We start from the raw sequence: 55,222 nt of genomic DNA, 5'->3' as shown, positions 1-55,222 counted from the left end.
TCGCCATGCGTTATCGACTGTATTCGCGGCTGGGCGTGAGTAAAGGCAACATCGCGAAAATCCTCGGGCTGAGCCTGGCGACAAACTGGTTTGGTTACATGGTGATCGCTGGCGCGATCTTCAGCAGCGGCTTGGTGAGAATGCCACCGGGGTGGAAGCTGAGCAGCGATGCGTTGCAAGGCGTCGGGGTGTTGCTGCTGGTGATCAGCGCGGGGTATCTGGCGGCGTGTCGGTTTTCCAAGCGTCGAGAGTGGGCGATTCGCGGGGTGGAAATCGACTTGCCATCACTGCGCATGGCGCTGCTGCAACTGGCGCTCGGGGCGTTGAACTGGTCGTTGATGGCGGCGGTGATTTTCACCCTGCTGCCGAGCAAACTGGATTATCCGTTGGTGCTGGGGGTGTTGCTGATCAGCGCGATTGCCGGGGTCATTACGCACATTCCGGCGGGGCTTGGGGTGCTGGAGGCGGTATTCGTGGCGCTGCTGCAACATGAAGCGTCGCGGGGCAGTCTGGTGGCGGGGTTGCTGGCCTATCGGGCGATTTATTTCATCTTGCCGTTGTTGATTGCGTTGGTGATGTATCTGTTGGTGGAGGCCAAGGCCAAGTCGTTGCGGATTGCCAAAAAACCTCGGGATTAAAAGCAAAATCAAAAGATCGCAGCCTTCGGCAGCTCCTACAGGTGAACGCATTTCAATGGAGGAGCTGCCGAAGGCTGCGATCTTTTGATCTTGCTGCAATCACGATGATTGAATAATGCTCAACCGCTCCCCCACCACCATTTCCGTGATCCAGTCCACGAGGATCGAGGTATAGGCCTGTTGTGCAACGGGGTCGCTCAGGGCGTGGTCGGCGCCGTCGATGATGCGGTGGGTCAGCGAATGGGTCTGCTGGCACGCCGCCCGGTAACTCATGATGGTCGCATGGGGAATGTGGTCGTCCGTCTCGGACTCCACCAACAACACATCCCCGGTGAACGCCGCGCAGGCATGCAGCGCCCGGTTGTTGTCGGCGTGCACCAACGTGCTGCGGTAATCAAGCAAATCCACCTTATCCAGGTCGCGTTTGGGCGTGTGCCATAGCTCGTCGCGATACAGCGCTGGCACCCGCAGCGCCAGCCAACGCACCGGGCGCAATGACGTGAGGATCGCCGCCAGGTAACCACCATAACTGGTGCCGACCACGGCGATCGCCGAGGTGTCGAGGGCCGGGTGGGCGAGCAAGCGGTCGTAGGCCGCGAGCAGGTCACGCAGGTTGTCTTCACGGGTCACTTTCGATAACGCGATGCCGGAGCCACCCGTGTGACCGCGCAGGTCGAAGGTCAGACAGACACAGCCCAAACCGGCGATGCCTTTGGCTCGTTCCAGATCCCGTTCCTGACTGCCGCCCCAGCCGTGCACAAACAGCACGCCCGGGACTTTCGATTTAGGGCTGAGAAAATGCCCGGTCATCTGTTCGCCGTCGATGTCGATTTCGATGGTTTCGCTTCTAGCCGTCATAGGATTTGACCGTTACGTACTTGAGAAGAAAGTCGCTGTTTTCCGCCGGGCCGCGATACACCTCTATGGCGTCCGCCGGCAGTGGCTGATCGATGTAGGTTTCGACCGAAGACACGCAAATCGCGCGCATCCCTGGATCGTTGATGAAGCTTTGCAACGCCGCGATTTCGGCACTGCTGGCACCGCCCATGCGCCAGGATTGTTCGAGTACGCCACTGCGCTGTTTGCCGTGGCTGTCCAGACCCTGGGCGATGTCGTAATTGCGCCGCGAGGCGTAGAAACCGGGATAGGCTTCATCGGCGGCACTGTCGAACACCTGGGCTTGCCGGATCGCCAGGCGCACATCTTCAGGGAGTTCCAGTTCCAGCAGATCCTCGTAGTAACCCTGCACGACCAACAGATTGGAACCGCCATATACCTGCTCGCCCTGGCCGTCTTCGGTCAAGTATTGATCACCGCAGTAACTCAGCACCGTGTCGCCGATGAACGTCTGGCCGACGCTGTGGGTAATCACTTGATCGAGGTCCTGTTCCAGCACCACCCCTTCGGTAAACAGTTGCCCGGCGTCGGGCCGGGCGAGGATGGCGTCGAACTGGTCGAGGCTTTTGATCACCTCTTGACCACGTCCAGCGCAGGCGTGAATCGGTTTGAGGCGGATCGGACCGCTGTACAGCAAGTGCTCCGCCGCTGGCCGGGCATCTTCCAGAGAAAATACGCTGAGGCCATCTAGCACGACCGTGCGCACCCGTTCGCAAAACAGCGGTGACCAGCCTTCCGGGGCATGCGCAAAGCGATTGAGCAAACCGTGGCTGATGGCTTTGGTGCAGATAAAGTCGTGGTCGACATAGCCGCCCCACAAATCTTCCGGTCCCTTGACGCCAAACTGAAGCGCAGCGGCAGCGCCGACTAACGTCTGGGTCGGCAACAGATACAGATCACGCCCGCTGTGCAATTCGGGATCGTAGCTGCCGCCGTATTTGAGCCCGAGGATCTGCGCCAGCCAACGGGCCAGCGCACGATTGGTTTCGACTTCGTGCAGCGGGGCTTCGGGCCGCACGGAATGGGCGACGACCAGTTTTTTGCGATTTGTTGGGGTCATGCGTCCCCCTTCAATCTGCGCTGATGAATGTAGCTTGAGGGGTGCAGAGATCAGGCCAACGGAGGCTGAAGAGAAATGGCTTTCAGATCAGGCGGTTGCTCAAACGATGATGGCGCAAGGCCTGTTTGATTCTGCACGACTTACTTCAAGACTAGAGCATTTTGCACGATCCGAATCTTGCACAAATCCAATGTGGGAGCGGGCTTGCTCGCGAAGGCGGTGTTTCAGCCAGCATCTATGTCTCTGATACACCGCATTCGCGAGCAAGCCCGCTCCCACAGTTTGATCTGCGGTGAAGCGGATTAGCGAGCCACGCTTACGGGCGGTGTCACTCCAAACCGCGCCCGATAATCACTCGGCGCCAACCCGGTGATTTTCTTGAACGTGGCGCGAAACGCGCTCGGGTCCTGATAGCCCACGGTCCAGGCGATGTGGTCGATGGTGCCGTTGGTGAACTCGAGCATTTCCCGGGCCTTGCCGACCCGCAGGTGCTGGCAATACTCGGTGGGTTTGAGCCCGGTTGCCGCGCGGAATCGGCGCAGGAAAGTGCGTTCTTCCAGCCCGGCCCGCTCGGCCATTGAGGTCAGCGACACATCGGTCGCCCCGGTACTTTGCAGCCAATGCTGGACCTTGAGAATCGACGCATCGCCATGGCTGAGAATCGGCGCAAAGTTGCTGCCGCACTGGCTCGCGCTGTCGCTGTGCTCGACCACCAGAAACCGCGCGGTGCCGCTGGCGATGCTCGGCCCGAGCAAACGGTCGACCATGCGCAAACCCAGCTCGGACCAAGCCATCAGCCCGGCCGTGGTGATCAGGTCGCCATCATCGACGATGGGCGTGTCAGCCTTGAGTTTGATCGCCGGGTAACGTTCGGCAAAGGTTTTGGCCGAGGTCCAGTGGGTGGTGGCGCTGCGACCGTCGAGCAGGCCGCTTTCGGCCAGCAGAATCGAACCCACGCACACGCCGCCCAGCGTCGCGCCTTGGGCATGTTGCTGACGAATCCAGCGAATCACGCCTTGGGGCGCCTGGCTTTCGGAAAAACCGCCAATCGACGGCGGGATCATCACCGCCACCAAGGCGCCGTCCGGGCCGGGATGACTGTCATACACCCGCTCGGGCACCTGATCGCCCTCACCGCGCCAATGACTGATCCGCAGCAACGGCAATTGCGCCGCCTGATGCTCGGCGGCGATCCGGTTGGCGACCCCGAACAGGTCCGTCAACCCATGCACCGCCGCCATCTGCGCGCCGGGATAGATCAACACGCCCAGTTCGACGACTGCCCTTTCTACGCCCATTGTCAGTTTTCCCCCTTCTATTGTCGGTGCGGCCAATCCTCGGCGGGCTGGCCAGCGCCAATACTTCATTCCACACCCACACACACTTCGAGGAAACACTCATGGCCAAGCAAGCGCTCATCGTAGTCGATATCCAGAACGACTACTTCCCCCAAGGCAAGTGGCCGCTGGTCGACGCCGACGCGGCGGCGGACAAGGCCGTGCGCCTGATCAATGCCTTTCGCGAGGCCGGTGATCCGGTGGTGCATATCCGCCACGAATTCACCTCCGACGCAGCACCGTTCTTCACGCCAGGTTCCGAAGGCGCGAAGCTGCACCCCAAAGTCCTCAACCGCGCCGACGAACCGGTGGTGCTCAAGCATTTCGTCAACTCGTTCCGTGAAACCGAACTGGAAGCCATCCTCGACGAGCAAGGCATCGAAAATCTGGTGGTCGTCGGCAGCATGAGCCACATGTGCGTCGATGGCATCACCCGCGCCGCCGCCGACCTTGGCTATACCGTGACGGTTATCCACGACGCCTGCGCCACTCGTGATCTGGAGTTCAACGGTGTGACGGTGCCGGCCGCTCACGTGCATGCAGCGTTTATGGCATCCCTGGCTTTTGCTTATGCGAGCGTGGTGTCGGCGGAAGAATTCCTCGCCAGCTGACACCACCGAAACAACTGGATAAACAAAAAGGCCCTCAGCGTTCTCGCGCTGCGGGCCTTTGTATTTCCGTACGTAAAAAATCTCACGCGTGAGCTATTGAGAGGCGCAAAAATTCACTGTAGTGTTTCTCACGCGTGAGATTTCACAACGGAGTCACCAGTATGAAAAGTAGCTCTCCATCAGGTCCGCCTGCCGAGTCTGTTACCGATACAGCGAGCCGCAAGGGAGAGCGCTCAAAACCGTCCGCGAAAAAACCGTCGAGCTTCTACATGAAGCAGATGCGCGCGGGCCTGGGTGCCGCCGGTTATGTGAAACACGAGACTTGGGTGCTTCCCGAAAACCGAAGCCTGCTCAAGCAGATGGAGAAACAGCTACGCCAACCGATCCTGGCTGGCTCATTCATGTCGGAGAATTACATGAGCGCAGGTACTAACTGGAACATCGACCGCCTCTTCAGCGCCCTCCAGGCCCTGGATGAAGTGGTTTCCAACGACATCACCCTTTCCCTCGTTCAGGGCGCCGAGCCTAGCATCAAGCTGGAAATGAACGACTTCGGCGGTTTGCCGATTTACATTGCGGTGGTGGGCGAGCAGATCATCGTCGACACCGTGCTGGTAGACGTCGAGTCGATCAAGGACGTGCCGGCCTTTAACGATGCCGTACTGCGTAGCCGTGAACTGTTCCCGCTGTCCTCGATCGGTATCGAGTCGATGCCGAATGGACAGGTCGTCTACAACATGTTCGGCGCATTGAGCTCCGATTCCAGCCTGACCAACGTTGTGACCGAGGTCAAAACCCTCGTCGACAACGTCCAGCGCGCCAGCGAAGCCTTTGAACGGTTCTTCCATTAATTTTTCAGGAATAGGGGATATCCAATGACTCAGTCCATTTGGAGCAAATTGTTCACCGCGCTGCGCGGCGGCGCCAGCGAAGTCGGCGAAGCCATCGTTGACCAGCAAGCCCTGCGTATCCTCGACCAGGAAATCCGCGATGCCGACAGCGCCCTGGCCAACGCCAAGCGTGAGCTGGTCACCATCATGGCCAAGCACAAGCTGTCGGCTGATCGCGTGGCCGAGTACAACGCCAAGATCAAAGACCTGGAAACCAAGGCCATGGCTGCGATCCAGGCCAACCGCGAAGACCTGGCGATGGAAGTGGCCGAAGCCATTTCGACCCTGACCAACGAACTCGATGTCGAGCAGAAGCAGGCCACCGAATTCGGCGGTTACGCTGACAACATGCGTAAAGACATCACCAAGGCTGAAAACCGCATCAAGAGCCTGCGCCAGCAAGTGGACATGGCCAAGGCGCGCGAAAGCGTGCAGAAAGCCCAGGTCAGCGCTTCGATTGCCAGTGGCGGCGCCAACGGCAAGCTGGAAACCGCCGTCGGTACGTTGAATCGCCTGCAAGCCAAACAGCAGCAACGCGCTGCCGAGCTGGAAGCCCAGGACCAACTGGCCGATGCGTCGACCGGCACCGGCCTGGAACGCAAACTGCGCGAAGCCGGCATTACTCCGGATTCGGGCAGCGCCAATGCGATCCTGGAACGCCTGAAGCAAAAATCGGCTGAGTAACAGCGTCGGGCGCATAACCTAACCTGTGGGAGCGGGCTTGCTCGCGAATGCGGTGTGTCATTCAGCCTTGATGTTGCCTGACACGACGCCTTCGCGAGCACGCCCGCTCCCACATGGATGCATGTATCCCCTGGATAATTCGTTGCCGTCCCTTTTTTGTCGAGTCGAGGTCAAGGATGGATGCCCTGAAGGGTTTCAAGACAATCGCCGGCCTGGCGATCTTCATGGTCGCGCTACAAGTGCTCAACGCCGTCACCGGTTACAGCCTTCTGGCCTTTGGCCTAGTCCCGAGAACCCTCTACGGACTGCCCGGCATCCTCACCTCGCCTTTTCTCCACGCGTCTTTCGCGCACCTGAGCGCCAACCTGATTCCCTTCTTGATTCTCGGCACCCTGGTCATCGTCGACGGACTCAATCGCTTCATCGCCGTCAGTGCGATCATCATCGGCCTGGGCGGTTTGCTGGTCTGGCTGTTCGGCTTTTCCGGCGTGCACATCGGTGCCAGCGGCTGGGTGTTCGGGCTGTGGGCGTACATCCTGTCGCGCGCCTGGTTCCAGCACAGTTGGGGCAACCTGATCACGGCCATTGTCGTCGCCCTGCTGTATGGCGGCTTGGTCTTTGGCTTTCTGCCACGCCAGGGGATTTCCTTCGAGGGCCATATCGCCGGGGCTTTCGCCGGATTTATTGCAGCCAAGGTACTTCTCTCGGCGCCGCGCAACAGGTTTAATGCCGCCCGGTAAATGCAAATTCGGGCCTAGAGCATTACCTGGAACGAGCCATCCCATGGAGTCAGGGACGTCATGTCGATTTTTCTTTTGTTACGCGTGTACGCCTCGACCTTCTTCCACCGTTTCGGCTGGGCGGGACTGGCGATTGCCTTGGGCATTCACCTGAGCACGGCGTATCTCGGCCTGGTGCTTCTGGGCGAACAACACCTCACCGCCCCCGCCACGTTTACCTATTTCTATCTCACCACCACGCTCACTGTCGGCTACGGCGATCTCGCGCCGCAGACTTCGGCCGGGCGCGTTTTCGTGGCCACCTGGGTCATGCTCGGCGGCATTGCACTGCTGACGGCTGCCATTGGCAAAACCACCAGCAGCGTCATCGATGTATGGAGAAAAGGCATGAAGGGCAAAGGCGATTTCACCGGCAAGACCGGCCATACGGTGCTCATCGGCTGGGCAGGCGCGTCCAGCGAGCGGGTTATTGAGCTGTTGCTGGAGGACGAAACCTCCAACGACAACCTGATCGTCATCTGCGATTGCGACCTTGAAGAAAACCCCATGCCGGGCAAAGCGGCTTTTATCAAAGGCGAAAGCCTGTCCTCCGGCGCGCTGTTGGTGCGCGCCGGCGTGCCCGGGGCCGAACGCGTGCTGGTGCGTACTCACTCCGACGACTTGACCCTGGCCACCGTGCTGGCGGTCAATCAACTGAGCCCGATCGGGCATGTGGTCGCCCACTTCAATGAAAGTGAAATCGCCGCGCTCGCCAGCTCCTACGCGCCTAGCCTGGAATGCACCTCAAGCATGGCCATCGAGATGCTGGTGCGCGCATCCCAGGATCCAGGTTCGTCCGTGGTCATCAGTGAGTTGCTGTGCGTCGGCCAAGGCGCCACTCAATACCTGATGAAATTGCCCGAAGCTTATGTGGCAACATTCGGCGAGCTGTACGCGCAGATGAAAGAGCGCCACAACGCGACCCTCATTGGTTATCGCGCCAAAGGCGCGCAACAACCTTCGATCAATCCGCCCAACGCCACGCGCATTGAGGGCGGTGAACTCTTCTACATCGCCTCCACTCGCCTCAAGGAAATCTCCAATGGGATGGTTTAAACAGTTGATGGGGCTTGAGGCCCCGGCCGCGAATTCGAACTCAAAGTCGACAGCCCATGACACGCCGCCAGCCATCGGCCCTCTGGGCCTGGCGCAGGGCAAGGGTGTGATGTTCGATACGTCCCTGAGATTGTTGCTCGACGAAAAAACTACCGTGACCATCCCGGGCTCCCAGCAGATCTGGAGCGTCGGCCATGCCGATCTCGGGCAGTCGACCTGGCTGTCGCGCTACTACATGAACGACGAAGACTACTGGCTGCAAGTGCACACCACCGGCGACATCGCCGGGCAGGTCGAGTCGGTAATCCTGTTCAACTACCTCAGTTACGTGACCATCAACAGTGAAGCGGAACTGCGTCGACTGGCCGGCCCGCAAAGCCTGATCGGACTGCCGACCTACACCCACAACGGCGTCGAATACACCCGTGAATGGGGCACCGAGAACGGACAAACGGAATTGGTGCCCCTCAGCGAGCGCGTGAGCAATCCGGACGAGTCCTACACCATCGAGCACCGTTCGATGCTGTACGCACGCGATACCGGCCTGACCGATCGACGCGAGTTGTTGCTGTTTTCCGTGGAGGAGGACGCAGAAGGCACCATCAGCTTGAGCACTTCGCTGGGTATTTCGCTGTACACAACTGACCTGAACACTCTTTAAAAAGGAAGATCCCCATGCTTGAAGCGCTCTCCATCTCCCTGAACAAGGCCGCCGTGCTTGGTTTTGTTTTGTACATTCTCGGCGCAGCCGTGCTGTTCGCGCTGTTCCAGTTCGTCTACACCCGCATCACACCGCACAAAGAGTTCGAACTGATCCGCTCCGGCAACGTGGCTGCCGCGATTGCCCTGGGTGGCGCGATCATCGGCTTCGCCATTCCAGCGAGCAACGTGATTGCCTATTCGATCAGCATCCTCGACTTCGTGGTCTGGGCCGTGATCGCAGCCTTCGTTCAACTGCTGGCCTTCCTGATGACCAGTCTGGTGCTCAAGGGCACTTCCGAGCGCATCCGCAATGGTGAAATCGCTGCCGGCATTTATGTGGCAGCCGTGGCCATCAGCGTCGGCATGCTCAACGCCGCGTGCATGACCCCTTCCCAGAACTGATCGCGACACGGAGATTGTGATGAAACGAAGCAAGTACGTTCAGCTCTCCCTGGCCGCGTCGGTCGCCATGGCGATCTCAGGCTGCGGGCCGACGGAAAAAACCTACGAGATACACAAGAAGTACAACTTCCAGTCCGTTCAGCAGTGCGCCGATGAAAAGCTTCCGGTCGACATCTGTTCTGACGCCTACATGAAGGCCATGGCCCAGCATCGAAGCATTGCGCCGGTGTACGACAACAAGGCCGATTGCGACGCCGACTTTGTTGCCGACTGGTGCCAGCAGGATTCCGCCGGCAAATTCATCCCCAAGCTCGGCGGTTTCGAACTGAGTGCCGATGGCGAAGTGACGCAATCCGAAGTAGACGCCGCCAAGTCCACATTGCCCGCGTCGGAAGCGGCTGCTGCGGGGTCGGGTTTCTCCGGCAGCAGCCTGCTGACGGGACTGTTGATCGGTAACATGCTCAGCAGCAACCGCAACAGCTACTACTCCGAGCCGGTCTACCGCTACCGCGACGATCGCGGCAGCTATTCGAACTCAACGCTCAGCCAGCGGGTATCGTCAGGTTCGACCTTCAACAGGTCCAATCAAGCGCGCTACGGCAGTAGCAGCAGTTACACCGACACCATCACCCGCAGCAAGCCGGTATCCGTAGCATCGTCCACCTCTCGCGGCGGTTTCGGCAGCCAGGCCAGTGCACGCAGTGGCTGGGGTGGCTCGGGCAAAAGTTCTGGTGGTTCGAGCAGCTGAGGAAACAGAGCCATGAAGAAAATCCTCTGCGCTGAGCGTCATGACTGGAAACAGACTGCCGAAAGTCTCGGCTTTCTGTTCCACACCATCGACGACGAACCCTATTGGGACGAGAGCGCGTATTACCAGTTCACGCTCAAGCAGATCGAAAACGATCTGGAAGACCCGACCACCGAGCTGCATCACATGTGCATGGACCTGGTGGCCCGCGTGGTGCAGAGCGAGGAATTGCTGGAGCGCCTGAGTATTCCCGCGCCGTTCTTCGATCTGGTTCGCACTTCATGGCTCGAAGGCCATCCGCACCTGTACGGACGCATGGACTTCTCTTACAACGGCACCGGGCCGGCCAAATTGCTGGAACTCAACTACGACACGCCGACCAGTCTGTATGAAGCAGCGGCGTTTCAGTGGGGCTGGCTGGAACAATGCATCGAACGCGGTCTGCTGCCCAAACATGCGGACCAGTTCAATAGCATCGATACCAAACTGCATCAGGCCTTTGCGCAACTGCAGCTCAAGCAGCCGTTCTATTTTGCGTCGATGAAAGGCTCGGTCGAAGACAAAGGCACCACCGACTACCTGCGTCTGATCGCGGAAAAAGTCGGTATCGAATCCCGCCACATCGACCTCGAAGACATTGGCCTCACCGCTGACGGACGCTTCGTCGACCTCGAAGATCGCTGGATTGCGCACCTGTTCAAGCTGCATGCCTGGGAGTTCATCTTCCACGAGCCGTTTGGCGCTGCAATCGCCCAGAGCGACACGCAGTTTTTTGAGCCGGCCTGGAAATCGATCATCTCCAACAAAGGCATCCTGCCGTTGCTGTGGGAATTTAACAAAGGTCACCCGAACCTGCTCGCGGCGCACGTGGATACCGACCCGAACAAAGCGGTGCCGAAAGGCTGGGTGCGCAAGCCCTACTTCTCCCGGGAAGGCGCCAACATCGAGTTGCAAACTGCCGACGGTCTGATCGTGAAAGAGGACGGCCCCTACACGGATGCGCCGTTTATCCTTCAGGAGTTTGCCCCTCTGCCGCAATTTGGCGACAGCTTCACGCTAGTGGGTTCGTGGGTGATTGGCGACCAGGCGGCCGGCATCGGCGTGCGCGAAGACAACAGCCTGATCACCAAGGATTCGAGCCGGTTTCTGCCGCACCTGATTCTTGATTGATCGAACCATCGTCCACAAAAAAGTCCCGATGCCGCGCATCGGGCTTTAGGGTGAAACAGGGACAAACCAGGCACAGGACGAGACTTACGACTGAAAAGCCGGATAATGGCGGCCAATTCGTCTATCCCGTTATTCTGGTAATCCCCCCATGGAAATCAAGGTCAACTTTCTCGACAACCTTCGGCTTGAAGCAAAGTTCGATGACTTCACGGTGGTGGCCGATCAACCTATCCGCTACAAGGGCGATGGCTCGGCACCGGGCCCGTTCGATTACTTCCTGGCTTCATCAGCTTTGTGCGCGGCGTATTTCGTGAAGCTGTACTGCGACACTCGCAGTATTCCCACCGAGAACATCCGCCTGTCGCAGAACAACATTGTTGATCCGGAAAACCGCTACAACCAGATTTTCAAGATTCAGGTCGAACTGCCTGCGGATATCTCCGACAAGGATCGCCAGGGCATCCTGCGTTCCATCGACCGCTGCACCGTGAAAAAAGTGGTGCAAGCCGGTCCTGAGTTTGTCATCGAAGAAGTGGAAAACCTCGACGCCGACGCCCAGGCGTTGTTGATGCCGACGTCCAGTTCAGAGGCGAGCACCTTTATTGCCGGCAAGGACCTGCCGCTGGAGCAAACCATCGCCAACATGTCAGCCATTCTGGCGGACCTGGGCATGAAGATTGAAATCGCTTCGTGGCGCAATATCGTGCCCAACGTATGGTCGCTGCACATCCGCGACGCGCACTCGCCGATGTGTTTCACCAACGGCAAAGGCGCGACCAAGGAAGGCGCATTGGCGTCGGCGCTGGGCGAGTTTATCGAGCGTCTGAACTGCAACTTCTTCTACAACGACCAGTTCTGGGGCGAAGACATCGCCAATGCGCCGTTTGTGCACTACCCGGACGAACGCTGGTTCAAGCCTGGCCGTAAAGATGCACTGCCGAGCGAAATCCTCGACGAGTACTGCCTGAAGATTTACAACCGCGAAGGCGAGCTGCGTGGCTCCCACCTGATCGACACCAACTCGGGTAATGAAGAACGCGGCATCTGCTCGCTGCCGTTCGTGCGTCAGTCGGACGGCGAAGTCGTGTATTTCCCGTCCAACCTGATCGAAAACCTGTTCCTGAGTAACGGCATGAGTGCCGGTAACACGCTGGCCGAAGCCCAGGTGCAGTGCCTGTCGGAGATATTCGAGCGTGCGGTAAAACGCGAAATCATCGAAGGCGAATTTGCACTGCCGGACGTGCCGGCCGACGTGCTGGCGAAGTATCCCGGGATACTGGCCGGTATTCAGGCGCTGGAAGAACAAGGGTTCCCGGTGTTGGTGAAGGATGCGTCCCTGGGTGGTGAGTTCCCGGTGATGTGCGTTACGTTGATGAACCCGCGTACCGGCGGTGTGTTCGCCTCGTTCGGCGCGCACCCGAGCCTGGAAGTGGCGCTGGAACGCAGCCTCACCGAATTGTTGCAGGGCCGCAGCTTCGAAGGCCTCAACGACTTGCCGCAACCGACGTTTGAAGGCCATGCGGTGACCGAGCCGAATAACTTCGTCGAGCACTTCATCGACTCCAGCGGCGTGGTGTCGTGGCGCTTCTTCAGCTCCAAATCCGATTACGAATTTGTGGAGTGGGACTTCTCCGGCCAGGGTGAAAACTCGAATGCCGAGGAAGCTGCAACCTTGTTCGGCATTCTCAAAGACATGGGCAAAGAAGTGTACATGGCGGTCTACGAGCATATCGGCGCGAAGGCCTGCCGCATCCTGGTGCCGGACTATTCGGAAATCTATCCCGCCGACGATCTGATCTGGGATAACACCAACAAAGCGCTGTTCTTCCGCGCCGACATCCTGAACCTGCATCGCCTGGACGACGACGAACTGCAAGCGCTGGTTGAGCGTCTGGTGGAAAGTGAGCTGGACGACTACACCGACATCACCTCGTTGATCGGCATCGAATTTGATGACAACACGGCGTGGGGTCAGCTGACGATCCTGGAGTTGAAACTGCTGATTTATCTCGCCTTGCAGCAATATGAAGAGGCGAAAGAAGCGGTGGAAATGTTCCTGCAGTACAACGACAACACGGTTGAGCGCGGCTTGTTCTACCAAGCGGTCAATGTGGTGCTGGAGATGAAGCTGGACGAAGACCTGGAGCTGGAAGACTACGAAGCCAATTTCCGCCGGATGTTTGGCAGCGAGCGCACGGATGCAGCGATCGGCTCGGTGGACGGCAGCGTACGCTTCCATGGCTTGGCGCCAACCAGCATGAAATTGGAAGGGCTCGACCGGCACCTGCGGTTGATCGAGAGCTACAAGAAACTGCACTCGGCCCGGGCCAATGTGACCGCTTTAACCCGTTAAACGACGCCAACAAAAAAGCGAAGCCAGATGAGTGGCTTCGCTTTTTTTGTTTACGGTTCTGAAAAAGCTATTGATCTAGAACGGGATATCGTCATCAAAGCTGTCGAAATCCGGAGCCGGTTGCGGCGCTGCCTGCTGTGGAGGCGGAGCCTGACGCGACTGCTGCGGTGCCGACTGCTGCGGACGCGGAGCCTGTTGGCGTGGGGCTGGAGCGGACTGCTGGTAGTTATTGCCCCCGCCTTGTTGGTCGCCCTGTTGTGGACGGCCGCCGAGCAGTTGCATGGTGCCTTGCATGTCGACCACGATTTCGGTGGTGTAACGCTTGATACCGTCTTTTTCCCACTCGCGGGTTTGCAGCTTGCCTTCGATGTAGACCTGCGAACCCTTACGCAGGTATTCGCCGGCGATTTCGGCAACCTTGCCGAACATCGATACACGGTGCCATTCGGTCTTCTCGACCTTCTGACCGGTTTGCTTGTCGGTCCATTGTTCGCTGGTCGCCAGACTCAGGTTGGTCACGGCGTTACCGTTAGGCAAGTAGCGAACTTCGGGATCCTGGCCGCAAGTACCGACCAATATGACTTTGTTAACCCCACGGGCCATAACGTTCTCCTAGGCTACGCACGCTGCCTCGGGCGGGTTGTTCACCAGGCGCTCGAGGGTGGTGCGATCCAATAGTTCTGTGTCCAATTTGATGTAAATCGCCGCTTCGTCTGCGACGATCACTGCATCTGTTACCCCTACGACGGCCTTCAGGCGCTCGACCAGACCCGCTTCGCGGATCGCCTCGGCCGACAACGGCAAGCGCAGGCTCGTCACGTAGGGAGGTTCGCGCATGGTAACAGCAAAGGCTAGCCAAAGTGCAGCCAGGCCGGCGCATCCAAGGAACACAACCGACAAACCGCCATGCTGGAAAAGCCAGCCGCCGAGGATGCCACCGAGCGCCGAGCCGAGGAACTGGCTGGTGGAATAAACCCCCATCGCAGTGCCTTTGCCGCCCGCCGGTGAAACCTTGCTGATCAGCGATGGCAAGGAAGCTTCCAGCAGATTGAACGCGGTAAAAAACACCACCGTGCCGATCACCAGGGCTCGCAAGCTGTCGCCGAACTGCCAGAAGAATAGCTCAGTGAGCATCAGCGTCGCGACGGCGCCCAATAAAACTCGTTTCATTTTGCGTTTCTTCTCGCCGTAAATGATGAACGGAATCATGGCGAAGAAGGAGATCAGCAGCGCGGTCAGGTAGACCCACCAGTGCTGCTCTTTGGGTAGCCCGGCTTTTTCGACCAAGGCCAGAGGCAATGCAACGAAGCTCGACATCAACATCGCATGTAACACAAAAATGCCCAGGTCTAGACGCAGCAGGTCTGGGTGCTTGAGTGTCGGCAGCAACGCCTGGCGTGCGACGCCGGATTCGCGGTGCTGCAATGGTCCTGTGGACTTCGGCACCATGAACATCACGATGACGATGCCGAACAGCGCCATGCCACCCGTGGCGAGGAACAAGCCGGACAGGCCAAAGGCGCGGGTCAGCAACGGCCCTACCACCATGGCGACGGCGAACGACAGACCGATCGTCATGCCGATCATGGCCATGGCTTTGGTCCGGTGCTGTTCGCGGGTCAAGTCTGACAGCAAGGCCATGACCGCCGCGGAAATCGCGCCGGCGCCTTGCAGGACGCGTCCGGCGATAACGCCCCAGATCGAATCGGCGTTGGCCGCCAGCACGCTGCCGAGGGCAAAGACGATCAGCCCCAGGTAAATCACCGGACGTCGGCCAATACGGTCGGAAATGATCCCGAACGGAATCTGGAAAAGCGCCTGGGTCAGGCCGTAAGCGCCAATCGCCAACCCGATAAGGGCCGGGGTCGCTCCCGCCAGATCCATCCCATAGGTCGCCAGTACCGGCAACACCATGAACATGCCAAGCATACGGAAGGCGAACACCAGGGCCAGACCGCTTGCTGCGCGGGTCTCACTGCCACTCATGCGTTCGCTGTGGGGATCGTGCATGGAAAAACCTCATGTGAACCGGCGGCGATTCTACCAGTCCCATCGATTGACGGGGTATATCGCGACGCTATGACGCGCATAGATGACGCAGTCTTCATGTAAGCCTGCGTACCCTGCATTTGATAGTGTGCATCCATCCAGTATTTGGCCGTATACTCCTACGTTTTCGACGCCCGCCGAGCGAGGCCACTTTGGACAAGATCCTGATTCGTGGGGCCCGAACCCACAACCTGAAGAACATCGACCTGACCCTGCCACGGGACAAACTGATCGTCATCACCGGCCTGTCCGGATCCGGCAAGTCTTCCCTGGCCTTCGACACGCTGTACGCCGAAGGCCAGCGCCGCTATGTCGAATCGCTGTCGGCCTACGCCCGGCAGTTCCTGTCGATGATGGAAAAGCCTGACGTCGACACCATCGAAGGCCTGTCGCCAGCGATTTCCATCGAGCAGAAGTCGACCTCGCATAACCCGCGTTCGACCGTCGGCACCATCACCGAAATCTACGACTACCTGCGCCTGCTCTACGCCCGCGTCGGTATTCCGCGCTGCCCGGATCACGATATTCCGCTGGAAGCCCAGACCGTCAGCCAGATGGTCGACCTGGTCCTCGCGCAACCGGAAGGCAGCAAACTGATGCTGCTGGCCCCGGTGATTCGCGAGCGCAAAGGCGAACATCTGTCGGTCTTCGAAGAACTGCGCGCCCAGGGATTTGTGCGTGCGCGGGTCAACGGCCGGCTTTGTGAGCTGGACGAGTTGCCGAAGCTGGATAAACAGAAGAAGCATTCGATTGATGTGGTGGTCGACCGTTTCAAGGTCCGCGCCGATCTGCAACAGCGCCTCGCCGAATCCTTCGAGACCGCGCTGAAATTGGCCGACGGTATTGCCCTGGTGGCGCCGATGGACGACGAGCCTGGCGAAGAGATCATCTTCTCCGCCCGCTTCGCCTGCCCGATCTGCGGCCACGCGATCAGCGAGCTGGAACCCAAGCTGTTCTCCTTCAACAACCCGGCCGGCGCCTGCCCGACGTGCGATGGCCTGGGGGTTAAACAGTTCTTCGACATCAAGCGATTGGTGAACGGCGAACTGACTCTGGCCGAAGGCGCGATACGCGGCTGGGACAGGCGAAACGTTTATTACTTCCAGATGCTCGGGTCGCTGGCGTCCCACTACAAGTTCAGCCTGGAAGTGCCGTTCAACGATCTGCCGGCCGATCAGCAGAAATTCATCCTGCACGGCAGCGGTTCGCAGAACGTCGACTTCAAGTACCTGAACGACCGTGGCGACATCGTAAAACGTTCGCACCCGTTCGAAGGCATCGTGCCGAACCTGGAACGCCGCTACCGCGAAACCGAGTCCGCCTCGGTACGTGAAGAGCTGGCCAAGTTCCTCAGTACCCAGCCTTGTCCGGACTGCCGTGGCACGCGTTTGCGTCGCGAAGCGCGGCACGTCTGGGTGGGCGAGAAGACTTTGCCGGCGGTGACCAATCTGCCGATTGGCGATGCTTGTGAATATTTCGGCGTGCTGAAGCTGACGGGCCGTCGCGGCGAAATTGCCGACAAGATTCTCAAGGAAATCCGCGAGCGTCTGCAGTTCCTGGTTAACGTTGGTCTTGATTATCTGTCGCTGGATCGCAGTGCCGACACCTTGTCCGGCGGCGAGGCCCAGCGTATTCGCCTGGCCAGTCAGATTGGTGCTGGTCTGGTGGGGGTTTTGTACATCCTCGATGAACCGTCGATTGGTCTGCACCAGCGGGACAACGACCGCTTGCTCGGCACCCTCAAGCACCTGCGCGACATCGGCAACACGGTGATTGTGGTCGAGCACGACGAAGATGCGATTCGTCTGGCGGACTACGTGGTCGACATCGGCCCTGGTGCTGGCGTACACGGTGGACATATTGTCGCCGAAGGTACGCCAGCCGAAGTCATGGCTCACCCGGACTCGCTGACCGGCAAGTACCTGTCGGGCCGCGTGAAGATTGCCGTGCCGGCCAAACGGACGCCGCGCAACAAAAAGATGACCCTGTCGCTCAAGGGCGCTCGCGGCAACAATCTGCGCAATGTCGACCTGGAAATTCCGCTGGGTCTGCTGACCTGCGTGACCGGTGTATCCGGCTCAGGCAAATCGACGCTGATCAACAACACCTTGTTCCCCTTGAGCGCCACGGCACTCAATGGTGCGACGACCCTTGAAGCTGCCGCTCACGACAGCATCAAGGGCCTGGAGCACCTGGACAAGGTTGTGGACATCGATCAGAGCCCGATCGGTCGGACGCCGCGTTCCAACCCGGCGACGTACACCGGACTGTTTACGCCGATTCGCGAACTGTTCGCCGGCGTGCCTGAGTCCCGTTCCCGTGGTTACGGCCCGGGGCGTTTTTCCTTCAACGTGAAGGGTGGACGTTGCGAGGCCTGTCAGGGCGATGGCCTGATCAAGGTGGAAATGCACTTCCTGCCGGACATCTATGTCCCGTGTGATGTCTGCAAGAGCAAGCGCTACAACCGCGAAACCCTGGAGATCAAGTACAAGGGCAAGAATATCCACGAAACCCTCGAGATGACTATCGAGGAAGCACGGGTGTTCTTCGACGCCGTTCCGGCCCTGGCGCGCAAGCTTCAGACGCTGATGGACGTCGGCCTGTCGTACATCAAGCTTGGCCAATCCGCGACGACGCTGTCCGGTGGTGAAGCGCAGCGGGTCAAACTGTCCCGCGAGCTGTCCAAGCGCGATACCGGCAAGACCCTGTACATCCTCGATGAGCCGACCACCGGTCTGCACTTCGCGGATATCCAGCAATTGCTCGATGTGCTGCATCGTCTGCGCGACCACGGCAACACCGTGGTGGTGATCGAGCACAACCTGGACGTGATCAAGACCGCTGACTGGCTGGTGGACCTGGGGCCGGAAGGCGGTTCCAAAGGTGGGCAGATCATTGCCGTCGGTACGCCTGAAGAAGTGTCGGAGATGAAGCAGTCGCACACCGGCTTCTACCTCAAGCCGCTGCTGGCTCGCGACAAGGCCTGATTCAGGCACATGAAAAAGCCCCTGTCACTTCATCAGTGACAGGGGCTTTTTTGTGTCCGGGGTTTTTTCCGGGAATCAGAACTGCGATTGCAGGTAATTCTCCAGACCGATCAACTTGATCAGACCCAACTGCTTCTCGAGCCAGTAGGTGTGATCTTCTTCGGTGTCGTTCAGCTGGATGCGCAGGATCTCGCGGCTTACGTAGTCCTTGTGCAGCTCGCAGAGCTCAATGCCTTTGCAGAGTGCGGCTCGGACTTTGTATTCCAGTCGCAGGTCGGCAGCGAGCATGTCAGGCACTGTGGTGCCCACATCCAGGTCGTCCGGACGCATGCGAGGCGTGCCTTCGAGCATCAGGATGCGACGCATCAAAGCGTCAGCGTGCTGCGCTTCTTCTTCCATCTCGTGGTTGATACGTTCGTAGAGCTCGGTGAAACCCCAGTCCTCGTACATCCGCGAATGGATGAAATATTGATCACGCGCCGCCAGTTCGCCGGTCAGCAACGTGTTGAGGTAATCGATTACGTCTGGGTGGCCTTGCATCGCCCTACATCTCCCTGCTTGAAAGTCTGTAGTTTGAACCAAGGAGACTGTTTGGTCACGCCGAATGCGCGATAAAAGCGAAGATATTCTGAGAAAAGTGGTTTAAATAACGCAAAAACCGCCCAAATGAGGGCGGTTCTGCTTCTCGTTTAGACTTAGTTAAGCTGTACGCCCAACGCCTTTGCGATTGCTTCTCCGTACGCCGGGTCAGCTTTGTAGAAGTGCTGCAACTGACGATCTACAACATCACCGGAAACTCCAGCCATTGCGCCGGCAATGTTGTTGATCAGCAGGGTTTTCTGCTCATCATTCATCAGGCGGAACAGTGCACCGGCGTGGCTGTAGTAATCAGTATCTTCGCGGTGATCGTAACGATCAGCCGCACCACTCAGGGCCAACGCAGGCTCGGCGTAACGAGGCGCTTGCTTTGGCGACTCTACGTAGCTGTTCGGCTCGTAGTTTGGCGCTGCACCACCGTTGCTGCCGAATGCCATGGAACCGTCGCGCTGATAGCTGTTGACCTGGTTCCGTGGAGCATTCACCGGCAGTTGCTGGTGGTTGGTGCCGACACGGTAGCGGTGGGCGTCGGCATAGGCGAACACACGTCCTTGCAGCATGCGATCCGGCGACAGGCCAACACCCGGAACCATGTTGCTCGGACCGAATGCCGCCTGCTCCACTTCAGCAAAGTAGTTCTGCGGATTGCGGTTGAGCTCCAATTCGCCCACTTCGATCAGCGGGAACTCTTTCTGCGACCAGGTCTTGGTCACGTCGAACGGGTTTTCGTAGTGCGCCGCAGCCTGGGCCTCGGTCATGATTTGGATGCACACGCGCCATTTCGGGAAGTCACCGCGCTCGATCGCGCCAAACAGATCCCGCTGAGCGTAATCCGGATCCGTGCCGGCCAGGCGCGCAGCCTCTGCCGGAGCAAGGTTCTTGATCCCTTGCTTGGTCTTGTAGTGCCATTTCACCCAGTGACGCTCACCCTTGGCGCTGATCAGACTGTAGGTGTGGCTGCCGAAGCCGTGCATGTGACGGTAGCCGTCAGGGATGCCTCGATCCGAGAACAGGATGGTGACCTGGTGTAGCGCCTCAGGAGAGTGCGACCAGAAGTCCCACATCATCTGTGCGCTTTTCAGGTTGCTTTGCGGCAAGCGTTTTTGGGTGTGGATGAAATCAGGAAATTTCAGTGGGTCGCGGATGAAGAACACCGGTGTGTTGTTGCCAACGATGTCCCAGTTGCCTTCTTCGGTGTAGAACTTGAGAGCGAAGCCGCGTGGGTCGCGTTCGGTATCAGCCGAACCGCGCTCGCCACCTACAGTGGAAAACCGCAGGAAGGTTGGGGTTTGTTTGCCAACGGACTCGAACAGCCTGGCGCTGGTGTATTCAGTGATGTCACGGGTAACGGTGAACGTGCCGTAAGCACCCGAGCCTTTGGCGTGTACGCGACGCTCAGGGATGTTTTCACGGTTGAAGTGGGCAAGCTTCTCGATCAGGTGAAAATCGTCGAGCAGCAGCGGACCACGAGGACCGGCGGAGCGGGAATTCTGGTTGTCGGCGACAGGAGCGCCACTGGCGGTCGTAAGCGTTTTGTTTTGGCTCATGCGATCTTCTTCCTCTGTCAGTTTTGGAACTGCCGGCTAATCGGCTTGGGACGGAGTATTGACCATTGATCAGGAAGGCTACAAATTCATTAATTTGCAGAGATCAATAGAAAAATACTACCAGCGAATCCCGTTCGCATCATGACGGCAGCAACCGCAGGGAAGCTTGTATAAACCGCGCGTTTCTTACAGGCACAAAAAACCGGGCACTAGGCCCGGTTCTTCGTTTCAGACTGACGTCTTACTCAGCGGATACAGCTTCACCGCCAACTGGACGATCAACCAACTCGACGTACGCCATAGGCGCGTTGTCGCCAGTGCGGAAGCCGCACTTGAGGATGCGCAGGTAGCCACCCTCACGGGTAGCGTAACGCTTGCCCAGGTCGTTGAAGAGCTTACCAACGATAGCTTTCGAACGAGTACGGTCGAAAGCCAGACGGCGGTTAGCCAGGCTGTCTGTCTTGGCCAAAGTGATCAGCGGCTCAGCAACGCGACGCAGTTCTTTAGCTTTCGGCAGTGTAGTTTTGATCAGCTCGTGCTCGAACAGCGACACTGCCATGTTTTGAAACATGGCCTTGCGGTGCGAGCTAGTGCGGCTCAGGTGACGACCACTTTTACGATGACGCATGGTTCATTCCTTACCAAACACAACGTTCGGTGATTACGACGATCAGGCAGTCGCCTTGTCGTCCTTCTTAAGACTTGCAGGCGGCCAGTTGTCGAGGCGCATGCCGAGGGACAGACCGCGGGAGGCCAGAACGTCCTTGATTTCAGTCAAGGATTTCTTGCCAAGGTTCGGAGTCTTCAACAGCTCTACTTCGGTACGCTGAATCAGGTCACCGATGTAGTAGATGTTTTCCGCCTTAAGGCAGTTAGCCGAACGTACAGTCAGTTCCAGATCGTCAACCGGGCGAAGCAGGATCGGATCGATCTCGTCTTCCTGCTCGACAACCACTGGCTCACTGTCACCTTTGAGATCGACGAACGCAGCCAACTGCTGTTGCAGGATGGTTGCAGCACGACGGATAGCCTCTTCAGGATCCAGGGTACCGTTGGTTTCCAGATCAATAACCAGCTTGTCCAGGTTAGTACGCTGCTCGACACGGGCGTTTTCCACCACGTATGCGATACGGCGAACCGGGCTGAACGAAGAGTCAAGCTGCAAGCGACCAATGCTGCGGCTTTCGTCTTCATCGCTCTGACGCGAGTCTGCCGGTTCATAACCACGACCACGAGCTACGGTGAGCTTCATGTTCAGGGCGCCGTTAGACGCCAGGTTAGCGATTACGTGATCGGGGTTAACGATCTCGACATCATGATCCAGCTGAATATCGGCAGCGGTAACCACCCCCGAACCCTTCTTCGACAAGGTCAGCGTAACTTCGTCACGGCCGTGCAGCTTGATAGCCAGACCTTTAAGGTTCAACAGGATTTCAATTACGTCTTCCTGTACACCTTCGATGGCGCTGTACTCGTGGAGCACACCGTCAATCTCGGCCTCGACTACTGCACAGCCGGGCATTGAGGACAACAAGATGCGTCGCAGCGCGTTGCCCAGGGTGTGGCCGAAACCACGCTCGAGAGGCTCGAGAGTGATCTTGGCGCGGGTTGGACTGACAACCTGCACATCAATATGGCGGGGTGTCAGGAACTCATTTACCGAAATCTGCATGGATGCACCTATTTTCTAGCCCTTACTTGGAGTAGAGCTCGACAATCAGGCTTTCGTTGATGTCGGCGGACAGATCACTGCGAGCAGGAACGTTCTTGAAAACGCCCGACTTCTTCTCAGTGTCTACTTCTACCCATTCTACGCGGCCACGTTGGGCACACAGATCGAGAGCTTGGACAATGCGAAGTTGGTTCTTTGCTTTCTCGCGAATCGCGACCACGTCACCAGCACGAACCTGGTACGACGGCACGTTTACGGTCTGACCGTTAACGCTTACGGATTTGTGCGATACCAGCTGACGGGATTCGGCACGAGTAGAGCCAAAACCCATACGGTATACAACGTTGTCCAGACGGCATTCGAGCAGTTGCAACAGGTTTTCGCCAGTTGCACCTTTCTTGCCAGCAGCTTCTTTGTAGTAGCCGCTGAATTGACGCTCGAGAACGCCGTAGATACGACGGACCTTCTGCTTTTCACGCAGTTGGGTGCCGTAATCGGACTGGCGACCGCGGCGTTGGCCGTGGATACCAGGTGCTGCTTCGATGTTGCACTTCGATTCGATCGCGCGCACGCCGCTCTTCAGAAAGAGATCGGTGCCTTCACGACGAGCGAGTTTGCATTTTGGACCAATGTAACGAGCCATTCTTTACAATCTCCTGGATTACACGCGGCGCTTCTTCGGCGGACGGCACCCGTTGTGCGGGATTGGCGTCACGTCGGTGATGCTGGCGATCTTGTAGCCACAGCCGTTCAAAGCGCGGACTGCGGATTCACGACCTGGGCCTGGACCTTTGACGTTTACGTCGAGGTTTTTCAGGCCGTATTCCAGCGCAGCTTGACCAGCACGTTCAGCAGCTACTTGAGCAGCAAACGGGGTGGACTTGCGGGAACCGCGGAAACCCGAACCACCGGAGGTAGCCCAAGAAAGCGCGTTACCTTGACGGTCGGTGATGGTCACGATTGTGTTGTTAAACGACGCGTGGATGTGGGCGATGCCATCAACCACTGTCTTTTTAACTTTTTTACGAGGACGAGCAGCAGGTTTAGCCATGATTAATTTCCTGTCGATTCGCTGGGGCGATTACTTGCGGATCGGCTTACGCGGACCTTTACGGGTACGCGCGTTAGTCTTGGTACGCTGACCGCGCACTGGAAGACCACGACGATGACGCAGACCGCGATAGCAACCGAGGTCCATCAAACGCTTGATTTTCATGTTGATTTCGCGACGCAGGTCACCTTCAGTGGTGAACTTCGCCACTTCGCCACGCAGCTGTTCAATCTGCTCGTCGCTCAGATCTTTGATCTTTGCGGCTGGGTTTACCCCAGTCACTGCACAAATCTTCTGTGCAGTAGTGCGACCAACACCATAGATGTAGGTCAGCGAGATAACAGTATGCTTGTTATCTGGAATGTTAACGCCTGCAATACGGGCCATTCAGTGGGACTCCAATTGACAGCTACCTACGCCCCGGAAGCCAAGAAATAGGGCGCGAGATAATATCGCTGTAATAACAAATAATCAACCCGGCAGCGCACTAGCTGCCGGGCTTGAAGCACAATCACACTCAGCCTTGGCGCTGTTTGTGACGCGGTTCCGCGCTGCAAATTACTCGAACAACACCTTCGCGGCGAATAATCTTGCAGTTACGGCACAGCTTTTTCACCGATGCACGAACTTTCATCACCAACTCCTCGAACCTTATGGGTACTCAGCGCAACATGCCGCTGCCGTAACCCTTCAGGTTGGCTTTCTTCATCAGGGATTCGTACTGGTGCGAAACGAGGTGCGATTGTACTTGGGACATGAAGTCCATCACAACCACGACGACGATCAGCAACGAGGTCCCGCCAAGGTAGAACGGTACGTTTGCCGCAACCACCAGGAACTGGGGCAACAGACACACGGCCGTCATGTAAAGAGCACCGAACATGGTCAAACGAGTCAGAACGCCATCAATGTAGCGCGCAGACTGCTCGCCTGGACGGATGCCCGGAATAAAGGCACCGGACTTCTTCAGGTTTTCCGCTACGTCTTTCGGATTGAACATCAACGCCGTATAGAAGAAGCAGAAGAAAATAATCCCTGCACTAAACAGCAGAATATTCAACGGCTGACCAGGAGCGATCGACTGCGAGATGTCCTGCAACCAGCCCATACCTTCAGACTGACCGAACCAGGCACCCAACGAAGCCGGGAACAGCAAAATGCTGCTCGCGAAAATAGCCGGAATAACACCGGCCATGTTCACCTTCAGCGGCAAGTGGCTAGTCTGCGCAGCAAAGACCTTGCGGCCCTGCTGACGCTTGGCGTAGTGAACAGCAATACGACGCTGACCACGCTCAATGAACACCACGAAACCGATAATCGCTACTGCCAGCAAACCGATGGCAACCAGGGCGAAAATGTTGATATCACCCTGACGCGCAGACTCGAAAGACTGCCCGATCGCTCTCGGAAGACCGGCGACGATACCCGAAAAAATCAACATCGAGATACCGTTGCCAACACCACGCTCAGTAATCTGCTCACCCAGCCACATCATGAACATCGCACCAGCCACAAAAGTGGATACCGCGACGAAATGGAAGCCAAAGTCACCAGTGAACGCAACGCCCTGCCCCGCCAGACCAATGGACATGCCAATAGCCTGGACGAGAGCGAGGACGACAGTGCCGTAGCGGGTGTACTGGCTGATCTTGCGACGGCCAGCTTCACCTTCCTTCTTCAACTGTTCCAGCTGCGGGCTAACGGCGGTCATCAGCTGCATGATGATCGATGCCGAAATGTACGGCATGATCCCCAGTGCAAAGATGCTCATCCGTTCCAGCGCGCCGCCGGAAAACATGTTGAACAAGCTAAGAATGGTCCCCTCATTCTGTCGAAACAGGTCCGCGAGTCGGTCCGGGTTAATACCTGGAACCGGGATGTGTGCGCCTATTCGGTAGACGATAATCGCCAGGAACAGAAAACGCAGACGAGCCCAGAGTTCAGACATACCGCCTTTGCCGAGCGCAGAGAGAGCACCTTGCTTAGCCATTTATTCCTCGAACTTGCCGCCAGCTGCTTCGATAGCCGCACGCGCACCTTTGGTGGCGCCGATTCCCTTTCCGATGGTAACAGCGCGAGTAACTTCGCCGGACAGCATGATTTTCACACGCTGTACGTTGACGTTAATCACGTTGGCATCTTTCAGGGACTGCACGGTGACGATGTCGCCTTCCACTTTGGCCAGCTCGGACAGACGCACTTCTGCGCGGTCCATGGCTTTCAGGGAAACGAAACCGAATTTCGGCAGGCGACGATGCAGCGGCTGTTGACCGCCTTCAAAGCCTGGAGCAATGGTGCCACCGGAGCGGGAGGACTGACCTTTGTGGCCACGGCCACCGGTCTTGCCCAAACCACTACCGATACCACGGCCCGGACGATGCTTTTCGCGACGGGAACCCGGCGCTGGACTCAGATCATTGAGTTTCATCGATTAACCCTCGACACGCAGCATGTAGTAAGCCTTGTTGATCATCCCGCGATTCTCGGGAGTATCAAGTACCTCTACAGTGTGACCGATGCGACGCAGACCCAGACCCTTAACGCACAGTTTGTGGTTAGGGATGCGGCCGGTCATGCTTTTGATCAGCGTAACTTTAACGGTAGCCATGATCAGAAGATCTCCTTGACACTTTTGCCACGCTTAGCGGCAATGGATTCAGGAGACTGCATAGCTTTCAAACCTTTGAAAGTGGCGTGAACCACGTTTACCGGGTTAGTCGAGCCGTAGCACTTGGCCAGAACGTTCTGAACGCCAGCAACTTCGAGGACAGCACGCATAGCGCCGCCAGCGATGATACCGGTACCTTCAGAAGCAGGCTGCATGTACACCTTCGAAGCGCCGTGACCGGACTTCATTGCGTACTGCAGAGTAGTGCCGTTCAGATCAACTTGGATCATGTTGCGGCGAGCAGCTTCCATTGCCTTCTGGATCGCGGCAGGCACTTCACGTGACTTGCCACGGCCGAAGCCAACACGCCCTTTACCATCACCAACCACGGTCAACGCGGTGAAAGTGAAGATACGGCCGCCTTTAACGGTTTTGGCTACGCGGTTAACTTGAACCAGCTTCTCAATGTAGCCTTCGTCGCGCTTTTGGTCGTTATTTGACATAACTTAGAACTCCAGCCCAGCTTCACGAGCAGCATCAGCCAGCGCCTTGACGCGGCCGTGGTACTTGAAGCCAGAGCGGTCGAAAGCCACCTGCGAGACGCCAGCGGCTTTAGCACGCGTAGCGACCAGCTGGCCAACCTTAGTGGCCGCGTCGATGTTGCCAGTGGCGCCATCACGCAGTTCTTTATCCAAAGTCGAGGCAGATGCCAGGACTTTGTTGCCGTCGGCCGAAATGACCTGGGCGTAGATGTGCTGCGACGAGCGGAACACGCAGAGACGCACGACTTCGAGTTCGTGCATTTTCAGGCGTGCTTTGCGAGCGCGACGCAGTCGAGTAACTTTTTTGTCGGTCATTTGCTATGCCCTACTTCTTCTTGGCTTCTTTACGACGGACGACTTCGTCCGCGTAGCGCACACCTTTGCCTTTGTACGGCTCTGGTGGACGGAAGTCGCGGATCTCGGCGGCCACTTGACCTACCAGCTGCTTATCGATACCCCGGATCAGGATGTCGGTTTGGCTAGGAGTCTCAGCGGTGATGCCTTCCGGCAGTTCATAATCCACTGGATGCGAGAAGCCAAGAGCCAGGTTCAGCACTGTGCCTTTTGCTTGCGCTTTGTAACCAACACCGACCAGCTGGAGCTTACGCTCGAAGCCTTGGCTTACGCCTTGGACCATGTTGTTTACCAACGCACGAGTGGTACCAGCCATTGCGCGAGTTTGTTGATCGCCATTGCGAGCAGCGAAACGCAGCTCACCAGCTTCTTCAACGATCTCAACGGACGAATGGATGTTCAGTTCGAGAGTGCCCTTGGCACCCTTCACCGAAAGCTGTTGGCCTGCGAATTTTACTTCGACACCGGCTGGCAGCTTAACGGGGTTCTTAGCGACGCGTGACATGCTTATCCCCCCTTAGAACACAGTGCAAAGAACTTCGCCGCCGACACCGGCAGCGCGCGCAGCACGATCCGTCATCACACCTTTGTTGGTGGAGACGATAGACACACCGAGACCGCCACGAACTTTTGGCAGATCATCGACGGACTTGTACTGACGCAGGCCTGGACGGCTAACGCGCTTCACTTCTTCGATGACCGGACGGCCTTCGAAGTACTTCAGCTCGATGGACAGCAGTGGTTTGATTTCGCTGCTGATCTGATAACCCGCAATGTAACCTTCGTCCTTCAGGACTTTGGCAACAGCTACCTTCAAAGTAGAAGATGGCATGCTTACGACGGACTTTTCAGCCATCTGGGCATTACGGATTCGAGTTAGCATGTCCGCTAACGGGTCCTGCATACTCATGGGCTAGACGCTCCTAATACAAAAAAATTAGCCTTGCGGCTACTACTTGTCGCCGAGCTCATCCATGCGGAAAAAGCACGGGCTCAGGCGAGCCGGGTATTCTAGACACACCCCACAAATGAATCAAGCCCCAATAGGGGCTTGATTCAAGTTCAAGGTCACCGATGGTCAGGATCTTGCGATCCCGAGCACCGAGACTTTGATAGTGCTTACCAGCTGGCTTTAACCAGACCAGGTACGTCACCACGCATTGCAGCTTCACGCAGTTTGTTACGGCCGAGGCCGAACTTGCGGTAAACGCCGTGTGGACGACCGGTCAGGCGGCAGCGGTTACGCATGCGCGAAGCGCTTGCGTCACGTGGCTGCTTCTGCAGAGCTACTGTAGCTTCCCAACGCGCTTCTGGACTTGCGTTCAGATCAACGATGATAGCTTTCAGTGCTGCACGCTTTTTGGCGTACTTGGCAACCGTGAGCTGACGTTTCAGCTCGCGGTTTTTCATGCTCATCTTGGCCATTTTCCTACTCCAATCAGTTGCGGAACGGGAATTTGAAAGCACGCAGCAGCGCGCGACCTTCATCATCGTTCTTGGCAGTGGTGGTCAGGGTAATGTCCAGACCGCGGAGAGCATCGATCTTGTCGTAGTCGATTTCCGGGAAGATGATCTGCTCTTTTACGCCCATGCTGTAGTTACCACGACCATCGAAGGACTTGGCATTCAGGCCGCGGAAGTCGCGAACCCGAGGCAGGGAGATCGACAGCAGACGATCCAGGAACTCGTACATACGCTCACGGCGCAGAGTCACTTTGACGCCGATCGGCCAACCTTCACGGACTTTAAAGCCAGCGATGGATTTCCGAGCGTAAGTCACAACGACTTTCTGACCGGTGATCTTTTCCAGGTCGGCAACAGCGTGCTCGATGACTTTTTTGTCACCGACCGCTTCGCCCAGACCCATGTTCAGGGTGATCTTTGTAACGCGTGGAACTTCCATCACGTTCGAAAGCTTAAGTTCTTCCTTAAGCTTCGGTGCGATTTCCTTCCAGTAAATCTCTTTTAGTCGTGCCATGGTCTTCTACCTAGCAGTGTTCAAGCATCAACCGCTTTTTGGGTCGACTTGAAGACACGAATTTTCTTGCCGTCTTCTACTTTGAAACCAACGCGGTCAGCCTTGTTGGTTTCGCCGTTGAAAATGGCGACGTTAGAAGCGTCCAGTGGAGCTTCTTTTTCGACGATACCGCCTTGTACGCCCGACATCGGGTTAGGCTTGGTATGACGCTTAACCAGGTTCAGACCACCAATAACCAGACGGTTATTAGCGAGAACCTTAAGCACCTTACCGCGCTTACCTTTGTCTTTGCCGGCGATCACGATGATCTCGTCGTCACGACGAATCTTTTGCATGTCGGATCTCCTTACAGCACTTCTGGGGCGAGCGAGACGATCTTCATGAACTTCTCAGTACGAAGTTCACGGGTCACTGGCCCAAAGATACGGGTGCCGATCGGCTCTTGCTTGTTGTTCAGAAGAACAGCAGCGTTGCCATCAAAGCGGATAATGGAGCCATCAGCACGACGTACGCCGTGACGAGTGCGGACTACAACAGCAGTCATCACTTGGCCTTTTTTCACTTTACCGCGAGGAATTGCTTCCTTCACGGTAACTTTGATGATGTCACCGATACCAGCGTAACGACGATGGGAGCCACCCAGCACCTTGATGCACATAACACGGCGAGCGCCAGAGTTATCGGCCACATCGAGCATGGATTGAGTCTGAATCATATAATTTCTCCGACCCCTAGTCCTTAGACTTCCACAGCGCGTTCGAGAACATCAACCAGCGCCCAAGACTTAGTCTTGGCCAAAGGACGAGTTTCACGAATAGTGACTTTGTCGCCGATGTGGCACTGATTGGTTTCGTCGTGCGCGTGCAGCTTAGTCGAACGCTTAACGTATTTACCGTAGATCGGGTGCTTTACGCGACGCTCGATCAGAACGGTGATGGTCTTGTCCATTTTGTCGCTGACAACACGGCCAGTCAGCGTACGGACGGTTTTTTCGGCTTCAGCCATGATTACTTACCTGCCTGCTGTTTGAGCACAGTCTTCACGCGAGCGATGTCACGCTTAACTTGCCGGAGCAGGTGAGACTGCCCCAACTGGCCAGTTGCTTTCTGCATGCGCAGATTGAACTGGTCGCGCAGCAGGCCGAGCAGTTGCTCGTTAAGCTGCGGCGCGTCTTTTTCACGAAGTTCATTCGCTTTCATCACATCACCGTCCGTTTAACAAAGGCGGTGGCGAGCGGCAGCTTTGCAGCAGCCAGGGCAAAAGCCTCACGCGCCAGCTCTTCAGTTACACCCTCGATTTCATACAGGACTTTACCTGGCTGAATCTGGGCAACCCAGTACTCCACACTACCCTTACCTTTACCCATCCGAACTTCGAGTGGCTTTTTGGAAATAGGCTTGTCCGGGAATACACGGATCCAGATCTTGCCGCCACGTTTAACGTGACGGGTCAGAGCACGACGCGCTGACTCGATCTGACGAGCGGTGAGACGACCACGAGCTACAGACTTCAGCGCGAACTCGCCGAAGCTGACTTTGCTACCGCGCTGAGCCAGACCACGGTTGTGGCCTGTCATCTGCTTGCGGAACTTCGTACGCTTTGGTTGCAACATTTGGCGTACCCCTTACTTAGCAGCTTTTTTACGAGGCGCTGGTGCTTGTGGTTTCAGTTCTTCTTGGCGACCACCAATTACTTCGCCTTTGAAGATCCAAACCTTTACACCGATCACACCGTAAGTGGTGTGAGCTTCGTAGTTGGCATAGTCGATGTCGGCACGCAGGGTGTGCAGTGGCACACGACCTTCGCGATACCATTCAGTACGTGCGATTTCAGCACCGCCGAGACGACCGCTCACTTGGATTTTGATGCCTTTGGCACCAATGCGCATGGCGTTCTGAACAGCGCGCTTCATAGCGCGACGGAACATTACGCGACGCTCCAGCTGCTGAGCTACGCTCTGCGCAACCAGCATACCGTCAAGCTCCGGCTTGCGGATCTCTTCGATATTGATGTGCACAGGCACACCCATTTGCTTGGTCAGGTCCTGACGCAGTTTCTCAACATCTTCACCTTTCTTCCCGATAACGATACCCGGGCGAGCGGTGTGGATGGTGATACGTGCAGTTTGAGCCGGACGATGGATATCGATACGGCTTACGGACGCGCTTTTTAGTTTGTCTTGGAGATACTCGCGCACCTTCAGATCAGCGAACAAATAGTCCGCATAAGTCCGACCGTCTGCGTACCAGACGGAGGTGTGCTCCTTGACGATTCCCAGGCGAATGCCAATGGGATGTACTTTCTGACCCATCTCTTCGACTCCGTTACTTGTCAGCAACCTTGACAGTGATATGGCAAGACCGCTTGACGATGCGATCAGCACGGCCTTTGGCACGTGGCATGATTCGCTTCAGCGAACGCCCTTCGTTGACGAAAACGGTGCTGACTTTAAGGTCATCAACGTCTGCGCCTTCGTTATGCTCGGCGTTGGCTACGGCCGACTCCAGCACTTTCTTCATGATCTCGGCGGCTTTCTTACTGCTGAAAGCCAACAGGTTGAGCGCTTCGCCCACCTTCTTCCCGCGGATCTGGTCGGCGACCAAGCGGGCTTTCTGGGCGGAGATTCGAGCGCCCGACAACTTAGCGGCTACTTCCATCGTTCCTTACCCCTTAACGCTTGGCTTTCTTGTCTGCCACGTGCCCACGATATGTGCGGGTACCGGCAAACTCGCCTAGTTTGTGGCCGACCATGTCTTCGTTCACGAGAACTGGAACATGTTGACGACCGTTATGCACTGCAATGGTCAAACCGACCATTTGTGGCAGGATCATCGAACGACGCGACCAGGTCTTAACTGGTTTGCGATCGTTCTTTTCCGCCGCCACTTCGATCTTCTTCAGTAGGTGAAGATCAATAAAAGGACCTTTTTTCAGAGAACGTGGCACTGTCGTATCCCTCTATTTACTTGCGACGACGGACGATCATTTTGTCGGTACGCTTATTACCACGAGTCTTCGCGCCCTTAGTCGGGAAGCCCCATGGCGATACCGGATGACGACCACCAGAGGTACGACCTTCACCACCACCATGTGGGTGGTCAACCGGGTTCATGGCAACACCACGAACGGTTGGGCGAACGCCACGCCAGCGTTTGGCACCAGCTTTACCCAGCGAACGCAGGCTGTGCTCGGAGTTCGAGACTTCACCCAGGGTCGCGCGGCATTCAGCCAGCACTTTACGCATCTCACCAGAACGCAGACGCAGGGTCACGTAGACACCTTCACGAGCGATCAGCTGAGCCGAAGCACCAGCGGAACGAGCGATTTGCGCGCCTTTACCTGGCTTCAATTCGATGCCGTGTACGGTGCTACCAACTGGAATGTTACGCAGTTGCAGAGCGTTGCCCGGCTTGATCGGTGCCAGAGCACCTGCGATCAGCTGGTCACCAGCACTCACGCCTTTAGGGGCGATGATGTAGCGACGCTCGCCATCTGCGTACAGCAGCAGAGCGATGTGAGCAGTACGGTTTGGATCGTATTCAATACGCTCGACAGTGGCAGAGATGCCATCTTTGTCGTTGCGACGGAAATCGACCAGACGATAATGCTGCTTATGGCCACCACCGATGTGACGAGTGGTAATGCGACCATTGTTGTTACGACCACCAGTCTTCGATTTTTTCTCGAGCAGCGGTGCGTGAGGAGCGCCTTTATGCAGCTCCTGGTTGACCACCTTGACCACAAAACGGCGGCCAGGGGAAGTCGGTTTGCATTTAACGATTGCCATGATGCACCCCTTCCTTACTCAGCACTGCTGCTGAAATCGAGATCTTGGCCTGGCTGAAGGGAGATAACTGCCTTCTTCCAGTCATTACGCTTGCCCAGACCGCGAGCAGTGCGCTTGCTCTTACCCAGAACATTCAGGGTAGTAACACGCTCTACTTTCACGCTGAACAGGCTTTCGACGGCCTTCTTGATTTCCAGCTTGGTTGCGTCAGTTGCAACCTTGAAAACGAACTGGCCTTTCTTGTCAGCCAGAACCGTAGCCTTTTCGGAAACGTGCGGGCCAAGCAGAACTTTAAATACGCGTTCCTGGTTCATCCCAGCAGCTCCTCGAATTTCTTCACGGCCGACACGGTGATCAACACCTTGTCGTATGCGATCAGACTAACTGGATCGGAACCCTGAACGTCACGTACATCAACGTGTGGCAGGTTACGAGCAGCCAGGTACAGGTTCTGATCAACTACTTCGGACACGATCAAGACGTCAGTCAGGCCCATGCCGGTCAGTTTGTTCAGCAGATCTTTGGTCTTCGGTGCATCAACAGCGAAGTCCTGAACCACAACCAGACGATCAGTACGCACCAGCTCAGCAAGGATGGAACGCATTGCTGCGCGATACATCTTCTTGTTCAGCTTCTGGGTGTGATCCTGAGGACGAGCTGCGAAAGTGGTACCGCCGCCACGCCAGATTGGGCTACGGATAGTACCGGCACGAGCACGGCCAGTACCTTTCTGACGCCAAGGGCGCTTACCGCCACCACGAACGTCGGAACGGGTCTTTTGCTGCTTGCTACCTTGACGGCCGCCAGCCATGTAGGCCACGACTGCTTGGTGAACCAGCGTCTCGTTGAATTCGCCGCCAAATGTCAGTTCGGAAACTTCGATCGCTTGAGCGTCATTTACATTTAATTGCATGTCAGCTTCCCCTTAACCGCGAGCCTTGGCTGCTGGACGTACAACCAAGTTGCCGCCAGTAGCGCCAGGAACAGCACCCTTGACCAACAACAGATTGCGTTCAGCGTCCACGCGCACTACTTCCAGGGACTGCACGGTCACGCGCTCAGCGCCCATATGACCGGACATTTTTTTGCCCTTGAATACACGACCAGGAGTCTGGCACTGGCCGATAGAGCCTGGAACGCGGTGGGACACGGAGTTACCGTGGGTATTATCTTGCCCGCGGAAGTTCCAACGCTTGATCGTACCCTGGAAGCCTTTACCTTTGGACTGACCGGTTACATCAACCAGTTGACCAGCAGCGAAGATTTCAGCGTTGATCAGATCGCCGGCCTGGTACTCGCCTTCTTCAAGACGGAATTCCATTACGGTACGACCAGCGGCTACGTTCGCCTTAGCGAAGTGACCAGCTTGAGCAGCTGTAACACGCGAAGCACGACGCTCGCCTACAGTGACTTGCACTGCACGATAGCCATCGGTCTCTTCAGTTTTGAACTGGGTGACGCGATTCGGTTCGATCTCAATGACCGTGACCGGAATGGAGACACCTTCTTCGGTGAAAATACGGGTCATACCGCATTTACGACCGACTACACCAATAGTCATGTTGTAAACCTCATGAGTGTACGGGGCTTTCACCCGCTATGGCCGCCCATTTCAGAGCGTTACACGACTAAGACCGAGTCTTAGCCGAGGCTGATCTGCACTTCCACACCGGCCGCAAGATCAAGCTTCATAAGAGCATCAACGGTTTTATCCGTTGGCTGGACGATGTCCAGTACGCGCTTATGAGTACGGATCTCGTACTGGTCACGCGCGTCTTTGTTGACGTGCGGGGAGACCAGAACGGTGAACCGCTCTTTACGGGTAGGCAGTGGAATTGGACCACGCACTTGAGCACCAGTACGTTTCGCGGTTTCCACGATTTCCTGGGTGGATTGGTCGATCAGGCGATGGTCAAAAGCCTTCAACCTGATACGGATTTGCTGATTTTGCATTGGATTTCAGACTCCGGCTGCTATTCCCACCGAGCGCAATACGCCCGTTAAAAGGAGGCGCAATTCTATAGACGGGTTTCTACAGTGTCAACCCAATAAAAAAGCCCCCGCTAGGCGGGGGCTTTTTCAAGTCATCACTTATTAAGCGATGATTTTGGCTACGACGCCAGCGCCGACGGTACGACCGCCTTCACGAATAGCGAAACGCAGACCATCTTCCATTGCGATGGTTTTGATCAGGGTGACAACCATTTTGATGTTGTCGCCTGGCATTACCATTTCAACGCCTTCCGGCAGTTCGCAGTTACCGGTCACGTCAGTGGTCCGGAAGTAGAACTGTGGACGGTAGCCTTTGAAGAACGGAGTGTGGCGACCGCCTTCTTCTTTGCTCAACACGTACACTTCAGCTTCGAAGGTAGTGTGCGGCTTAACCGAACCTGGCTTGACCAGAACCTGGCCACGCTCAACGTCGTCACGCTTGGTGCCGCGCAGCAGCACGCCGCAGTTCTCGCCAGCACGACCTTCGTCGAGCAGCTTACGGAACATTTCAACACCGGTGCAGGTGGTGACGGTAGTGTCACGCAGACCAACGATTTCCAGTGGATCCTGAACCTTGACGATACCGCGCTCGATACGGCCAGTTACAACAGTACCGCGACCGGAGATCGAGAATACGTCTTCGATTGGCATCAGGAACGGCTTGTCGATAACACGGACTGGATCTGGGATGTAGCTGTCCAGAGTCTCAACCAGCTTACGAACGGCAGTGGTGCCCATTTCGTTGTCGTCTTGGCCGTTCAGAGCCATCAGAGCCGAACCGATGATGATCGGAGTGTCGTCACCTGGGAAGTCGTAAGTGCTCAGCAGATCGCGCACTTCCATCTCAACCAGTTCCAGCAGCTCAGCGTCGTCAACCATGTCAGCCTTGTTCAGGAAGACAACGATGTACGGAACGCCAACCTGACGGGACAACAGGATGTGCTCACGGGTTTGTGGCATCGGACCATCAGCGGCCGAGCAAACCAGGATAGCGCCGTCCATCTGTGCAGCACCGGTGATCATGTTCTTCACATAGTCAGCGTGACCTGGGCAGTCAACGTGAGCGTAGTGACGGATCAGCGAGTTGTATTCAACGTGCGCGGTGTTGATGGTGATACCACGAGCCTTTTCTTCTGGAGCGCTGTCGATTTTATCGAAAGCAACAACAGCCGAACCGAAAACTTCGGAGCAGACGCGAGTCAGAGCAGCGGTCAGCGTGGTTTTACCGTGGTCGACGTGACCGATGGTGCCAACGTTGACGTGCGGGAGGGTACGGTCAAATTTTTCTTTAGCCACGACAATTAACTCCTAGCCTAAAGGGGCTGAATCAGCCTTGTTTTTTGGTAACGGTTTCGACGATGTGCGACGGAGCCGTATTGTATTTTTTGAATTCCATAGAGTAGCTTGCGCGACCTTGGGACATGGAACGGACGTCGGTCGCATAACCGAACATCTCACCCAACGGAACCTCGGCGCGAATCACTTTGCCGGAAACCGTGTCTTCCATACCCAGGATCATGCCGCGACGACGGTTAAGGTCGCCCATCACGTCACCCATATAGTCTTCAGGCGTAACAACCTCTACCGCCATGATCGGCTCAAGCAACTCACCACCGCCCTTCTGGGCCAGTTGCTTGGTCGCCATGGAAGCAGCCACCTTAAACGCCATCTCGTTGGAGTCGACGTCGTGGTAGGAACCATCAAACACGGTAGCCTTCAGGCCGATCAGCGGATAGCCGGCAACAACGCCGTTCTTCATCTGCTCTTCGATACCCTTCTGGATAGCCGGGATGTATTCCTTAGGAACCACACCACCTACTACTTCGTTCACGAATTGCAGACCTTCCTGACCTTCGTCAGCAGGAGCAAAACGAATCCAGCAGTGACCGAACTGGCCACGACCGCCGGATTGGCGAACGAACTTACCTTCGATTTCACAGTTCTTCGTGATGCGCTCACGATAGGAAACCTGAGGCTTACCGATGTTGGCTTCGACGTTGAACTCACGGCGCATCCGGTCAACCAGGATGTCCAGGTGCAACTCGCCCATGCCGGAGATGATCGTTTGACCAGTCTCTTCATCAGTTTTGACGCGGAAAGATGGATCTTCCTGAGCGAGTTTGCCCAGAGCGATACCCATTTTTTCCTGGTCGTCCTTGGTCTTAGGCTCTACGGCAACCGAAATAACCGGCTCCGGGAAGTCCATGCGAACCAGGATGATTGGCTTGTCAGCGTTGCACAAAGTCTCACCAGTGGTGACGTCCTTCATGCCGATCAAGGCCGCGATGTCGCCAGCGCGTACTTCCTTGATTTCTTCACGGGCGTTTGCGTGCATTTGCACCATACGACCCACACGCTCTTTCTTGCCTTTAACCGAGTTGATCACGCCGTCGCCGGAGGCCAACACGCCCGAGTAAACTCGAACAAAGGTCAAGGTACCCACGAATGGGTCAGTAGCGATCTTGAACGCCAGAGCCGAGAACGGCTCGCTGTCGTCTGCGTGACGCTCCATTTCCTTGGTCTCGTCATCCGGGTCAGTACCCTTGATGGCAGGAATGTCGGTAGGAGCAGGCAGGTAGTCGATAACGGCGTCGAGAACCAGGGGAACGCCCTTGTTCTTGAAGGAAGAACCGCAAACAGCCAGAACGATCTCACCAGCGATAGTACGCTGACGCAGAGCGGCCTTGATTTCCGCGTTGGTGAGTTCTTCACCTTCGAGGTACTTGTTCATCAGCTCTTCGCTGGCTTCGGCCGCAGCCTCAACCATGTTGCCGCGCCACTCGTCAGCCAGTTCCTGCAGTTCAGCAGGGATAGGCTCGCGACGTGGAACCATGCCTTTGTCAGCATCGTTCCAGTAAACAGCTTCCATAGCCAACAGATCGATCTGGCCCTGGAAGTTGTCTTCGGAACCGATAGCCAATTGGATCGGCACCGGAGTGTGACCCAGACGCTGTTTGATCTGACCGATCACGCGCAGGAAGTTCGCACCAGCACGGTCCATCTTGTTTACGTAAACAAGACGTGGAACGCCGTACTTGTTGGCTTGACGCCATACGGTTTCCGACTGAGGCTCAACACCCGAGGTACCGCAGAACACAACGACCGCGCCGTCGAGAACACGCAGGGAACGTTCAACTTCAATTGTGAAGTCAACGTGGCCCGGGGTGTCGATGACGTTGAAGCGGTATTGATCTTTGTGCTGCTTCTCGGAACCCTGCCAGAAGGCGGTAATAGCAGCAGAAGTAATGGTAATACCACGCTCCTGCTCCTGAACCATCCAGTCTGTGGTCGCGGCGCCGTCATGCACCTCGCCCATTTTGTGACTTTTGCCAGTGTAAAAAAGGACGCGCTCGGTGGTGGTGGTTTTACCAGCATCCACGTGAGCAACGATACCAATGTTACGGTAGCGATTAATCGGTGTTGTACGAGCCATAAAGCCCTCGCAAAATTAGTGACGCTAAAATTAGAAGCGGTAGTGCGAGAAAGCCTTGTTGGCTTCAGCCATACGGTGCACGTCTTCACGCTTCTTAACTGCAGCACCTTTACCTTCAGCGGCGTCCAACAGTTCGCCAGCCAAACGCAGAGCCATAGACTTTTCGCCGCGCTTGCGGGCGAAGTCTACCAACCAGCGCATTGCCAGGGCGTTACGACGGGACGGGCGAACTTCGACCGGAACCTGGTAAGTAGCACCGCCTACACGGCGCGACTTCACTTCGACCAGCGGAGCGATGGCGTCGAGAGCTTTCTCGAAGATTTCCAGGGGATCGCTGTTCTTGCGTTCTTTAACCTTTTCCAGCGCGCCATAAACGATACGTTCGGCAACGGCTTTCTTGCCGCTTTCCATAACGTGGTTCATGAACTTGGCCAGGATTTGGCTTCCGTATTTTGGATCGTCAAGCACTTCGCGCTTGGCTGCTACGCGTCTTCTTGGCATGGATAAGCCCTCAAACGGTCTTCAGGTTCGCTCGGAATCGGTGCCCTTTCGGGACGCCTCCGACCTTACTCTTATCGACTCAGAAAAATAGAAAATCAGTTTTTACAAAAAGCAGCTACTACTTAGGCTTCTTGGTACCGTACTTCGAACGACCCTGGTTACGACCTTTAACGCCGGAAGTATCCAAAGAACCGCGTACGGTGTGGTAACGAACACCTGGCAAGTCTTTTACACGACCGCCGCGGATCAGTACCACGCTGTGCTCTTGCAGGTTGTGGCCTTCACCGCCGATGTACGAGGAAACCTCGAAACCGTTGGTCAGACGCACACGGCATACTTTACGCAGTGCCGAGTTAGGTTTTTTCGGCGTGGTGGTATACACACGGGTGCATACGCCACGACGTTGCGGGCAGTTCTGCAGCGCAGGCACGTCGGATTTCTCGACGATACGCTTACGCGGCTGACGTACCAGCTGGTTGATAGTTGCCATCTACTAGCTCCACTGTTGTCTTGCGACGCTATTGTCTTGCAAGAAAAGCAAAATGGCAGGAACGAATTCCCGCCAAATTTAGGGGTACAAGAGTCTAAAGAGGATCTTGTCCCCAGTCAAGGCAAGGCCCCAACCTCCCCGCTCATCCAACCTCGACAAATTGTCTCGATTCGATGAACGGAAAGGCCGGGGCCCCACGCTTAGTTACTGCAGAACTCAGTTACCGCTCGAGTTCAGTGCTTCGGTCAGTGCAGCTTCCACTTCACTGGCGCTTACGCGCAACGGTTTGTCAGCATCACGACGGCGCTTACGCTCGCTGTGATAAGCCAGACCGGTACCCGCCGGGATCAAACGACCCACGACCACGTTTTCTTTCAGGCCGCGCAGGTAATCGCGCTTGCCGGTTACCGCCGCTTCGGTCAGTACGCGAGTGGTTTCCTGGAAGGAAGCCGCCGAGATGAACGATTCGGTGGACAACGACGCCTTGGTGATACCCAACAGCACGCGGGTGAACTTGGAAACGAATTTCTCGTCGCCAGCCAGACGCTCGTTCTCTACCAGAACGTGAGTCAATTCCATCTGGTCGCCCTTGATGAAAGTGGAATCGCCGGATTCAGCGATTTCAACTTTACGCAGCATCTGACGCAGGATGGTCTCGATGTGCTTATCGTTGATCTTCACGCCTTGCAGACGATAAACGTCCTGGATCTCGTTCACGATGTACTTGGCTAGCGCACTCACACCCAGCAGACGCAGGATGTCGTGTGGATCGCTCGGGCCGTCGGAGATAACTTCGCCGCGGTTTACCTGTTCGCCTTCGAAGACGTTCAGGTGACGCCACTTCGGAATCAGCTCTTCGTACGGATCGCTACCGTCGTTCGGGGTAATGACCAGACGGCGCTTGCCTTTGGTCTCTTTACCGAACGCGATGGTGCCGCTGACTTCAGCCAGGATCGAGGCTTCTTTCGGACGACGGGCTTCGAACAAGTCGGCAACACGCGGCAGACCACCGGTGATGTCGCGTGTTTTCGAAGTTTCTTGCGGGATACGGGCGATAACATCACCGATCGCAACCTGCACACCATCCGCCACACCAACCAGGGCGTTAGCCGGCAGGAAGTACTGAGCCGGTACGTCGGTACCTGGCAGCAGCAGATCCTTGCCATCGACACCGACCATCTTAACGGCAGGACGAATGTCCTTACCGGCAGCTGGACGGTCTTTGGCGTCGAGTACTTCAATGTTGGTCATACCGGTCAATTCGTCAGTCTGACGCTTGATCGTGATGCCTTCTTCCATGCCCACGTAGGTCACGGTACCTTTCATTTCGGTAACGATTGGGTGAGTGTGCGGATCCCACTTGGCCACGATTGCGCCAGCGTCGACCTTGTCACCTTCTTTAACCGAAATCACAGCACCGTACGGCAGCTTGTAACGCTCGCGCTCACGACCGAAGTCATCAGCGATTGCCAGCTCACCGGAACGGGACACAGCAACCAGGCAACCATCCACTCGCTCAACGTGCTTCAGGTTGTGCAGACGGACGGTACCGCCATTCTTCACCTGAACGCTGTCAGCTGCGGAGGTCCGGCTTGCCGCACCACCGATGTGGAACGTACGCATGGTCAGCTGGGTACCCGGCTCACCGATGGACTGGGCAGCGATAACGCCGACCGCTTCACCGATGTTCACCTGGTGACCACGAGCCAAGTCACGGCCGTAGCACTTGGCGCAAATGCCGTAGCGGGTTTCGCAGCTGATCGGCGAACGCACGATCACTTCGTCGATGCTGTTCAGCTCGATGAACTCGACCCACTTCTCGTCTACCAATGTACCGGCAGGAACGATGATTTCTTCGGTACCCGGCTTGAACACGTCACGGGCAATAACACGACCCAATACGCGCTCACCCAGCGGCTCAACAACGTCACCGCCTTCAATGTGCGGAGTCATTACCAGGCCATGCTCGGTGCCGCAATCGATCTCGGTCACAACCAGATCCTGCGCCACGTCTACCAGACGACGAGTCAGGTAACCGGAGTTCGCAGTTTTCAACGCGGTATCCGCCAAACCTTTACGAGCACCGTGAGTGGAGATGAAGTACTGAAGTACGCTCAAACCTTCACGGAAGTTCGCAGTAATCGGCGTTTCGATGATGGAACCGTCCGGCTTGGCCATCAGGCCACGCATACCGGCAAGCTGACGGATCTGCGCAGCAGAACCCCGTGCGCCCGAGTCGGCCATCATGTACATCGAGTTGAAGGACTCTTGGTCGACTTCGACACCATGGCGGTCGATGACTTTCTCTTTCGAGAGGTTGGCCATCATCGCCTTGGAAACTTCGTCGTTCGCCTTGGACCAAAGGTCGATCACTTTGTTGTACTTCTCGCCCTGGGTTACCAGGCCGGAGGCGTACTGACTTTCGATCTCTTTCACTTCATCAGTTGCAGCATTGATGATGCGGGCTTTTTCATCCGGGATAACGAAGTCGTTAACACCGATGGAAACGCCGGAAATGGTCGAATAGGCAAAACCGGTGTACATCAACTGGTCAGCGAAGATCACGGTCTCTTTCAAACCAACCACGCGGTAGCACTGGTTGATCAGCTTGGAGATCGCCTTTTTCTTCATCGGCTGGTTGACGACGTCGTACGACAGGCCAGGTGGAACAACCTGGAACAACAGCGCACGGCCGACAGTGGTGTCGACGATACGAGTGTTCTTGACGCTGCCGCCATCACGATCGTTTACGGTTTCGTTGATCCGCACTTTGACTTTAGCGTGCAGTGCGGCTTCGCCGGCACGGAACACACGGTCAACTTCTTGCAGATCCGCAAACACACGACCTTCGCCCTTGGCGTTGATCGCTTCACGAGTCATGTAGTACAGACCCAATACAACGTCCTGCGACGGAACGATGATTGGCTCACCGTTGGCTGGCGACAGAATGTTGTTGGTCGACATCATCAACGCACGCGCTTCCAACTGAGCTTCCAGTGTCAGCGGTACGTGCACGGCCATTTGGTCGCCGTCGAAGTCGGCGTTGTACGCAGCACAGACCAGAGGGTGCAGCTGGATAGCCTTACCTTCGATCAGTACTGGTTCAAACGCCTGGATACCCAGACGGTGAAGGGTCGGTGCACGGTTGAGGAGAACCGGGTGTTCACGGATCACTTCAGCGAGAACGTCCCAAACTTCTGGCAGCTCGCGCTCGACCATTTTCTTGGCAGCTTTGATGGTGGTAGCGAGACCACGCATTTCCAGCTTGCCGAAAATGAACGGCTTGAACAGCTCGAGAGCCATTTTCTTCGGCAGACCGCACTGGTGCAGACGCAGGGTCGGACCTACGGTAATTACCGAACGACCGGAGTAGTCAACACGCTTACCGAGCAAGTTCTGACGGAAACGACCTTGCTTACCCTTGATCATGTCAGCCAGGGATTTCAGAGGACGCTTGTTGGAACCAGTGATAGCGCGGCCACGACGACCGTTGTCGAGCAGTGCATCGACGGCTTCCTGCAACATACGCTTTTCGTTGCGCACGATGATGTCCGGAGCGGACAGATCAAGCAGGCGCTTCAAGCGGTTGTTACGGTTGATCACTCGACGATACAGATCGTTGAGGTCGGAAGTCGCGAAGCGACCGCCATCCAGCGGGACCAGTGGACGCAGATCTGGCGGCAGAACCGGCAGAACGGTCAGCACCATCCATTCTGGAAGGTTGCCGGAACCCTGGAAGGCTTCCATCAACTTCAGACGCTTGGACAGCTTCTTGATTTTGGTTTCGGAGTTGGTTTGCGGAATTTCTTCGCGCAGACGGCCAATCTCGTGCTCCAGGTCGATAGCGTGCAGCAGCTCACGAACAGCTTCGGCACCCATGCGGGCATCGAAATCGTCGCCGAACTCTTCCAGCGCTTCGAAGTACTGCTCATCGTTCAGCAGCTGACCTTTTTCAAGGGTGGTCATGCCTGGATCGATAACGACATAGCTCTCGAAATAGAGAACGCGTTCGATATCACGCAGGGTCATGTCCATCAGCAAGCCGATACGCGACGGCAGCGATTTCAGGAACCAGATGTGGGCAACTGGCGAGGCCAGTTCGATGTGCGCCATGCGCTCACGACGAACTTTAGCCAGCGCGACTTCAACGCCGCACTTCTCGCAGATCACACCACGGTGCTTCAAGCGCTTGTACTTACCGCACAGGCACTCGTAATCCTTTACCGGGCCAAAGATTTTGGCGCAGAACAGGCCGTCACGCTCAGGTTTGAACGTACGGTAGTTGATGGTTTCCGGCTTTTTAACTTCACCGAACGACCACGAACGGATCATCTCAGGCGATGCCAATCCAATACGGATGGCGTCGAACTCTTCGACTTGACCCTGGTTTTTCAGCAAATTCAGTAGGTCTTTCAAGGCCTTTCCTCCTGGCGGAGCAGAGAGCGGGCAATCCTGCCCCGCTCTCGATTCGCGTCACGTGTTATTCGGTTTCCAGATCGATATCGATGCCGAGGGAACGAATTTCCTTGATCAACACGTTGAAAGACTCGGGCATGCCCGGCTCCATACGGTGATCGCCATCCACGATGTTTTTGTACATCTTGGTACGGCCGTTCACATCGTCCGACTTCACTGTGAGCATTTCTTGCAGAGTGTAAGCGGCACCGTATGCTTCCAGTGCCCAGACCTCCATCTCCCCGAAACGCTGACCACCGAACTGTGCCTTACCACCCAGCGGCTGCTGGGTAACCAGGCTGTACGAACCGGTAGAACGAGCGTGCATCTTGTCGTCTACCAAGTGGTTCAGCTTCAGCATGTACATGTAGCCAACAGTAACCGGGCGCTCGAACTTGTTGCCGGTACGGCCGTCGGTCAGCTGCATCTGGCCGCTTTCTGGCAGGTCTGCCAGTTTCAGCATGGCCTTGATTTCGCTTTCCTTGGCGCCGTCGAACACTGGAGTGGCCATTGGAACGCCGCCACGCAGGTTCTTCGCCAGATCCAGGATTTCCTGGTCGGAGAAGCTATCCAGATCTTCGTTACGACCGCCGATCTGGTTGTAGATCTCGTCGAGGAATTTACGAAGCTCAGCGACTTTGCGCTGCTCTTCGATCATCCGGTTGATCTTCTCGCCCAGACCTTTAGCCGCGAGGCCGAGGTGGGTTTCAAGGATCTGACCAACGTTCATACGCGAAGGTACGCCCAACGGGTTGAGGACGACGTCGACCGGGGTGCCATTGGCATCGTGCGGCATGTCTTCAACCGGCATGATCACGGAGACCACACCTTTGTTACCGTGACGACCGGCCATCTTGTCGCCCGGCTGGATGCGGCGACGGATTGCCAGGTAAACCTTGACGATTTTCAGCACGCCTGGAGCCAGGTCATCGCCCTGCTGCAGTTTGCGCTTCTTGTCTTCGAACTTGTCGTCCAGCAGACGGCGACGATCAACGATGTAGGCCTGGGCCTTCTCGAGCTGCTCGTTCAGAGCATCTTCAGTCATGCGCAGTTTGAACCACTGACCATGCTCAAGACCGTCGAGAACTTCGTCGGTGATGTCCTGACCTTTCTTCAGGCCGGCGCCGCCTTCGGCTTTGTGGCCGACCAGAGCGGAACGCAGACGTTCGAAAGTTGCGCCTTCAACGATACGGAACTCTTCGTTCAGATCCTTGCGGATCTCGTCGAGTTGAGTCTTCTCGATGGACAGTGCACGAGCATCACGCTCAACGCCGTCACGAGTGAAGACCTGTACGTCGATGACGGTACCCTTGGTGCCGGTAGGCACGCGCAGGGAGGTGTCTTTAACGTCGCTGGCTTTTTCACCGAAGATGGCACGCAACAGCTTCTCTTCCGGAGTCAGTTGGGTCTCGCCTTTCGGAGTGACCTTACCAACCAGGATGTCGCCTGCGCCAACTTCAGCACCTACGTAAACGATACCGGCTTCGTCCAGCTTGTTCAGTGCAGCTTCACCCACGTTCGGGATGTCTGCAGTGATTTCCTCTGGCCCAAGCTTGGTGTCACGAGCCACACAGGTCAGTTCCTGAATGTGGATCGTGGTGAAGCGATCTTCTTGAACAACTCGTTCCGACAGGCAGATGGAGTCTTCGAAGTTGTAACCGTTCCAGGCCATGAACGCGATGCGCATGTTCTGACCCAGCGCCAGTTCACCCATGTCGGTGGACGGGCCGTCAGCCATGATGTCGCTGCGCTGAACCCGATCACCTTTACGCACCAGCGGACGCTGGTTGATGCAGGTGTTCTGGTTGGAGCGGGTGTATTTGGTCAGGTTGTAGATGTCGACACCAGCTTCACCGGTCTCAACTTCGTCATCAGCAACGCGAACCACGATACGGCTGGCATCAACGGAGTCAATCACGCCGCCACGACGAGCTACGACGCAAACGCCGGAGTCACGAGCTACGTTACGCTCCATGCCGGTACCGACCAGCGGCTTGTCAGCGCGCAGGGTTGGTACAGCTTGACGCTGCATGTTCGAACCCATCAACGCACGGTTGGCGTCATCGTGCTCGAGGAACGGGATCAGCGACGCTGCAACCGAAACTACCTGCTTCGGCGATACGTCCATCAAGGTGACGTCTTCCGGCGCCTTGACGGTGAACTCGTTCAAGTGACGAACAGCTACCAGCTCGTCGATCAGCATTTTCTTGTCGTTCATCGTGGCCGAAGCCTGAGCGATCACGTGATCAGCTTCTTCGATGGCGGACAGGAACACGATCTCGTCGGTGACCAGAGCGTCTTTCACCACACGGTACGGGCTTTCGAGGAAGCCGTACTGGTTGGTGCGCGCATAGGCGGCCAGGGAGTTGATCAGACCGATGTTCGGACCTTCCGGCGTTTCAATCGGGCATACACGACCGTAGTGAGTCGGGTGTACGTCACGAACTTCAAAGCCAGCACGCTCACGAGTCAAACCGCCAGGGCCGAGTGCAGAAACACGACGCTTGTGGGTGATCTCGGACAGCGGGTTGTTCTGGTCCATGAACTGGGAAAGCTGGCTGGAACCGAAGAACTCTTTCACCGCCGCAGCCACTGGCTTGGCGTTGATCAGGTCTTGCGGCATCAGGCCTTCGCTTTCAGCCATCGACAGACGCTCTTTGACCGCACGCTCAACACGTACCAGGCCAACGCGGAACTGGTTCTCGGCCATCTCGCCTACGCAGCGAACACGACGGTTACCCAGGTGGTCGATGTCATCGACGATGCCTTTACCGTTACGGATGTCGACCAGAGTCTTCAGAACCGCGACGATGTCTTCTTTGCACAACACGCCCGAACCTTCGATCTCGGTACGACCGATACGACGGTTGAACTTCATCCGGCCGACCGCAGACAGGTCATAGCGCTCAGGGCTGAAGAACAGGTTGTTGAACAGAGTCTCGGCAGCGTCTTTGGTTGGCGGCTCGCCTGGACGCATCATGCGATAGATTTCGACCAGCGCTTCCAATTGGTTGCTGGTGGAGTCGATCTTCAGAGTGTCGGAGACGAACGGACCGCAGTCGATATCGTTGGTGTACAGAGTTTCGATGCGAACAACCTGGGCCTTGGCAATTTTTGCCAGGATCTCGGTGTTCAGCTCGGTGTTGCACTCTGCCAGGATTTCGCCGGTTGCCGGATGCACGATGGCCTTGGCGGTAGTACGACCCAGGACGTAGTCCAAAGGCACTTCCAGGGTCTTGAGACCGGCTTTTTCGATCTGGTTGATGTGGCGCGCAGTAATACGGCGACCAGCCTCAACGATGACCTTGCCCTTCTCGTCCTGAATATCAAGTACAGCGATTTCACCACGCAGACGCGAAGCAATCAGTTCCAGGCTGAGGGTTTCGCCGCTCAGATGGAAAACGTTGGTGGTGTAGAACGCGTCCAGCACTTCTTCAGTGGTATAGCCGAGCGCGCGCAGCAATACCGATGCAGGCAGCTTGCGACGACGGTCAATACGCACGAACACGCAGTCTTTCGGATCGAACTCGAAGTCCAACCACGAACCGCGGTAAGGAATGATGCGCGCGGAGTACAGCAGTTTACCGGAGCTGTGCGTCTTGCCACGGTCGTGGTCGAAGAACACGCCCGGGGAACGGTGCAGCTGGGAAACGATTACACGCTCGGTACCGTTGATTACGAAGGTACCGTTCTCAGTCATCAGGGGGATTTCACCCATGTAGACTTCTTGCTCTTTGATGTCCTTGATCGCTTTGTTCGACGATTCTTTGTCGAAAATGATCAGGCGCACTTTTACCCGCAAAGGTACGGCGTAAGTTACACCGCGCAATACGCATTCTTTGACATCAAATGCCGGTTCGCCCAAGCGATAACCGACGTACTCCAGCGCAGCATTGCCGGAGTAGCTGATGATCGGGAAAACGGATTTGAAGGCCGCATGCAGGCCCACGTCGCGGAACTGATCTTTAGTCGCTCCCGCTTGCAAGAATTCACGATACGAATCCAGCTGGATGGCCAGGAGGTACGGCACATCCATGACGTCCGGCAACTTGCTAAAGTCCTTGCGGATACGTTTTTTCTCAGTATATGAGTAAGCCATCAGCGTTCCCCAGCTTGGTCACCTGCTTGTTTGGCCCCTCCCGACGGGAGCAGCCAGAAAATCGTGCAAACCCCATGGTTTGCGCCACCGCATCGGGTGGTTACAGCTCGTTATCAGCACCGACCCAGTCGGCTGCCAATAACGGAAAAAGGCCGGTGGCAAGAGCCACCAGCCATCAGCCTTTCGCTTAACGCTTGGGCTGGAGGTGCAAAGTCGATGCTTATTTCAGCTCGACTTTAGCGCCTGCTTCTTCCAGAGTGGCTTTTGCTTTGTCAGCTGCGTCTTTCGAAACAGCTTCCAGAACGATGCCAGGAGCGCCGTCAACTACTGCCTTGGCTTCTTTCAGGCCCAGACCGGTCAGCTCACGTACTGCCTTGATCACGTTAACTTTCTTCTCGCCAGCTTCGGTCAGCATGACGTTGAATTCAGTTTGTTCTTCAACAACGGCAGCAACAGCAGCTGGACCAGCGGAAGCAGCGGCAGCGGAAACGCCGAACTTCTCTTCCATGGCCTTGATCAGCTCAACGATTTCCAGAACGGATTTTTCGCCGATTGCTTCGATGATTTGGTCGTTAGTCAGAGACATGACTATAAATTCCTGTATTGGGGTGACAGCCTACGCGGCCATCGAAATAAACAATAAACGCTGAAAGGAGTCGCTCAGCCTTAGGCTGCGGCAGCTTCTTTCTGGTCGCGAAGGGCCGCCAGAGTACGAGCCAATTTGCTGGTTGCGCCTTGAATCACGCTCATCAGCTGAGAAATTGCTTCGTCACGGGTCGGCAGACTTGCCAGTACGTCGATCTGATTAGCTGCGAGGAACTTGCCCTCGAACGCAGCTGCCTTGATCTCGAACTTATCCTGACCTTTTGCGAACTCTTTGAAGATACGAGCAGCAGCGCCCGGATGTTCTTTGGAGAATGCAATCAAGGTCGGGCCAGTGAACACGTCGTTGAGCACGTCATATTGAGTGCCAGCAACGGCGCGCTTGAGCAGGGTGTTACGTACAACACGTACGTAAACGCCAGCTTCACGAGCCTCTTTACGGAGTCCGGTCATAGCGCTTACTGTCACGCCGCGGGCATCAGCCACAACAGCAGACAGGGCAACATTGGCAGCCTCGTTGACTTCAGCGACGATGGCCTTCTTGTCTTCGAGTTTAATTGCCACGGGTTTAACTCCTGCTTGTTACCGTTTCATCCAACCGGAGCCGGATGTCGTTTTGGTGTCTGATTCGGTAAGGAACCGGGAGCACCATCTGCGTAGGCTTGAGGTTTAAGACTTGCGTCGCCTACGGTCTTGGATAGCCCCCGCCAGGCAGGGACCCCAATCTTTCAATTGGCGCAATCGCTTGCGCCAACCTGTGTCTTACGCGTCGAGCGAGCCTTGGTCGATGACCAGACCTGGACCCATGGTGGTGCTCAGGGTAACGCGCTTGACGTAAATGCCTTTCGAGGAAGCTGGCTTGATACGCTTCAGATCAGCGATCAGGGCTTCAACGTTTTCCTTCAGCTTGACAGCGTCGAAACCGACCTTGCCAACGGAAGTGTGGATGATGCCGTTTTTGTCGGTGCGATAACGAACCTGACCAGCCTTGGCGTTTTTAACCGCGGTAGCTACGTCTGGAGTTACGGTGCCGACTTTAGGGTTAGGCATCAGGCCACGTGGACCGAGGATCTGACCCAACTGACCCACAACGCGCATTGCATCCGGGGATGCGATAACGACGTCATAGTTCAGGTCGCCGCCTTTCATTTCGGCAGCCAGATCGTCCATACCTACACGGTCAGCGCCGGCAGCCAGAGCGGCCTCAGCAGCTGGACCCTGGGTGAACACAGCAACGCGAACAGTCTTACCAGTGCCGTGTGGCAGCACAGTAGCGCTACGAACAACCTGGTCGGATTTACGCGGGTCAACACCCAGGTTTACAGCAACGTCAAACGACTCGCTGAACTTGACAGTCGACAGCTCAGCCAGCAGAGCGGCAGCGTCTACAAAGTTGTAGGACTTGCCTGCTTCGATTTTGCCGGCGATAGCCTTTTGACGCTTGGTCAACTTAGCCATTACACACCCTCCACGTTAAGGCCCATGCTACGAGCAGAACCGGCGATAGTACGCACGGCTGCTTCCATATCAGCTGCAGTCAGATCCGCGTTTTTGGTTTTCGCGATTTCTTCCAGCTGAGCACGGGTCACGGTGCCAACCTTAACGGTGTTCGGACGAGCGGAGCCGCTAGTCAGACCAGCAGCTTTCTTCAGCAGAACCGAAGCAGGTGTGGATTTGGTTTCGAAAGTGAAGCTACGGTCGCTGTAGACAGTGATGATCACTGGAGTCGGCAGACCTGCTTCAAGACCCTGAGTACGGGCGTTGAAAGCCTTGCAGAATTCCATGATGTTCACGCCGTGCTGACCCAGTGCAGGACCAACAGGTGGACTTGGGTTAGCCTGAGCGGCCTTCACTTGCAGCTTGATGTAAGCGGTAATCTTCTTGGCCATGAGGCACTCCAATTACGGGTTCGAACGCCTCGAAAGGCTCCCCGGTTACTTGCGCGTTTATCCCAGTGACGACAAAACCCCACAGCCTAGGGCTGCGGGGTTGGGATGCTTGTCCAGCTAGACCTTTTCGACCTGGCTGAACTCTAGCTCTACCGGAGTAGAGCGACCGAAAATGAGCACTGCCACTTGGATTCGGCTCTTTTCGTAGTTAACTTCTTCAACCGTGCCGGTAAAGTCAGCAAACGGCCCGTCGTTGACGCGTACCGATTCGCCTGGCTCGAAGAGTGTCTTCGGCTTCGGCTTGTCGCTACCATCAGCAACGCGACGCAGAATCGCTTCTGCCTCTTTATCTGTGATTGGCGCAGGCTTGTCGGCAGTACCGCCGATGAAACCCATCACCCGAGGAGTATCCTTGACCAAGTGCCAAGTACCCTCATTCATGTCCATCTGAACCAGCACATAACCTGGGAAGAACTTGCGCTCGCTTTTGCGTTTCTGGCCATTACGCATTTCAACCACTTCTTCAGTGGGAACCAGAATTTCGCCGAAGCCATCTTCCATGCCAGCCAGCTTTACGCGCTCTAACAACGAGCGCATGACATGCTTCTCGTAACCGGAGTAAGCATGCACAACGTACCAACGCTTAGCCACGGGACACCCTTAGCCGACAATCAAGGAAACAAGCCAGCCGAGCAGGGAATCAAGCCCCCACAACAGCAACGCCATAACCAGAACAACAGCCACAACAATCAACGTGGTCTGCGTGGTTTCTTGGCGAGTTGGCCATACGACTTTACGAATCTCGGTGCGAGCTTCCTTAACCAGTACAAAGAAAGACTTGCCCTTGACTGTCTGCAGGCCTACAAAGGCAGCTACAGCAGCAATGGCGAGCAAAGCTAGTACGCGGTACAGGATCAGCGAAGCAGAGTAATACTGATTGCCAACAACGCCAACAACCACCAAAGCGACTACTACTAGCCACTTGAGCAGATCGAAGCGAGAGCCTTGAGCTTCAGCTTTAGGAGTCATCTATGAAGATCCTGTGAAAAGAAAGCCAGACACACCAAGTGAATCTGGCAGGTCAGGAGGGAATCGAACCCCCAACCTACGGTTTTGGAGACCGTCGCTCTGCCAATTGAGCTACTGACCTAAAACAAAATCAGGCCGACCATTATGCCGGCCCGAAAAAGACATTACAACAATTTACTCGATGACTTTAGCTACGACACCAGCGCCGACGGTACGACCGCCCTCACGGATAGCGAAACGAAGACCATCTTCCATCGCGATGGTTTTGATCAGGGTAACGGTCATCTGAACGTTATCACCCGGCATCACCATTTCAACGCCTTCTGGCAATTCGCAGTTACCGGTCACATCCGTAGTACGGAAATAGAACTGTGGACGGTAGCCTTTGAAGAACGGAGTGTGACGACCGCCTTCTTCCTTGCTCAGAACGTAAACTTCTGCAGTGAACTTGGTGTGCGGCTTGACAGTGCCCGGCTTGACCAGAACCTGGCCACGCTCAACATCATCACGCTTGGTACCACGCAGCAGCACCCCACAGTTCTCGCCAGCACGACCTTCGTCGAGCAGCTTGCGGAACATTTCAACACCAGTACAAGTAGTTTTGACAGTGTCACGAAGACCGACAATCTCAACTTCTTCCTGAATGCGAACAATGCCACGCTCAACACGACCAGTCACAACAGTACCGCGACCAGAGATCGAGAAAACATCCTCGATCGGCATCAGGAACGGCTTATCGATAGCACGCTCAGGCTGCGGAATGTAGCTATCCAGAGTCTCGACCAGCTTCTTGACGGCAGTAGTGCCCATCTCGTTGTCGTCTTGACCATTCAACGCCATCAGCGCCGAACCAATGATGATAGGAGTATCATCACCTGGGAAATCATAAGTGCTCAGCAGATCGCGCACTTCCATCTCAACCAATTCCAGCAGCTCAGCATCATCAACCATGTCAGCCTTATTCAGGAAGACAACGATGTACGGAACGCCAACCTGGCGAGAGAGCAAGATGTGCTCACGGGTTTGCGGCATCGGACCATCAGCGGCCGAGCAAACCAGAATTGCGCCATCCATCTGAGCAGCACCGGTGATCATGTTTTTTACGTAATCAGCGTGACCTGGGCAGTCAACGTGTGCGTAGTGACGCACGGCCGAATCGTATTCAACGTGAGCGGTGTTGATGGTGATACCACGAGCTTTTTCTTCTGGGGCGCTATCGATCTTGTCGAAGTCAACCTTCGCCGAACCGAAAACCTCGGAACAGACGCGAGTCAGCGCAGCGGTCAGCGTAGTTTTGCCATGGTCAACGTGACCGATAGTACCTACGTTAACGTGCGGCTTATTACGTTCGAACTTTTCCTTAGCCATCGAAACAACCCCCAGCAGAAGAATTGAGCAAGTAACATCAGCCATTAAAACAAAGGCAGATATTTTCATATCTGCCTTGTTATATGGAGCTCTTGAGCGGATTTGAACCGCTGACCTCACCCTTACCAAGGGTGTGCTCTACCAACTGAGCTACAAGAGCGCAACACTTTGCAGGATCTGCAAACTTGGAGCGGGTAGCGGGAATCGAACCCGCATCATCAGCTTGGAAGGCTGAGGTTCTACCACTAAACTATACCCGCGGAGCTTGCAGCTCTCGCTAAAAATGGTGGAGGGGGAAGGATTCGAACCTTCGAAGTCGTAGACGTCAGATTTACAGTCTGATCCCTTTGGCCGCTCGGGAACCCCTCCTAAGCGAGCCGGCATTCTATATCATGCCAGCCTTCTGTCAAGCATTTTCTCATAAAAAACCTGAGGTTAGCTGCGTTGACACCGCTTCGCGATGTTTACCGTTAAAGGTGTTCACTGCGAAGCGGGCGCCATTCTATGCAAACTATTCGGCAGGCGCAACCCCCTCGCACGGCATTATTTTATGTTTTAACTCATTGAATTCTTTGGAAAGGTTTTGCAGCTTCGAGTCGTCCAGTAAACGCCGGCTTTCGGGCGCTACACGAACCCAAAATCCCCCTGGCTCAGGAGAATCCTTTGGCAACGACTGAGCCCTGATATCCAAGCCACTCAATCGGCGCTCGATCGCTTGCGCGATCTCTTGCCGAGCAACGCCCCCCACATAGAGACACTCACCGTCAGCCTGAGGAGACCTTCCCTTATCACGAGCAACGTCAGTCGCCTCACTCAACAAGCGGATATCCTGCTGAGAGCCCCGATACAAGCTCAAGGGCGTCACATCCTTCGCGCGAAGGGGCGCCTCCTGTTGATGCCAGACGTAATAAAACACATTGAGGACGAGCAACAACAGAAACAACCAACGCATAAGAACCTCAGGGCAAAGGACACGCCATAGCCAAACCTACAAACACCAAGTCGGGAACCACCCTGGCATCAGGCACGATCCCGGAGACCAGGTCCGCATCCCCACCAGTAAGAAATACCGTGAAGCTTTCCCCCCAATAGCTCCGCGCCAGTTGGAGCTGAGTCAAAACAAAGCCCCTGAGCATCAAGGAGCACCCTCTCTCGACCGCCTCGACGGTTGTACGACCAGGAACAAGGCTTTCCAGAGCGCGCTCAGCCGCAAGATCCCCATAGCGAATTCGGCGCGTATGGGTGCGCAGCTGGTTACGCATCAAAGGCATTCCGGGACAAATAAACCCACCCAGATGCTCGCCGTCGCCAGCTATAAAGTCAGCAGTGACCGCCGTACCAAAATCCAGCACAAGACATGCGCCAGAGGCCAGATGAAAGCCCCCCAGCATCGCAAGCCAGCGATCAAGACCCAGCTTTTCATAGTCTTCGTAGCCGTTGCGAACCCCGGACATATCACGAGCAGGCGCCGCGCAAATCACGGTCACCCCGAAGGCCTCAACCAAAAGAGAGATCAAAACGTTGGTTTCTTCACCGGTTCTAACACTGACCAATCGACAGTGCTTCAGAGCCAACCCACTGAACTGTCTCAGCCCCTCCAGCAACGCGAGATCCGAGTCGACGACCCCTCCCGCAACCACCAATCGGAAGTCTGCACCGAGCACTCGCCACTTGATAAAGCTGTTTCCGCAGTCGAGCTCAAGAATCATCACGCAACCTCAGGCTGAGCTCACCACCACTAAAGACTTTTTCCACATCACCCACCTTCAAGCGCAAGGCACCTTGGCTATCAATGCCCATTACAACGCCGTCTATCTGATTGACGCCGGCAATCAACGACACAGCCCGGCCCTGCCACAGATGGTTTTGCTCCCATTCAGTATGGATCGCCGAAAACCCGTAGCGCTGATGACGATCCAAGTAATCCTGGAGCACCAACCCCAGCTCCACCACCAAGAGATTGCGATCATAAACCCTGCCGGATTCGAGCCGCATGGATGTCCACTGCTGATCAACCTCGTCGGCAGCCTGCATGTTCACATTGATTCCGACACCTAACACCACATGACACACATCCGCGGGATCACCCACCAGCTCAAGCAGTATGCCGGCGATTTTTTTTTGACCAACAAGAAGGTCGTTAGGCCATTTCAGGCCCACACCAGAAACCCCCTGCTTGCGCAAGGCGTGCATCACCGCAAGCCCCACAACCAAACTCAAGCCTTCCAGCTGTCGCATTCCACCCTCAATACGCAGAACGAGGCTGTAATAGAGGTTTTCTGCAAATGGACTTACCCATTTTCGACCTCGCCTTCCGCGACCAGCAGTCTGTCGCTCTGCAACGATCAAAAAAGGCGCAGCCTGACCTCGCTCGATGGCGCGTAAGGCCTCTGCATTAGTAGAGTCGATTGTATCGAAGACCTGGACAGGCCAACGGCAAGTAGACGACTCGTCATCTATCTCCGCAGGATCAAGCAGTGTCAATGGCGCAGCCAATTGATAGCCACGACCGCGCACCCTGTGGATAGATAAGCCCAATTCAGCCTCCAAATGCTGAAGCTGCTTCCATACAGCACTGCGACTGATACCCAGGGCAGCACCCAGGGCCTGACCTGAATGGAATCGGCCATCCTTTAGAAGCTTTAACAACGTCAGCATGCAAGTCTCGCCTCACAATGAGGCCCGAATGATAGCCATGCCCCGAGCCGTTGCATAGAAACCCTATTGGTCGAATTTTTCTTCGGGCAAAAACAAAACCCCTACCTGCATACGCAGATAGGGGTTTCGGAATTTAATCTTGACGATGACCTACTCTCACATGGGGAAACCCCACACTACCATCGGCGATGCATCGTTTCACTGCT

The 55,222-nt window shown here is 56.2% G+C and carries 63 protein-coding genes and 4 tRNA genes (1 of these 67 cut by a window edge); 12 read left to right on the top strand and 55 right to left on the bottom strand.

From position 1 onward, the window contains the following. Positions 1-638: the 3' portion of a lysylphosphatidylglycerol synthase domain-containing protein gene (locus tag ACWIKB_RS30890; protein ID WP_475271250.1), read on the top strand. 367 nt of this gene lie to the left of the window's left edge; only the last 638 of its 1,005 coding nucleotides appear in the window; the start codon falls outside the window, past its left edge; its stop codon occupies positions 636-638. Positions 639-737: 99 nt separating this feature from the next. Here ACWIKB_RS30890 and ACWIKB_RS30885 read toward each other — a convergent pair whose 3' ends face one another. The 3 genes from ACWIKB_RS30885 to ACWIKB_RS30875 all read right to left on the bottom strand — a co-directional run bounded on the left by ACWIKB_RS30885 (position 738) and on the right by ACWIKB_RS30875 (position 3,893). Next, on the bottom strand, positions 738-1,496 hold the full coding sequence (locus ACWIKB_RS30885; RefSeq protein WP_475271249.1) for an alpha/beta hydrolase family protein: 759 nt from the start codon (positions 1,494-1,496) through the stop codon (positions 738-740). Further along, a complete protein-coding gene (locus ACWIKB_RS30880; RefSeq protein WP_475271248.1) occupies positions 1,486-2,595 on the bottom strand; it encodes a DUF3182 family protein in 1,110 nt (369 codons plus the stop codon). The genes ACWIKB_RS30885 and ACWIKB_RS30880 overlap by 11 nt, the downstream gene beginning before the upstream one ends. Before the next feature lie 302 nt (positions 2,596-2,897). Beyond that, positions 2,898-3,893 (bottom strand): GlxA family transcriptional regulator, encoded by a 996-nt coding sequence (locus ACWIKB_RS30875; protein ID WP_475271247.1) that lies wholly within the window; start codon positions 3,891-3,893, stop codon positions 2,898-2,900. A gap of 101 nt (positions 3,894-3,994) precedes the next feature. Here ACWIKB_RS30875 and ACWIKB_RS30870 point away from each other — a divergent pair, with 101 nt between their 5' ends. From ACWIKB_RS30870 to ACWIKB_RS30825, 10 genes are all read left to right on the top strand, one after another. Beyond that, positions 3,995-4,543 carry a cysteine hydrolase family protein gene (locus ACWIKB_RS30870; RefSeq protein WP_475271246.1) on the top strand — a complete coding sequence of 183 codons (549 nt, stop codon included), beginning with the start codon at positions 3,995-3,997 and terminating at the stop codon, positions 4,541-4,543. A gap of 269 nt (positions 4,544-4,812) precedes the next feature. Further along, positions 4,813-5,394 (top strand): YjfI family protein, encoded by a 582-nt coding sequence (locus ACWIKB_RS30865; protein ID WP_475271245.1) that lies wholly within the window; start codon positions 4,813-4,815, stop codon positions 5,392-5,394. A 24-nt stretch (positions 5,395-5,418) separates the two neighbouring features. Next, complete coding sequence (locus ACWIKB_RS30860) at positions 5,419-6,117, top strand: PspA/IM30 family protein (protein WP_475271244.1); 699 nt, start codon at positions 5,419-5,421, stop codon at positions 6,115-6,117. A 176-nt stretch (positions 6,118-6,293) separates the two neighbouring features. Continuing rightward, the gene (locus ACWIKB_RS30855) at positions 6,294-6,857 is read left to right on the top strand and encodes a rhomboid family intramembrane serine protease (RefSeq protein WP_475271243.1); all 564 of its coding nucleotides are present in this window, start codon (positions 6,294-6,296) and stop codon (positions 6,855-6,857) included. Positions 6,858-6,917: 60 nt separating this feature from the next. Then, positions 6,918-7,952 carry an ion channel gene (locus tag ACWIKB_RS30850; RefSeq protein WP_475271242.1) on the top strand — a complete coding sequence of 345 codons (1,035 nt, stop codon included), beginning with the start codon at positions 6,918-6,920 and terminating at the stop codon, positions 7,950-7,952. Beyond that, on the top strand, positions 7,939-8,613 hold the full coding sequence (locus ACWIKB_RS30845; protein ID WP_475271241.1) for a DUF2491 family protein: 675 nt from the start codon (positions 7,939-7,941) through the stop codon (positions 8,611-8,613). The genes ACWIKB_RS30850 and ACWIKB_RS30845 overlap by 14 nt, the downstream gene beginning before the upstream one ends. Positions 8,614-8,627: 14 nt before the next feature. Beyond that, positions 8,628-9,056, top strand: coding sequence for a DUF350 domain-containing protein (locus ACWIKB_RS30840; protein WP_475271240.1), 429 nt, complete (start codon positions 8,628-8,630; stop codon positions 9,054-9,056). A 19-nt stretch (positions 9,057-9,075) separates the two neighbouring features. Further along, entirely contained in the window at positions 9,076-9,804 is a 729-nt protein-coding gene (locus tag ACWIKB_RS30835; protein WP_475271239.1) for a DUF1190 domain-containing protein, read from the top strand. Positions 9,805-9,816: 12 nt separating this feature from the next. Continuing rightward, positions 9,817-10,974: a glutathionylspermidine synthase family protein gene (locus ACWIKB_RS30830; protein ID WP_475271238.1), complete on the top strand. Its 1,158-nt coding sequence runs from the start codon at positions 9,817-9,819 to the stop codon at positions 10,972-10,974. Positions 10,975-11,122: 148 nt separating this feature from the next. Continuing rightward, the gene (locus ACWIKB_RS30825) at positions 11,123-13,327 is read left to right on the top strand and encodes an OsmC domain/YcaO domain-containing protein (protein ID WP_475271237.1); all 2,205 of its coding nucleotides are present in this window, start codon (positions 11,123-11,125) and stop codon (positions 13,325-13,327) included. A 75-nt stretch (positions 13,328-13,402) separates the two neighbouring features. On the opposite strand, the gene ACWIKB_RS30820 is transcribed toward ACWIKB_RS30825, so the two are convergent. Both ACWIKB_RS30820 and ACWIKB_RS30815 read right to left on the bottom strand, forming a co-directional pair. Next, positions 13,403-13,930, bottom strand: coding sequence for a single-stranded DNA-binding protein (locus tag ACWIKB_RS30820; RefSeq protein ID WP_010467282.1), 528 nt, complete (start codon positions 13,928-13,930; stop codon positions 13,403-13,405). Between the two features lie 9 nt (positions 13,931-13,939). Further along, on the bottom strand, positions 13,940-15,337 hold the full coding sequence (locus tag ACWIKB_RS30815) for an MFS transporter (RefSeq protein WP_054052253.1): 1,398 nt from the start codon (positions 15,335-15,337) through the stop codon (positions 13,940-13,942). A gap of 191 nt (positions 15,338-15,528) precedes the next feature. On the opposite strand from ACWIKB_RS30815, the gene uvrA reads away from it, so the two are divergent. Beyond that, complete coding sequence (uvrA, locus tag ACWIKB_RS30810) at positions 15,529-18,363, top strand: excinuclease ABC subunit UvrA (protein WP_123509954.1); 2,835 nt, start codon at positions 15,529-15,531, stop codon at positions 18,361-18,363. Positions 18,364-18,438: 75 nt separating this feature from the next. On the opposite strand, the gene bfr is transcribed toward uvrA, so the two are convergent. The 50 genes from bfr to birA all read right to left on the bottom strand — a co-directional run bounded on the left by bfr (position 18,439) and on the right by birA (position 55,016). Continuing rightward, on the bottom strand, positions 18,439-18,903 hold the full coding sequence (gene bfr, locus ACWIKB_RS30805) for a bacterioferritin (protein ID WP_007933692.1): 465 nt from the start codon (positions 18,901-18,903) through the stop codon (positions 18,439-18,441). Between the two features lie 155 nt (positions 18,904-19,058). Next, positions 19,059-20,507 (bottom strand): catalase, encoded by a 1,449-nt coding sequence (locus ACWIKB_RS30800; protein ID WP_475271236.1) that lies wholly within the window; start codon positions 20,505-20,507, stop codon positions 19,059-19,061. 241 nt (positions 20,508-20,748) lie between these two features. Then, positions 20,749-21,135: a 50S ribosomal protein L17 gene (rplQ, locus tag ACWIKB_RS30795; RefSeq protein WP_007896790.1), complete on the bottom strand. Its 387-nt coding sequence runs from the start codon at positions 21,133-21,135 to the stop codon at positions 20,749-20,751. A gap of 42 nt (positions 21,136-21,177) precedes the next feature. Then, positions 21,178-22,179: a DNA-directed RNA polymerase subunit alpha gene (locus tag ACWIKB_RS30790; RefSeq protein ID WP_003186012.1), complete on the bottom strand. Its 1,002-nt coding sequence runs from the start codon at positions 22,177-22,179 to the stop codon at positions 21,178-21,180. Between the two features lie 22 nt (positions 22,180-22,201). Continuing rightward, on the bottom strand, positions 22,202-22,822 hold the full coding sequence (gene rpsD / locus ACWIKB_RS30785; RefSeq protein WP_003210056.1) for a 30S ribosomal protein S4: 621 nt from the start codon (positions 22,820-22,822) through the stop codon (positions 22,202-22,204). Positions 22,823-22,840: 18 nt separating this feature from the next. Beyond that, on the bottom strand, positions 22,841-23,230 hold the full coding sequence (rpsK, locus tag ACWIKB_RS30780; protein WP_002555466.1) for a 30S ribosomal protein S11: 390 nt from the start codon (positions 23,228-23,230) through the stop codon (positions 22,841-22,843). Positions 23,231-23,260: 30 nt separating this feature from the next. After that, positions 23,261-23,617 carry a 30S ribosomal protein S13 gene (gene rpsM, locus ACWIKB_RS30775; RefSeq protein ID WP_003186020.1) on the bottom strand — a complete coding sequence of 119 codons (357 nt, stop codon included), beginning with the start codon at positions 23,615-23,617 and terminating at the stop codon, positions 23,261-23,263. A 130-nt stretch (positions 23,618-23,747) separates the two neighbouring features. Then, on the bottom strand, positions 23,748-23,864 hold the full coding sequence (rpmJ, locus tag ACWIKB_RS30770; protein WP_002555468.1) for a 50S ribosomal protein L36: 117 nt from the start codon (positions 23,862-23,864) through the stop codon (positions 23,748-23,750). Between the two features lie 27 nt (positions 23,865-23,891). Further along, positions 23,892-25,220 carry a preprotein translocase subunit SecY gene (gene secY, locus ACWIKB_RS30765; protein WP_003228718.1) on the bottom strand — a complete coding sequence of 443 codons (1,329 nt, stop codon included), beginning with the start codon at positions 25,218-25,220 and terminating at the stop codon, positions 23,892-23,894. Beyond that, the gene (rplO, locus tag ACWIKB_RS30760) at positions 25,221-25,658 is read right to left on the bottom strand and encodes a 50S ribosomal protein L15 (protein WP_007896782.1); all 438 of its coding nucleotides are present in this window, start codon (positions 25,656-25,658) and stop codon (positions 25,221-25,223) included. It lies immediately after the preceding gene. A gap of 3 nt (positions 25,659-25,661) precedes the next feature. Then, positions 25,662-25,838 (bottom strand): 50S ribosomal protein L30, encoded by a 177-nt coding sequence (rpmD, locus tag ACWIKB_RS30755; protein WP_003186033.1) that lies wholly within the window; start codon positions 25,836-25,838, stop codon positions 25,662-25,664. A 2-nt stretch (positions 25,839-25,840) separates the two neighbouring features. Further along, on the bottom strand, positions 25,841-26,341 hold the full coding sequence (rpsE, locus tag ACWIKB_RS30750) for a 30S ribosomal protein S5 (RefSeq protein WP_007943782.1): 501 nt from the start codon (positions 26,339-26,341) through the stop codon (positions 25,841-25,843). Positions 26,342-26,344: 3 nt separating this feature from the next. Continuing rightward, on the bottom strand, positions 26,345-26,695 hold the full coding sequence (rplR, locus tag ACWIKB_RS30745) for a 50S ribosomal protein L18 (protein ID WP_003186037.1): 351 nt from the start codon (positions 26,693-26,695) through the stop codon (positions 26,345-26,347). 10 nt (positions 26,696-26,705) lie between these two features. Continuing rightward, positions 26,706-27,239 carry a 50S ribosomal protein L6 gene (rplF, locus tag ACWIKB_RS30740; RefSeq protein WP_007896774.1) on the bottom strand — a complete coding sequence of 178 codons (534 nt, stop codon included), beginning with the start codon at positions 27,237-27,239 and terminating at the stop codon, positions 26,706-26,708. A 12-nt stretch (positions 27,240-27,251) separates the two neighbouring features. Then, positions 27,252-27,644: a 30S ribosomal protein S8 gene (gene rpsH, locus ACWIKB_RS30735; protein ID WP_003186040.1), complete on the bottom strand. Its 393-nt coding sequence runs from the start codon at positions 27,642-27,644 to the stop codon at positions 27,252-27,254. Between the two features lie 209 nt (positions 27,645-27,853). After that, positions 27,854-28,159 carry a 30S ribosomal protein S14 gene (gene rpsN / locus ACWIKB_RS30730; protein WP_003176414.1) on the bottom strand — a complete coding sequence of 102 codons (306 nt, stop codon included), beginning with the start codon at positions 28,157-28,159 and terminating at the stop codon, positions 27,854-27,856. 13 nt (positions 28,160-28,172) lie between these two features. Then, positions 28,173-28,712, bottom strand: a complete 540-nt coding sequence (gene rplE / locus ACWIKB_RS30725) for a 50S ribosomal protein L5 (RefSeq protein WP_003176415.1) — start codon at positions 28,710-28,712, stop codon at positions 28,173-28,175. A 20-nt stretch (positions 28,713-28,732) separates the two neighbouring features. Continuing rightward, positions 28,733-29,047: a 50S ribosomal protein L24 gene (rplX, locus tag ACWIKB_RS30720; RefSeq protein ID WP_003176416.1), complete on the bottom strand. Its 315-nt coding sequence runs from the start codon at positions 29,045-29,047 to the stop codon at positions 28,733-28,735. Between the two features lie 11 nt (positions 29,048-29,058). Next, positions 29,059-29,427, bottom strand: a complete 369-nt coding sequence (gene rplN / locus ACWIKB_RS30715; RefSeq protein ID WP_002555479.1) for a 50S ribosomal protein L14 — start codon at positions 29,425-29,427, stop codon at positions 29,059-29,061. A gap of 23 nt (positions 29,428-29,450) precedes the next feature. Continuing rightward, positions 29,451-29,717: a 30S ribosomal protein S17 gene (gene rpsQ / locus ACWIKB_RS30710; protein WP_003176419.1), complete on the bottom strand. Its 267-nt coding sequence runs from the start codon at positions 29,715-29,717 to the stop codon at positions 29,451-29,453. A gap of 2 nt (positions 29,718-29,719) precedes the next feature. Beyond that, positions 29,720-29,911, bottom strand: coding sequence for a 50S ribosomal protein L29 (gene rpmC / locus ACWIKB_RS30705; protein ID WP_008030901.1), 192 nt, complete (start codon positions 29,909-29,911; stop codon positions 29,720-29,722). Next, positions 29,911-30,324, bottom strand: coding sequence for a 50S ribosomal protein L16 (gene rplP / locus ACWIKB_RS30700; RefSeq protein WP_008145497.1), 414 nt, complete (start codon positions 30,322-30,324; stop codon positions 29,911-29,913). Before rplP ends, rpmC begins: the two co-directional genes overlap by 1 nt. Before the next feature lie 12 nt (positions 30,325-30,336). Then, positions 30,337-31,023: a 30S ribosomal protein S3 gene (gene rpsC / locus ACWIKB_RS30695; RefSeq protein WP_003176422.1), complete on the bottom strand. Its 687-nt coding sequence runs from the start codon at positions 31,021-31,023 to the stop codon at positions 30,337-30,339. 13 nt (positions 31,024-31,036) lie between these two features. Next, the gene (gene rplV, locus ACWIKB_RS30690; protein ID WP_003103908.1) at positions 31,037-31,369 is read right to left on the bottom strand and encodes a 50S ribosomal protein L22; all 333 of its coding nucleotides are present in this window, start codon (positions 31,367-31,369) and stop codon (positions 31,037-31,039) included. Positions 31,370-31,382: 13 nt separating this feature from the next. Next, on the bottom strand, positions 31,383-31,658 hold the full coding sequence (gene rpsS / locus ACWIKB_RS30685; RefSeq protein WP_002555486.1) for a 30S ribosomal protein S19: 276 nt from the start codon (positions 31,656-31,658) through the stop codon (positions 31,383-31,385). A 16-nt stretch (positions 31,659-31,674) separates the two neighbouring features. Further along, the gene (gene rplB / locus ACWIKB_RS30680) at positions 31,675-32,499 is read right to left on the bottom strand and encodes a 50S ribosomal protein L2 (protein ID WP_003176423.1); all 825 of its coding nucleotides are present in this window, start codon (positions 32,497-32,499) and stop codon (positions 31,675-31,677) included. Positions 32,500-32,513: 14 nt separating this feature from the next. Continuing rightward, complete coding sequence (rplW, locus tag ACWIKB_RS30675; protein WP_002555488.1) at positions 32,514-32,813, bottom strand: 50S ribosomal protein L23; 300 nt, start codon at positions 32,811-32,813, stop codon at positions 32,514-32,516. Beyond that, positions 32,810-33,412 carry a 50S ribosomal protein L4 gene (gene rplD, locus ACWIKB_RS30670; protein ID WP_007896707.1) on the bottom strand — a complete coding sequence of 201 codons (603 nt, stop codon included), beginning with the start codon at positions 33,410-33,412 and terminating at the stop codon, positions 32,810-32,812. The genes rplW and rplD overlap by 4 nt, the downstream gene beginning before the upstream one ends. Before the next feature lie 12 nt (positions 33,413-33,424). Beyond that, entirely contained in the window at positions 33,425-34,060 is a 636-nt protein-coding gene (rplC, locus tag ACWIKB_RS30665; protein WP_003186059.1) for a 50S ribosomal protein L3, read from the bottom strand. An 80-nt stretch (positions 34,061-34,140) separates the two neighbouring features. Further along, complete coding sequence (gene rpsJ / locus ACWIKB_RS30660; protein WP_003186070.1) at positions 34,141-34,452, bottom strand: 30S ribosomal protein S10; 312 nt, start codon at positions 34,450-34,452, stop codon at positions 34,141-34,143. 141 nt (positions 34,453-34,593) lie between these two features. Beyond that, positions 34,594-35,787 (bottom strand): elongation factor Tu, encoded by a 1,194-nt coding sequence (gene tuf / locus ACWIKB_RS30655; RefSeq protein ID WP_008145495.1) that lies wholly within the window; start codon positions 35,785-35,787, stop codon positions 34,594-34,596. Positions 35,788-35,818: 31 nt separating this feature from the next. Continuing rightward, on the bottom strand, positions 35,819-37,924 hold the full coding sequence (fusA, locus tag ACWIKB_RS30650) for an elongation factor G (RefSeq protein WP_475271235.1): 2,106 nt from the start codon (positions 37,922-37,924) through the stop codon (positions 35,819-35,821). A gap of 30 nt (positions 37,925-37,954) precedes the next feature. Next, the gene (rpsG, locus tag ACWIKB_RS30645) at positions 37,955-38,425 is read right to left on the bottom strand and encodes a 30S ribosomal protein S7 (protein ID WP_002555493.1); all 471 of its coding nucleotides are present in this window, start codon (positions 38,423-38,425) and stop codon (positions 37,955-37,957) included. Between the two features lie 118 nt (positions 38,426-38,543). Next, complete coding sequence (gene rpsL / locus ACWIKB_RS30640) at positions 38,544-38,915, bottom strand: 30S ribosomal protein S12 (RefSeq protein WP_002555494.1); 372 nt, start codon at positions 38,913-38,915, stop codon at positions 38,544-38,546. A 216-nt stretch (positions 38,916-39,131) separates the two neighbouring features. Continuing rightward, positions 39,132-43,331 carry a DNA-directed RNA polymerase subunit beta' gene (gene rpoC, locus ACWIKB_RS30635; RefSeq protein WP_475271234.1) on the bottom strand — a complete coding sequence of 1,400 codons (4,200 nt, stop codon included), beginning with the start codon at positions 43,329-43,331 and terminating at the stop codon, positions 39,132-39,134. A gap of 64 nt (positions 43,332-43,395) precedes the next feature. Next, on the bottom strand, positions 43,396-47,469 hold the full coding sequence (gene rpoB / locus ACWIKB_RS30630) for a DNA-directed RNA polymerase subunit beta (protein WP_054052241.1): 4,074 nt from the start codon (positions 47,467-47,469) through the stop codon (positions 43,396-43,398). A 220-nt stretch (positions 47,470-47,689) separates the two neighbouring features. Beyond that, a complete protein-coding gene (gene rplL / locus ACWIKB_RS30625) occupies positions 47,690-48,055 on the bottom strand; it encodes a 50S ribosomal protein L7/L12 (protein WP_007896630.1) in 366 nt (121 codons plus the stop codon). A gap of 80 nt (positions 48,056-48,135) precedes the next feature. Beyond that, positions 48,136-48,636: a 50S ribosomal protein L10 gene (gene rplJ, locus ACWIKB_RS30620; protein WP_028621539.1), complete on the bottom strand. Its 501-nt coding sequence runs from the start codon at positions 48,634-48,636 to the stop codon at positions 48,136-48,138. A gap of 198 nt (positions 48,637-48,834) precedes the next feature. Continuing rightward, positions 48,835-49,530: a 50S ribosomal protein L1 gene (rplA, locus tag ACWIKB_RS30615; RefSeq protein WP_007896626.1), complete on the bottom strand. Its 696-nt coding sequence runs from the start codon at positions 49,528-49,530 to the stop codon at positions 48,835-48,837. Then, positions 49,530-49,961, bottom strand: coding sequence for a 50S ribosomal protein L11 (gene rplK / locus ACWIKB_RS30610; protein ID WP_095147410.1), 432 nt, complete (start codon positions 49,959-49,961; stop codon positions 49,530-49,532). The genes rplA and rplK overlap by 1 nt, the downstream gene beginning before the upstream one ends. Before the next feature lie 117 nt (positions 49,962-50,078). Beyond that, complete coding sequence (nusG, locus tag ACWIKB_RS30605; RefSeq protein WP_054052239.1) at positions 50,079-50,612, bottom strand: transcription termination/antitermination protein NusG; 534 nt, start codon at positions 50,610-50,612, stop codon at positions 50,079-50,081. 9 nt (positions 50,613-50,621) lie between these two features. Then, a complete protein-coding gene (gene secE / locus ACWIKB_RS30600; RefSeq protein ID WP_475271233.1) occupies positions 50,622-50,990 on the bottom strand; it encodes a preprotein translocase subunit SecE in 369 nt (122 codons plus the stop codon). A 45-nt stretch (positions 50,991-51,035) separates the two neighbouring features. After that, positions 51,036-51,111: transfer RNA gene (locus ACWIKB_RS30595), tRNA-Trp, on the bottom strand. Positions 51,112-51,164: 53 nt separating this feature from the next. Continuing rightward, positions 51,165-52,358: an elongation factor Tu gene (tuf, locus tag ACWIKB_RS30590; RefSeq protein ID WP_007896619.1), complete on the bottom strand. Its 1,194-nt coding sequence runs from the start codon at positions 52,356-52,358 to the stop codon at positions 51,165-51,167. Between the two features lie 84 nt (positions 52,359-52,442). Then, positions 52,443-52,518: transfer RNA gene (locus ACWIKB_RS30585), tRNA-Thr, on the bottom strand. Positions 52,519-52,544: 26 nt separating this feature from the next. Next, positions 52,545-52,618, bottom strand: a tRNA-Gly gene (locus tag ACWIKB_RS30580). A gap of 24 nt (positions 52,619-52,642) precedes the next feature. Next, positions 52,643-52,727 (bottom strand) — tRNA-Tyr (locus ACWIKB_RS30575). A gap of 142 nt (positions 52,728-52,869) precedes the next feature. Continuing rightward, complete coding sequence (locus ACWIKB_RS30570; protein ID WP_475271232.1) at positions 52,870-53,310, bottom strand: hypothetical protein; 441 nt, start codon at positions 53,308-53,310, stop codon at positions 52,870-52,872. A 7-nt stretch (positions 53,311-53,317) separates the two neighbouring features. Beyond that, a complete protein-coding gene (locus tag ACWIKB_RS30565; RefSeq protein ID WP_475271231.1) occupies positions 53,318-54,067 on the bottom strand; it encodes a pantothenate kinase in 750 nt (249 codons plus the stop codon). Beyond that, positions 54,057-55,016: a bifunctional biotin--[acetyl-CoA-carboxylase] ligase/biotin operon repressor BirA gene (gene birA / locus ACWIKB_RS30560; RefSeq protein ID WP_475271230.1), complete on the bottom strand. Its 960-nt coding sequence runs from the start codon at positions 55,014-55,016 to the stop codon at positions 54,057-54,059. Before birA ends, ACWIKB_RS30565 begins: the two co-directional genes overlap by 11 nt. Positions 55,017-55,222 lie beyond the last annotated feature (206 nt).

The organism is Pseudomonas sp. 5Vm1k (assembly GCF_056161485.1).
The sequence above is the reverse complement of the archived record's forward strand: the minus strand, read 5'-3'. Positions and strand labels throughout refer to the sequence as shown.

What these genes read in the sequence shown, in the direction of transcription:
- bfr (WP_007933692.1), bottom strand. Translation starts at nt 18,903, where the DNA reads ATGCAAGGCCACCCAGACGTAATCGATTACCTCAACACGTTGCTGACC.
- rplV (WP_003103908.1), bottom strand. Translation starts at nt 31,369, where the DNA reads ATGGAAGTAGCCGCTAAGTTGTCGGGCGCTCGAATCTCCGCCCAGAAA.
- rpsN (WP_003176414.1), bottom strand. Translation starts at nt 28,159, where the DNA reads ATGGCCAAGATGAGCATGAAAAACCGCGAGCTGAAACGTCAGCTCACG.
- rpsG (WP_002555493.1), bottom strand. Translation starts at nt 38,425, where the DNA reads ATGCCAAGAAGACGCGTAGCAGCCAAGCGCGAAGTGCTTGACGATCCA.
- rplB (WP_003176423.1), bottom strand. Translation starts at nt 32,499, where the DNA reads ATGGCAATCGTTAAATGCAAACCGACTTCCCCTGGCCGCCGTTTTGTG.
- rplP (WP_008145497.1), bottom strand. Translation starts at nt 30,324, where the DNA reads ATGTTGCAACCAAAGCGTACGAAGTTCCGCAAGCAGATGACAGGCCAC.
- rpoB (WP_054052241.1), bottom strand. Translation starts at nt 47,469, where the DNA reads ATGGCTTACTCATATACTGAGAAAAAACGTATCCGCAAGGACTTTAGC.
- ACWIKB_RS30865 (WP_475271245.1), top strand. Translation starts at nt 4,813, where the DNA reads ATGAAGCAGATGCGCGCGGGCCTGGGTGCCGCCGGTTATGTGAAACAC.
- rpmJ (WP_002555468.1), bottom strand. Translation starts at nt 23,864, where the DNA reads ATGAAAGTTCGTGCATCGGTGAAAAAGCTGTGCCGTAACTGCAAGATT.
- birA (WP_475271230.1), bottom strand. Translation starts at nt 55,016, where the DNA reads ATGCTGACGTTGTTAAAGCTTCTAAAGGATGGCCGATTCCATTCAGGT.
- ACWIKB_RS30835 (WP_475271239.1), top strand. Translation starts at nt 9,076, where the DNA reads ATGAAACGAAGCAAGTACGTTCAGCTCTCCCTGGCCGCGTCGGTCGCC.
- ACWIKB_RS30850 (WP_475271242.1), top strand. Translation starts at nt 6,918, where the DNA reads ATGTCGATTTTTCTTTTGTTACGCGTGTACGCCTCGACCTTCTTCCAC.
- rpmD (WP_003186033.1), bottom strand. Translation starts at nt 25,838, where the DNA reads ATGGCTACCGTTAAAGTTACGCTGATCAAAAGCATGACCGGCCGCATC.
- ACWIKB_RS30880 (WP_475271248.1), bottom strand. Translation starts at nt 2,595, where the DNA reads ATGACCCCAACAAATCGCAAAAAACTGGTCGTCGCCCATTCCGTGCGG.
- rpsJ (WP_003186070.1), bottom strand. Translation starts at nt 34,452, where the DNA reads ATGCAAAATCAGCAAATCCGTATCAGGTTGAAGGCTTTTGACCATCGC.
- rpsK (WP_002555466.1), bottom strand. Translation starts at nt 23,230, where the DNA reads ATGGCTAAACCTGCTGCTCGTCCTCGTAAAAAAGTTAAAAAGACAGTG.
- rplN (WP_002555479.1), bottom strand. Translation starts at nt 29,427, where the DNA reads ATGATTCAGACTCAATCCATGCTCGATGTGGCCGATAACTCTGGCGCT.
- secY (WP_003228718.1), bottom strand. Translation starts at nt 25,220, where the DNA reads ATGGCTAAGCAAGGTGCTCTCTCTGCGCTCGGCAAAGGCGGTATGTCT.
- rplC (WP_003186059.1), bottom strand. Translation starts at nt 34,060, where the DNA reads ATGACTATTGGTGTAGTCGGTCGTAAATGCGGTATGACCCGTATTTTC.
- ACWIKB_RS30855 (WP_475271243.1), top strand. Translation starts at nt 6,294, where the DNA reads ATGGATGCCCTGAAGGGTTTCAAGACAATCGCCGGCCTGGCGATCTTC.
- ACWIKB_RS30825 (WP_475271237.1), top strand. Translation starts at nt 11,123, where the DNA reads ATGGAAATCAAGGTCAACTTTCTCGACAACCTTCGGCTTGAAGCAAAG.
- rplO (WP_007896782.1), bottom strand. Translation starts at nt 25,658, where the DNA reads ATGAAACTCAATGATCTGAGTCCAGCGCCGGGTTCCCGTCGCGAAAAG.
- rpsC (WP_003176422.1), bottom strand. Translation starts at nt 31,023, where the DNA reads ATGGGTCAGAAAGTACATCCCATTGGCATTCGCCTGGGAATCGTCAAG.
- ACWIKB_RS30840 (WP_475271240.1), top strand. Translation starts at nt 8,628, where the DNA reads ATGCTTGAAGCGCTCTCCATCTCCCTGAACAAGGCCGCCGTGCTTGGT.
- ACWIKB_RS30870 (WP_475271246.1), top strand. Translation starts at nt 3,995, where the DNA reads ATGGCCAAGCAAGCGCTCATCGTAGTCGATATCCAGAACGACTACTTC.
- ACWIKB_RS30845 (WP_475271241.1), top strand. Translation starts at nt 7,939, where the DNA reads ATGGGATGGTTTAAACAGTTGATGGGGCTTGAGGCCCCGGCCGCGAAT.
- rpsH (WP_003186040.1), bottom strand. Translation starts at nt 27,644, where the DNA reads ATGAGTATGCAGGACCCGTTAGCGGACATGCTAACTCGAATCCGTAAT.
- ACWIKB_RS30830 (WP_475271238.1), top strand. Translation starts at nt 9,817, where the DNA reads ATGAAGAAAATCCTCTGCGCTGAGCGTCATGACTGGAAACAGACTGCC.
- rplK (WP_095147410.1), bottom strand. Translation starts at nt 49,961, where the DNA reads ATGGCCAAGAAGATTACCGCTTACATCAAGCTGCAAGTGAAGGCCGCT.
- rpmC (WP_008030901.1), bottom strand. Translation starts at nt 29,911, where the DNA reads ATGAAAGCGAATGAACTTCGTGAAAAAGACGCGCCGCAGCTTAACGAG.
- rpsE (WP_007943782.1), bottom strand. Translation starts at nt 26,341, where the DNA reads ATGTCAAATAACGACCAAAAGCGCGACGAAGGCTACATTGAGAAGCTG.
- rplA (WP_007896626.1), bottom strand. Translation starts at nt 49,530, where the DNA reads ATGGCTAAGTTGACCAAGCGTCAAAAGGCTATCGCCGGCAAAATCGAA.
- rplX (WP_003176416.1), bottom strand. Translation starts at nt 29,047, where the DNA reads ATGCAAAAGATTCGTCGTGACGACGAGATCATCGTGATCGCCGGCAAA.
- rplE (WP_003176415.1), bottom strand. Translation starts at nt 28,712, where the DNA reads ATGGCACGACTAAAAGAGATTTACTGGAAGGAAATCGCACCGAAGCTT.
- ACWIKB_RS30860 (WP_475271244.1), top strand. Translation starts at nt 5,419, where the DNA reads ATGACTCAGTCCATTTGGAGCAAATTGTTCACCGCGCTGCGCGGCGGC.
- ACWIKB_RS30570 (WP_475271232.1), bottom strand. Translation starts at nt 53,310, where the DNA reads ATGCGTTGGTTGTTTCTGTTGTTGCTCGTCCTCAATGTGTTTTATTAC.
- ACWIKB_RS30800 (WP_475271236.1), bottom strand. Translation starts at nt 20,507, where the DNA reads ATGAGCCAAAACAAAACGCTTACGACCGCCAGTGGCGCTCCTGTCGCC.
- rplR (WP_003186037.1), bottom strand. Translation starts at nt 26,695, where the DNA reads ATGACCGACAAAAAAGTTACTCGACTGCGTCGCGCTCGCAAAGCACGC.
- ACWIKB_RS30565 (WP_475271231.1), bottom strand. Translation starts at nt 54,067, where the DNA reads ATGATTCTTGAGCTCGACTGCGGAAACAGCTTTATCAAGTGGCGAGTG.
- rplW (WP_002555488.1), bottom strand. Translation starts at nt 32,813, where the DNA reads ATGAACCAGGAACGCGTATTTAAAGTTCTGCTTGGCCCGCACGTTTCC.
- tuf (WP_007896619.1), bottom strand. Translation starts at nt 52,358, where the DNA reads ATGGCTAAGGAAAAGTTCGAACGTAATAAGCCGCACGTTAACGTAGGT.
- rpsD (WP_003210056.1), bottom strand. Translation starts at nt 22,822, where the DNA reads ATGGCTCGTTACATTGGTCCAAAATGCAAACTCGCTCGTCGTGAAGGC.
- rplL (WP_007896630.1), bottom strand. Translation starts at nt 48,055, where the DNA reads ATGTCTCTGACTAACGACCAAATCATCGAAGCAATCGGCGAAAAATCC.
- rpsL (WP_002555494.1), bottom strand. Translation starts at nt 38,915, where the DNA reads ATGGCAACTATCAACCAGCTGGTACGTCAGCCGCGTAAGCGTATCGTC.
- secE (WP_475271233.1), bottom strand. Translation starts at nt 50,990, where the DNA reads ATGACTCCTAAAGCTGAAGCTCAAGGCTCTCGCTTCGATCTGCTCAAG.
- ACWIKB_RS30875 (WP_475271247.1), bottom strand. Translation starts at nt 3,893, where the DNA reads ATGGGCGTAGAAAGGGCAGTCGTCGAACTGGGCGTGTTGATCTATCCC.
- rplD (WP_007896707.1), bottom strand. Translation starts at nt 33,412, where the DNA reads ATGCAATTAAATGTAAATGACGCTCAAGCGATCGAAGTTTCCGAACTG.
- fusA (WP_475271235.1), bottom strand. Translation starts at nt 37,924, where the DNA reads ATGGCTCGTACAACACCGATTAATCGCTACCGTAACATTGGTATCGTT.
- ACWIKB_RS30885 (WP_475271249.1), bottom strand. Translation starts at nt 1,496, where the DNA reads ATGACGGCTAGAAGCGAAACCATCGAAATCGACATCGACGGCGAACAG.
- rplF (WP_007896774.1), bottom strand. Translation starts at nt 27,239, where the DNA reads ATGTCACGCGTCGCTAAGAACCCCGTTAAGCTGCCAGCCGGTGTCGAA.
- ACWIKB_RS30820 (WP_010467282.1), bottom strand. Translation starts at nt 13,930, where the DNA reads ATGGCCCGTGGGGTTAACAAAGTCATATTGGTCGGTACTTGCGGCCAG.
- ACWIKB_RS30790 (WP_003186012.1), bottom strand. Translation starts at nt 22,179, where the DNA reads ATGCAGATTTCGGTAAATGAGTTCCTGACACCCCGCCATATTGATGTG.
- rplQ (WP_007896790.1), bottom strand. Translation starts at nt 21,135, where the DNA reads ATGCGTCATCGTAAAAGTGGTCGTCACCTGAGCCGCACTAGCTCGCAC.
- ACWIKB_RS30815 (WP_054052253.1), bottom strand. Translation starts at nt 15,337, where the DNA reads ATGCACGATCCCCACAGCGAACGCATGAGTGGCAGTGAGACCCGCGCA.
- rpsM (WP_003186020.1), bottom strand. Translation starts at nt 23,617, where the DNA reads ATGGCCCGTATTGCAGGCGTTAACATTCCAGATAACAAGCATACTGTT.
- rpsQ (WP_003176419.1), bottom strand. Translation starts at nt 29,717, where the DNA reads ATGGCTGAAGCCGAAAAAACCGTCCGTACGCTGACTGGCCGTGTTGTC.